Annotated in this window: 41 protein-coding genes, 5 tRNA genes and 1 pseudogene; 32 read left to right on the top strand and 15 right to left on the bottom strand. The window is 45.2% G+C overall.

Annotation, left to right across the window (positions count from 1 at the left end; all coding sequences use genetic code 11):
• Nucleotides 1-305: 305 nt before the first annotated feature.
• The 4 genes from L1D11_RS13030 to L1D11_RS13015 all read right to left on the bottom strand — a co-directional run bounded on the left by L1D11_RS13030 (nucleotide 306) and on the right by L1D11_RS13015 (nucleotide 5,517).
• Nucleotides 306-557, bottom strand: coding sequence for an accessory factor UbiK family protein (locus L1D11_RS13030; protein ID WP_004740921.1), 252 nt, complete (start codon nucleotides 555-557; stop codon nucleotides 306-308).
• A 137-nt stretch (nucleotides 558-694) separates the two neighbouring features.
• The gene (locus L1D11_RS13025) at nucleotides 695-3,799 is read right to left on the bottom strand and encodes a multidrug efflux RND transporter permease subunit (RefSeq protein WP_239832440.1); all 3,105 of its coding nucleotides are present in this window, start codon (nucleotides 3,797-3,799) and stop codon (nucleotides 695-697) included.
• A gap of 11 nt (nucleotides 3,800-3,810) precedes the next feature.
• A complete protein-coding gene (locus L1D11_RS13020; protein ID WP_239832439.1) occupies nucleotides 3,811-4,917 on the bottom strand; it encodes an efflux RND transporter periplasmic adaptor subunit in 1,107 nt (368 codons plus the stop codon).
• Nucleotides 4,918-4,935: 18 nt separating this feature from the next.
• Nucleotides 4,936-5,517 (bottom strand): TetR/AcrR family transcriptional regulator, encoded by a 582-nt coding sequence (locus L1D11_RS13015; RefSeq protein ID WP_239832444.1) that lies wholly within the window; start codon nucleotides 5,515-5,517, stop codon nucleotides 4,936-4,938.
• 181 nt (nucleotides 5,518-5,698) lie between these two features.
• On the opposite strand from L1D11_RS13015, the gene rep reads away from it, so the two are divergent.
• Nucleotides 5,699-7,717, top strand: a complete 2,019-nt coding sequence (rep, locus tag L1D11_RS13010; RefSeq protein WP_239832438.1) for a DNA helicase Rep — start codon at nucleotides 5,699-5,701, stop codon at nucleotides 7,715-7,717.
• Between the two features lie 81 nt (nucleotides 7,718-7,798).
• On the opposite strand, the gene L1D11_RS13005 is transcribed toward rep, so the two are convergent.
• Nucleotides 7,799-8,212 (bottom strand): cytochrome c5 family protein, encoded by a 414-nt coding sequence (locus L1D11_RS13005; RefSeq protein ID WP_008224061.1) that lies wholly within the window; start codon nucleotides 8,210-8,212, stop codon nucleotides 7,799-7,801.
• 297 nt (nucleotides 8,213-8,509) lie between these two features.
• On the opposite strand from L1D11_RS13005, the gene L1D11_RS13000 reads away from it, so the two are divergent.
• The 11 genes from L1D11_RS13000 to L1D11_RS12950 all read left to right on the top strand — a co-directional run bounded on the left by L1D11_RS13000 (nucleotide 8,510) and on the right by L1D11_RS12950 (nucleotide 18,116).
• Nucleotides 8,510-8,586 (top strand) — tRNA-Arg (locus tag L1D11_RS13000).
• A gap of 50 nt (nucleotides 8,587-8,636) precedes the next feature.
• A tRNA-His gene (locus L1D11_RS12995) sits at nucleotides 8,637-8,712 on the top strand.
• Nucleotides 8,713-8,788: 76 nt separating this feature from the next.
• Nucleotides 8,789-8,865, top strand: a tRNA-Pro gene (locus tag L1D11_RS12990).
• 46 nt (nucleotides 8,866-8,911) lie between these two features.
• A tRNA-His gene (locus L1D11_RS12985) sits at nucleotides 8,912-8,987 on the top strand.
• 10 nt (nucleotides 8,988-8,997) lie between these two features.
• Nucleotides 8,998-9,074: transfer RNA gene (locus L1D11_RS12980), tRNA-Pro, on the top strand.
• A gap of 981 nt (nucleotides 9,075-10,055) precedes the next feature.
• On the top strand, nucleotides 10,056-11,783 hold the full coding sequence (locus L1D11_RS12975) for an ABC transporter ATP-binding protein (RefSeq protein ID WP_004740930.1): 1,728 nt from the start codon (nucleotides 10,056-10,058) through the stop codon (nucleotides 11,781-11,783).
• Between the two features lie 94 nt (nucleotides 11,784-11,877).
• Nucleotides 11,878-13,431 carry an ABC transporter substrate-binding protein gene (locus L1D11_RS12970; RefSeq protein ID WP_239832437.1) on the top strand — a complete coding sequence of 518 codons (1,554 nt, stop codon included), beginning with the start codon at nucleotides 11,878-11,880 and terminating at the stop codon, nucleotides 13,429-13,431.
• Between the two features lie 178 nt (nucleotides 13,432-13,609).
• Nucleotides 13,610-14,587 carry an ABC transporter permease gene (locus tag L1D11_RS12965; protein ID WP_061033080.1) on the top strand — a complete coding sequence of 326 codons (978 nt, stop codon included), beginning with the start codon at nucleotides 13,610-13,612 and terminating at the stop codon, nucleotides 14,585-14,587.
• Between the two features lie 2 nt (nucleotides 14,588-14,589).
• Nucleotides 14,590-15,528 carry an ABC transporter permease gene (locus L1D11_RS12960; RefSeq protein ID WP_239832436.1) on the top strand — a complete coding sequence of 313 codons (939 nt, stop codon included), beginning with the start codon at nucleotides 14,590-14,592 and terminating at the stop codon, nucleotides 15,526-15,528.
• A 187-nt stretch (nucleotides 15,529-15,715) separates the two neighbouring features.
• Nucleotides 15,716-16,687, top strand: a complete 972-nt coding sequence (locus L1D11_RS12955) for an SPOR domain-containing protein (RefSeq protein WP_239832435.1) — start codon at nucleotides 15,716-15,718, stop codon at nucleotides 16,685-16,687.
• Nucleotides 16,688-16,874: 187 nt separating this feature from the next.
• Nucleotides 16,875-18,116 carry an NADH:ubiquinone reductase (Na(+)-transporting) subunit B gene (locus L1D11_RS12950; protein WP_239832434.1) on the top strand — a complete coding sequence of 414 codons (1,242 nt, stop codon included), beginning with the start codon at nucleotides 16,875-16,877 and terminating at the stop codon, nucleotides 18,114-18,116.
• A 92-nt stretch (nucleotides 18,117-18,208) separates the two neighbouring features.
• Here L1D11_RS12950 and L1D11_RS12945 read toward each other — a convergent pair whose 3' ends face one another.
• The 3 genes from L1D11_RS12945 to L1D11_RS12935 form a co-directional block, all read right to left on the bottom strand.
• Complete coding sequence (locus L1D11_RS12945) at nucleotides 18,209-18,460, bottom strand: DUF6482 family protein (protein WP_239716999.1); 252 nt, start codon at nucleotides 18,458-18,460, stop codon at nucleotides 18,209-18,211.
• 129 nt (nucleotides 18,461-18,589) lie between these two features.
• Entirely contained in the window at nucleotides 18,590-19,945 is a 1,356-nt protein-coding gene (gene gorA / locus L1D11_RS12940; RefSeq protein ID WP_239832433.1) for a glutathione-disulfide reductase, read from the bottom strand.
• A 188-nt stretch (nucleotides 19,946-20,133) separates the two neighbouring features.
• The gene (locus L1D11_RS12935; protein WP_239832432.1) at nucleotides 20,134-20,973 is read right to left on the bottom strand and encodes a 23S rRNA (adenine(2030)-N(6))-methyltransferase RlmJ; all 840 of its coding nucleotides are present in this window, start codon (nucleotides 20,971-20,973) and stop codon (nucleotides 20,134-20,136) included.
• A gap of 279 nt (nucleotides 20,974-21,252) precedes the next feature.
• On the opposite strand from L1D11_RS12935, the gene prlC reads away from it, so the two are divergent.
• Nucleotides 21,253-23,295: an oligopeptidase A gene (prlC, locus tag L1D11_RS12930; protein WP_239832431.1), complete on the top strand. Its 2,043-nt coding sequence runs from the start codon at nucleotides 21,253-21,255 to the stop codon at nucleotides 23,293-23,295.
• 68 nt (nucleotides 23,296-23,363) lie between these two features.
• On the opposite strand, the gene asnC is transcribed toward prlC, so the two are convergent.
• A complete protein-coding gene (gene asnC, locus L1D11_RS12925) occupies nucleotides 23,364-23,828 on the bottom strand; it encodes a transcriptional regulator AsnC (protein ID WP_008218581.1) in 465 nt (154 codons plus the stop codon).
• A gap of 125 nt (nucleotides 23,829-23,953) precedes the next feature.
• On the opposite strand from asnC, the gene L1D11_RS12920 reads away from it, so the two are divergent.
• The 3 genes from L1D11_RS12920 to L1D11_RS12910 all read left to right on the top strand — a co-directional run bounded on the left by L1D11_RS12920 (nucleotide 23,954) and on the right by L1D11_RS12910 (nucleotide 28,676).
• Nucleotides 23,954-27,076: an EAL domain-containing protein gene (locus tag L1D11_RS12920; protein ID WP_239832443.1), complete on the top strand. Its 3,123-nt coding sequence runs from the start codon at nucleotides 23,954-23,956 to the stop codon at nucleotides 27,074-27,076.
• Nucleotides 27,077-27,188: 112 nt separating this feature from the next.
• A complete protein-coding gene (locus L1D11_RS12915; protein WP_239832430.1) occupies nucleotides 27,189-27,968 on the top strand; it encodes a class I SAM-dependent methyltransferase in 780 nt (259 codons plus the stop codon).
• A 141-nt stretch (nucleotides 27,969-28,109) separates the two neighbouring features.
• Nucleotides 28,110-28,676 (top strand): DUF3450 domain-containing protein, encoded by a 567-nt coding sequence (locus tag L1D11_RS12910; protein WP_239832429.1) that lies wholly within the window; start codon nucleotides 28,110-28,112, stop codon nucleotides 28,674-28,676.
• Between the two features lie 117 nt (nucleotides 28,677-28,793).
• On the opposite strand, the gene L1D11_RS12905 is transcribed toward L1D11_RS12910, so the two are convergent.
• Both L1D11_RS12905 and uspA read right to left on the bottom strand, forming a co-directional pair.
• Complete coding sequence (locus L1D11_RS12905) at nucleotides 28,794-29,672, bottom strand: carboxylate/amino acid/amine transporter (RefSeq protein ID WP_239832428.1); 879 nt, start codon at nucleotides 29,670-29,672, stop codon at nucleotides 28,794-28,796.
• Nucleotides 29,673-29,724: 52 nt separating this feature from the next.
• Nucleotides 29,725-30,159: a universal stress protein UspA gene (gene uspA, locus L1D11_RS12900; RefSeq protein WP_061033089.1), complete on the bottom strand. Its 435-nt coding sequence runs from the start codon at nucleotides 30,157-30,159 to the stop codon at nucleotides 29,725-29,727.
• A gap of 189 nt (nucleotides 30,160-30,348) precedes the next feature.
• Between uspA and ftnA the strand changes: the two genes are divergently transcribed.
• From ftnA to L1D11_RS12885, 3 genes are all read left to right on the top strand, one after another.
• Nucleotides 30,349-30,876: a non-heme ferritin gene (gene ftnA, locus L1D11_RS12895; protein ID WP_008218572.1), complete on the top strand. Its 528-nt coding sequence runs from the start codon at nucleotides 30,349-30,351 to the stop codon at nucleotides 30,874-30,876.
• Nucleotides 30,877-30,944: 68 nt separating this feature from the next.
• Complete coding sequence (gene uspB / locus L1D11_RS12890) at nucleotides 30,945-31,268, top strand: universal stress protein UspB (protein ID WP_061033090.1); 324 nt, start codon at nucleotides 30,945-30,947, stop codon at nucleotides 31,266-31,268.
• A 246-nt stretch (nucleotides 31,269-31,514) separates the two neighbouring features.
• On the top strand, nucleotides 31,515-32,708 hold the full coding sequence (locus L1D11_RS12885) for an NAD(P)/FAD-dependent oxidoreductase (protein ID WP_239832427.1): 1,194 nt from the start codon (nucleotides 31,515-31,517) through the stop codon (nucleotides 32,706-32,708).
• A 298-nt stretch (nucleotides 32,709-33,006) separates the two neighbouring features.
• Here the strand turns inward: L1D11_RS12885 and L1D11_RS12880 are convergent, their stop codons facing one another.
• Nucleotides 33,007-33,900, bottom strand: coding sequence for a DMT family transporter (locus tag L1D11_RS12880; RefSeq protein WP_239832426.1), 894 nt, complete (start codon nucleotides 33,898-33,900; stop codon nucleotides 33,007-33,009).
• A 138-nt stretch (nucleotides 33,901-34,038) separates the two neighbouring features.
• On the opposite strand from L1D11_RS12880, the gene rmuC reads away from it, so the two are divergent.
• The 7 genes from rmuC (at nucleotide 34,039) to tatC (ending at nucleotide 40,347) form a co-directional block, all read left to right on the top strand.
• Nucleotides 34,039-35,571 (top strand): DNA recombination protein RmuC, encoded by a 1,533-nt coding sequence (rmuC, locus tag L1D11_RS12875; RefSeq protein WP_239832425.1) that lies wholly within the window; start codon nucleotides 34,039-34,041, stop codon nucleotides 35,569-35,571.
• A 65-nt stretch (nucleotides 35,572-35,636) separates the two neighbouring features.
• Nucleotides 35,637-36,416 carry a bifunctional demethylmenaquinone methyltransferase/2-methoxy-6-polyprenyl-1,4-benzoquinol methylase UbiE gene (ubiE, locus tag L1D11_RS12870; protein WP_239832442.1) on the top strand — a complete coding sequence of 260 codons (780 nt, stop codon included), beginning with the start codon at nucleotides 35,637-35,639 and terminating at the stop codon, nucleotides 36,414-36,416.
• 102 nt (nucleotides 36,417-36,518) lie between these two features.
• On the top strand, nucleotides 36,519-37,124 hold the full coding sequence (locus L1D11_RS12865) for an SCP2 domain-containing protein (RefSeq protein ID WP_239832424.1): 606 nt from the start codon (nucleotides 36,519-36,521) through the stop codon (nucleotides 37,122-37,124).
• Entirely contained in the window at nucleotides 37,121-38,755 is a 1,635-nt protein-coding gene (gene ubiB, locus L1D11_RS12860) for a ubiquinone biosynthesis regulatory protein kinase UbiB (RefSeq protein WP_239832423.1), read from the top strand. The genes L1D11_RS12865 and ubiB overlap by 4 nt, the downstream gene beginning before the upstream one ends.
• A 52-nt stretch (nucleotides 38,756-38,807) precedes the next feature.
• The gene (gene tatA / locus L1D11_RS12855; RefSeq protein ID WP_017060154.1) at nucleotides 38,808-39,062 is read left to right on the top strand and encodes a Sec-independent protein translocase subunit TatA; all 255 of its coding nucleotides are present in this window, start codon (nucleotides 38,808-38,810) and stop codon (nucleotides 39,060-39,062) included.
• A 3-nt stretch (nucleotides 39,063-39,065) separates the two neighbouring features.
• Nucleotides 39,066-39,479 carry a Sec-independent protein translocase protein TatB gene (tatB, locus tag L1D11_RS12850; protein WP_239832422.1) on the top strand — a complete coding sequence of 138 codons (414 nt, stop codon included), beginning with the start codon at nucleotides 39,066-39,068 and terminating at the stop codon, nucleotides 39,477-39,479.
• A gap of 112 nt (nucleotides 39,480-39,591) precedes the next feature.
• A complete protein-coding gene (tatC, locus tag L1D11_RS12845) occupies nucleotides 39,592-40,347 on the top strand; it encodes a twin-arginine translocase subunit TatC (RefSeq protein WP_239832421.1) in 756 nt (251 codons plus the stop codon).
• A 288-nt stretch (nucleotides 40,348-40,635) separates the two neighbouring features.
• On the opposite strand, the gene L1D11_RS12840 is transcribed toward tatC, so the two are convergent.
• The gene (locus L1D11_RS12840) at nucleotides 40,636-41,397 is read right to left on the bottom strand and encodes a TatD family hydrolase (protein ID WP_239832420.1); all 762 of its coding nucleotides are present in this window, start codon (nucleotides 41,395-41,397) and stop codon (nucleotides 40,636-40,638) included.
• A 208-nt stretch (nucleotides 41,398-41,605) separates the two neighbouring features.
• Here L1D11_RS12840 and hemB point away from each other — a divergent pair, with 208 nt between their 5' ends.
• The 3 genes from hemB to polA all read left to right on the top strand — a co-directional run bounded on the left by hemB (nucleotide 41,606) and on the right by polA (nucleotide 46,639).
• A complete protein-coding gene (hemB, locus tag L1D11_RS12835) occupies nucleotides 41,606-42,649 on the top strand; it encodes a porphobilinogen synthase (protein WP_004741486.1) in 1,044 nt (347 codons plus the stop codon).
• 77 nt (nucleotides 42,650-42,726) lie between these two features.
• Entirely contained in the window at nucleotides 42,727-43,161 is a 435-nt protein-coding gene (locus L1D11_RS12830) for a GNAT family N-acetyltransferase (protein WP_239832419.1), read from the top strand.
• Between the two features lie 679 nt (nucleotides 43,162-43,840).
• Nucleotides 43,841-46,639 (top strand): DNA polymerase I, encoded by a 2,799-nt coding sequence (gene polA, locus L1D11_RS12825; RefSeq protein WP_239831763.1) that lies wholly within the window; start codon nucleotides 43,841-43,843, stop codon nucleotides 46,637-46,639.
• A 471-nt stretch (nucleotides 46,640-47,110) separates the two neighbouring features.
• Here polA and L1D11_RS22755 read toward each other — a convergent pair.
• Both L1D11_RS22755 and yihA read right to left on the bottom strand, forming a co-directional pair.
• Nucleotides 47,111-47,290: pseudogene (locus L1D11_RS22755) on the bottom strand (hypothetical protein); the annotation flags it as partial.
• Nucleotides 47,291-47,387: 97 nt separating this feature from the next.
• The gene (yihA, locus tag L1D11_RS12820) at nucleotides 47,388-48,047 is read right to left on the bottom strand and encodes a ribosome biogenesis GTP-binding protein YihA/YsxC (protein WP_239831762.1); all 660 of its coding nucleotides are present in this window, start codon (nucleotides 48,045-48,047) and stop codon (nucleotides 47,388-47,390) included.
• A gap of 148 nt (nucleotides 48,048-48,195) precedes the next feature.
• On the opposite strand from yihA, the gene L1D11_RS12815 reads away from it, so the two are divergent.
• The 3 genes from L1D11_RS12815 to yihI all read left to right on the top strand — a co-directional run bounded on the left by L1D11_RS12815 (nucleotide 48,196) and on the right by yihI (nucleotide 50,579).
• Complete coding sequence (locus L1D11_RS12815) at nucleotides 48,196-48,813, top strand: c-type cytochrome (protein WP_239831761.1); 618 nt, start codon at nucleotides 48,196-48,198, stop codon at nucleotides 48,811-48,813.
• A 570-nt stretch (nucleotides 48,814-49,383) separates the two neighbouring features.
• On the top strand, nucleotides 49,384-50,022 hold the full coding sequence (locus tag L1D11_RS12810) for a class I SAM-dependent methyltransferase (RefSeq protein ID WP_076651429.1): 639 nt from the start codon (nucleotides 49,384-49,386) through the stop codon (nucleotides 50,020-50,022).
• Nucleotides 50,022-50,579: a Der GTPase-activating protein YihI gene (yihI, locus tag L1D11_RS12805; protein WP_239831760.1), complete on the top strand. Its 558-nt coding sequence runs from the start codon at nucleotides 50,022-50,024 to the stop codon at nucleotides 50,577-50,579. Before L1D11_RS12810 ends, yihI begins: the two co-directional genes overlap by 1 nt.
• Nucleotide 50,580 lies beyond the last annotated feature (1 nt).

Raw genomic sequence — 50,580 nt, 5'->3', positions numbered from 1 at the left:
GATACTCATGGATAGCCTCGGCCTCAAGACCACAAGGGCATTTTGCCTCAGAGTTAGGTTTAAGAGTCAGGGTAATAAGTGATGCTGTCTGGTGAGACTTTACTATTTTAAAGCCTTCCCAGAATGAAGATAGGAAAGTATGATTCGGCATGGAAACGGTAGTTTGTGTATGATTTTTGTTTGGCGACTAAACCCTATCACTTACTACCGTTTTTTTTGTTTTTAGTTCCCGCTAATCCGCGATGAACCATAAAAAAGGGCTGACGTTTTCACGTCAGCCCTCTTATCTTTGTTCGCTTGAGTGCTTACTTGTCTGCAAGCTTAGCTTCTAGCTCTGCAAGCTTTTGTTCCATTTCGGTCAGCTTTTGACGAGTGCGCAGTAGTACTTGAGTTTGAACATCAAACTCTTCACGGCTTACAACATCTAGTTTGTTTAGCTGGCCTTGTATAACTTGGCGAACTTTCTGATCTACGTCTGAACCCAGTTCTTTTACTGGCTGAGGCATAGAGTCGTGGATCTGTTTAGCAATTTGCTCTAGTTTTTTTGGATCAAACATATCGATTAAAACTCCTGACTATTTATCACTATTCTATTTAATCACATCTAAGATGTCGCCTATCGCGTATAAAAAAAGGCCACCGAAGTAGCCTTTTTGATTGTTTTACGACTTAGCGATTACTTGTTATCTGCTAATTATCTGTGCGCTGCTTTTGCTTCATCAACGCGAGCTAGTTTTTCTAGGTCTTTGTCTTCAACAAACACAGGAAGAGGCTTGTGTTTTTCAGCTAGGTAGCTGTAAATCACAGGCAGTACAAACAGCGTAAAGATAGTACCAATCGCCAGACCAGCAACGATTACGATACCGATACTAAAGCGCTGAGCTGCACCTGCACCACTTGCGTACATCAGTGGGATTAGACCCGCGATCATCGCAGCTGTTGTCATCAGGATTGGACGAAGACGAACCTTCGCAGCTTCCATTACCGCTTCAATACGAGTCTTGTGGTGATGCAACTGTTCTTCTTTTGCAACCTCACAGATCAAGATACCGTGCTTGGTAATCAGGCCGACTAAGGTGATCAAACCTACTTGCGAGTAGATGTTCATCGTTGCCGCACCCCAAGCCAGAGCGATTAGGGCACCACAGATCGCCAATGGTACAGATACCATGATAACCAATGGATCTTTCAGTGATTCGAATTGAATCGCCAGTACCAAGAAGATGATAGCCAGTGCTAGACCAAAGGTCGCGTAAAGTGCGCTACCTTCAGTTACGTATTGACGTGCTTCACCCATGTAATCGTGGTTGTAGCCACTTGGAAGCTTATTCGCCGCCGTGTCTTCAAACCATGCAATTGCATCACCCATCGCTGCGCCTGGAGCTGGTACCGCACCAATCGTAGCTGAGTTTAGTTGGTTGAAGTGAGGAAGAGAGCGAGGCTCTGCCACAACATCAATCGTAATCAAACTGCCTAGTGGGACAGCATTGCCGTCAGCAGCACGTACATAGTAGTTATTCATCGATTCTGGGTTCAAGCGGAACTTACGCTCTACCTGAGGGATAACCTCGTAAGAACGACCATTTAAGTCGATACGGTTTACGTAGCCATCAGACATCATAGTACCTAGCGTGATACCGATATCTTGCATGGTCACACCGTATGCGCCCGCTTTATCTTTATCGATGTGTACTTTCATCGTTGCTGAGTCGTAGTTCAGGTCGAGATCCGAGTAAACGAACAGTGGATTTGTCGCTACATCAGTCAAGATATCAGTGGTGATTTGGAACAAGCTCTCAAAACTGTTTGGCGTTGTAATAACAAACTGAATTGGAAGACCTGAACCCGCACCTGGTAGCTCAGGCATTTGGAAGGCTGTTACTGCCATTCCAGGCACATCTTTCACCAAACCACCAACGCGGTTTGCTACCTCAGATTGGCTTGCTTCACGCTCACTCCAAGGAACCATAGATGCAATACCAAACGCTTGGTTTGCATTAGGAACACCTGTGAACACTTGCGCGTAAGCTACTTCTGGCTGATCAGACAGAATCTTGTTTACGTCGTTCATGGTATTTTGCATGAAGTCTAAGTTCGCATTAGATGGTGCAGTACCCATCAGCATGATTACACCTTTATCTTCTGAAGGTGCTAATTCACTAGGGATGAACTTAAACAGCATCGGCAAGCTTGCAAATACGATGATCGCAAAGCCAATAAATACTGGACGATGTTGCATTACCGCGCCAAGCATACGCTCGTAACGGTTAGTCATACCATCCAAAACGCTATGAACCTTCTGCTCAAACTTGCTCGGCTCTGCGTGAGCTTTCAACATTTTTGAACACATCATTGGCGATAGCGTTAGTGCCACGATACCTGATACAAATACAGAACCGGCTAGGGTTAGTGCGAACTCTTTAAATAGTGAGCCCGTGATACCGCCCATCATCGCGATCGGAGCGTATACCGCACCTAGCGTGAGTGTCATTGCGATAACAGGCACCGCAATTTCACGAGTACCGATGATCGCAGCGCGGAAAGGGGACTCCCCGAGCTTGATATGCCTGTCGACATTCTCAAGTACAACGATCGCATCATCTACCACCAGACCGATGGCGAGTACCATCGCCAGTAGTGTCATCAGGTTCCAAGAGAAGCCCATCGCCTGCATTACCATTGCCACACCAATCAAAGACAGTGGGATAGTAACGATAGGGATCAGTACCGCTCGGAATGAACCTAAGAACAAGGTGATTACGATTAATACGATTAATGCCGCTTCAAGGATAGTCTTGATAACTTCTTGAATTGACTCGTTAATTGCAATGGTTGAATCGTACATTACGTTCATTGAGATGTTGCTTGGAAGATTCTTCTCTAGTTGAGGAAGAAGCTCAAGTACATCAGCTGCAATGTTGATTGGGTTAGCACTTGGTGCCGCATTAATCGCTGCAACCACCGCTTCCTGACCATTGGCACTTGCACGGTAAACATCGTGGCTTTTCTCTAGAGAAACCTTAGCGATGTCAGATAAGCGAATAATCTCACCTTCACCACTTCTAACGACTAAGTTCTCTAACTCTTCAGTATTGGATACTTGCGTGTCGGCACTGCCGTTATAAAGAACAAATTCCCCCGTTGCTTGACCCGTAGCTGATTGGTAGTTGTTAGCGTTCAGTACCGTCATCACATCAGATGCAGTCAGGCTAACCGCCGCCATTTTTGATGGATCTAGCCATACGCGCAGTGCGTATTTCATACCACCATATAGGTCAACTTTAGATACACCATTTACCGTAAATAGCTGCGGGTTGATTACACGCTCTAGATAGTCGGTAATTTGGCTCGACACCAGCTCGTCACTGGTAAAGCCAATGTAGAGTACGGCTGTCGTTGAACCAGTCGACATAGTCACGGTTGGATCTTCAGCTTCTTTAGGAAGCTGAGAACGCACCGAGTTTGTCTTGGCCAGTATGTCAGATAGCGCGGCATTCGGGTCGGTGTTCAACTTCATGTTCACGGTAATCGTCGAGCTACCGAGTACAGAAGAAGAAGTCATATAGTCGATGTTATCCGCTTGAGCCACAGCCTGTTCGAGGGGCTGCGTGATAAAGCCTTGGATAAGATCGGCACTTGCACCGTAGTAACTCGTGGTTACGGTTACGACGGTATTCGTCATTTCAGGGTATTCACGCACCTGCATTTTGAAGATTGCTTGTAAGCCAAGCAGAGCAATCAAAAAGCTGATGGATACCGCTAGAACTGGACGTTTAATAAAAACATCAGTAAAGCGCATTGTGCCTCCAGTTACAGCTTAGGTGTTTCAGATGGCGGAGTGATTGCATCACTTTCAACAACCTTAACTTTGGCACCGTTACTTAGACGTACTTGGCCAGAAGTTACAACTGTATCACCGGCTTTTACGCCTTCAAGGATGTGTGCAATATCAGCTGTACGCTCACCAACTTTTACAACATGTTGAGCAACACGTTGAACGCCGTCTTCTTCAGTCAGGATGTAAACATTGTCACCGTATAGGGTGAAAGTAATCGCTGTTTGAGGAAGAGTGACTTGGTTCTCTAGTTTAGGCAGAATGATGTTTGCGCGAGCGAACATACCGCTACGAAGCTTGCCATCATTGTTTGGAATGTCTGCTTGAACTTGGATAAGACCACTTTGTACGCTAACTGCAGGTTCGATGGCACTGATAGATCCCTCAAATGGGATTTCAGGGTAAGCGTCAACGAAGATATCAACTGCTTGGCCCACACTGATGCGAGATATGTCAGTTTGAGAAACAGTGAAACGCAGGCGCATTACACTGGTATCTTCCAAACGAACGATATCTGTACCTGATTGCAGGTATTGACCTAGGTAAACGTTACGAATACCAACCTTTCCATCGAAAGGAGCACGAATTTCACGACGATCGATAGATGCTTTTAGGCTCTCAATGTCAGCAGAAAGAGAGAAGTAATTAGCTTCAGCTTCATCGTAAGCTTCTTTAGAGATAGAGCCTTTCTTGAATAGACCTTGGTAGCGTTTGTACTTTGCTTTTGCAGCAGGCAGGCGAGCTTCAGAGCTCTTAAGGTTCGCTTTCTCTACCTCTGAATCAAGACGAACGAGTAGTTGATCGCTCTTAACTTCAGTACCTGATTCAAAAGAAATTTGGTCGATTACGCCGCTGGTTTCGTTTGCTAGTGTCACACCTTGGTTAGGTTCGATGAAGCCGATAGCTTCGATCACCGGAACCCAATCGATCGGCTGAACTTCAGTAACCGTTACTGGAAATTCTGGTTCAGGGCGGTTTGCCATGTACTCAGCAATTTTTTGTTGTTTGAACATGTTAAACCCAATAACGCTGCCGAAAAGCAGTACAGCGATGAGTAACATGAAGAAAGTCCACTTTTTCATTATGGTCAAAACTCCGATCTAGTGTTTAATTATTGCATCCCAACTGGCTTCTATTGCAGCTTCAAGTGCTGCCTCGTCGAGTTGGTAAAATCCTAAAGAATGCTTACGCGCTAGAGATACACTAGCCGCTAGGCTCAAGCCGCTTAATACTTCATTATCAAGTGGTTTAAACAATCCTTGCTCTTTACCCTCATTAAATAGCAGCTCAACTTGGGCAAACATTTTTCGTTCAAGTTCCCTGAAGTTTAGGTTATTTGTGATGGGTAGAGAGTCATACTGAACTCGATTTTTAATCGCAGCTAAATTCGTTCCCGCTAAGTTCCATATGTTGAGCCACATGGTTCTGTAGCGTTGCTTTATTGGATCCGAATCATTAACTCCGTCTTGTACAGCATCTGCTACTCGTTGAGTTACGAGCACTCGAACGTCATCGATCAAGTGATCCTTATCATCAAAGTAGCGATAGATAGTGCCAGCAGCCACTCCCGCTTCTTTTGCTAGTTTTTGCATTGAGAGACCTTGAAAACCGACCTCCGCAATTAGCTTCTCTGCTGCAGAAAGTATTTGTTGGCGTTTATCCTGAGGTACATGAGTAGTCATATTTACACCACTGATGAATGAACGTTCATTCATTATAGCCTGAGAACCATACACATGTGCAACAAAGTTTTGCATAAATGACGTAAAATTCTTGTAGAAGAGAACGTAGCATTCGTAATGTTGCAGCATTATTATAGGCGTGCAACCAATTCGGACCTTGTAAGAACAGATAGAGAATCAAATGAAACTGAACCCAAGACAAGATGAAGCCGTGAAGTATGTTTCAGGCCCCTGCTTAGTATTAGCGGGCGCTGGATCAGGCAAGACACGTGTTATCACCAATAAAATTGCTTATTTGGTTCAGGAGTGTGGCTACAAGGCGCGTAACATCGCGGCAGTGACCTTTACGAATAAAGCAGCGCGTGAGATGAAAGAGCGTGTAGGGCAAACCTTAGGTAAAGGTGAAGCGAAAGGACTTATCGTTTCAACGTTTCATACCATGGGCCTAACGATTATTCGTCGCGAGTACAAAGCACTGGGCCTAAAAGCCGGCTTCTCTCTGTTTGATGACCAAGACCAGTTAGCCCTATTAAAAGAGCTAACTGAAAGACAAATCGATGGCGATAAAGATTTATTGCGTGCATTGATGAGTGCGATTTCGAATTGGAAGAATGACATGCTGACGCCAGACCAGGCGAAAGCGCGCGCTCAAGGTGAGCAAGAGCAGTTGTTTGCGTTCTGTTTCGAGATGTATCAAAAGCAGATGAAGGCCTACAACGCCCTCGACTTTGATGATTTGATTGCCCTGCCAGTACTATTGCTCAAAACCAATCAAGAAGTGCGTGAACGTTGGCAGTCGCGTATTCGCTACCTACTTGTGGACGAATACCAAGATACCAACACCAGCCAGTACGAATTGGTTCGCCTACTGGTTGGAGAGCGTGGTCGTTTGACGGTAGTAGGTGACGATGACCAATCTATTTACTCATGGCGTGGTGCGAAACCACAAAACTTGGTGTTGCTGGGTGAGGACTATCCAAACCTTCGCTTAATTAAGCTCGAGCAAAATTACCGCTCAACCAGTCGAATCTTGCGTGCAGCGAACATCTTGATCGCCAATAACCCGCACGTGTATGAGAAGTCTCTATTCTCTGAGATCCCGGATGGAGAAAAGCTTAAGGTATTGAATGCCAAGAACGAGGAGCATGAGGCCGAGCGTATTACCGGTGAAATCATCGCACACAAGTTTTTGAACCGTACTGAGTACAAAGATTACGCGGTGCTTTACCGTGGTAACCACCAATCGCGCTTAATTGAAAAAGCGTTGATGCAGAACCGCGTGCCCTACAAGATCTCTGGCGGCACCTCTTTCTTTGCTAGAGCCGAAATTAAAGACATCATGGCTTACCTACGAGTGTTGGTGAACCCTGATGATGACAACGCCTTCCTACGTATTGTAAACACGCCTCGCCGTGAGATCGGCCCGGTGACGCTAGAGAAGTTAGGTAGCTATGCCAACATGCGTGGTAAGAGCTTGTTTGAGGCCAGCTTTGAGATGGGCTTAGAGCAAACCTTAACAGGCCGAGGCTTAGAGAACCTACGTCGATTCACTGATTGGATTGTTCGTATCTCGGATAACGCAGATCGTGGCAATACCGTAGATGCGGTTCGTGCTTTGGTTCGTGATATTAACTACGAGGATTGGTTATACGAAACCTCAGCAAGTCCGAAAGCGGCAGAGATGCGTATGAAGAACGTGTCTGATCTCTACAGTTGGATTGTGGCTGACTTAGAAGGCGACAATTACGATAAGGAAGAGAAATCGCTACGTGAGGTTGTGCAGCGCTTAACCCTGCGCGACATGATGGAACGTGGTGAAGACGATGATGATGCTGACCAAGTACAGTTAATGACGCTGCACGCTTCGAAAGGCCTGGAATTCCCTTATGTGTATTTGATGGGAACAGAAGAGGGCATCTTGCCTCACCAAACCAGTGTTGATGAAGGGAATGTGGAGGAAGAGCGTCGCCTGATGTATGTGGGTATCACTCGAGCGCAGAAAGAACTGACTTTTACTAAGTGTCGTGAACGTCGTCAGTTTGGTGAGTTAATTAAACCAACACAAAGTCGTTTTCTGGATGAATTGCCGCATGATGATGTGGAATGGGAAAGCGTGAAGAAGCCACAGTCCGCTGAAGAGCGAATGGAGAAAGGGCAGGCGCACATTGCCAATATTCGAGCGATGTTCAATAAGAAGTAATGTTCTGCTTGATGAGTACTATATAGAAGACAATAAAAAAGGTGACCTGTTGGTCACCTTTTTTGAATTTGGCATTTGTAATTACAGACCAGCAATCATGTGCTCGATAGCATCTTTGATTTCATCGTCTGAACAGTCCATACATGAACCTTTTGCTGGCATCGCGTTGAAGCCGTTGATTGCGTGGTCAGCTAGGATATCGCGCCCCTGAGCAATACGGGGACCCCAGTCACCAGCATCACCTGTTTTAGGTGCGCCACTTACGCCAGATGCGTGACAAGCGATACAAAAGGTACCATAAACTGTTGCGCCATCACGAGGGCCTGTTGGTTCAGCGGCTACTGGCTCACTGCCGACTAGGTATACTTGACCAACTGGTTTGATGCGCTCAGCAATTGCATCTTGCTCTGCTTCACTTAGGCCTGAAGCCATTGCACCAGTTGAGAAGGTTAAAACTGCGATGACAACGCTTAAAATTCGACGAGACATATCCATTAAACTCACTTTACATTCCCAAGGTAAGTACATGCTTACCAAATTATAGTGTTGGAGGGGTGTTTTGGCTTAACCAGTAAAGAGCAACTGTTAAACCAATGTAAATAATGGGTGATTATATCCCGATAAGTTGTTGCAATAAACAACAACTTATAAGCTGTGGCGGGTTGTAGTACTCAAATAAGGGGTTTATCACATATTAACTGTCGAAAAAGAGACCAAACAGAAAAAAAAGTTAAAAAAGTACTAGACGGCATTGGGTGATATACGTATTATTCCACTCCGCCGACAGGGCATGCGCCTGTAGCTCAGCTGGATAGAGCGTTGGCCTCCGGAGCCAAAGGCCGAAGGTTCGAATCCTTTCAGGCGCGCCATCCGGTCACTTACTTCGGTAAGCGAGAAATTGGCAGAAAAAGAAATTATGGTGGCTATAGCTCAGTTGGTAGAGCCCTGGATTGTGATTCCGGTGGTCGCGAGTTCGAATCTCGTTAGCCACCCCATTCTTTCTTTACAAATTATCGGTAGCTTCGGCTTCCAGTGTTGATTCACTATCCCAAGAATCGATACAAAACTAGTCGGTGAATAGCGCAGCTTGGTAGCGCATCTGGTTTGGGACCAGAGGGTCGGGGGTTCGAATCCCTCTTCACCGACCACTATTTCAATAATCGCTTGTTAAGCGGTTATACAAAAAAATTAGTGGTGGCTATAGCTCAGTTGGTAGAGCCCTGGATTGTGATTCCGGTGGTCGCGAGTTCGAATCTCGTTAGCCACCCCATTAATTTTGCCGGTGAATAGCGCAGCTTGGTAGCGCATCTGGTTTGGGACCAGAGGGTCGGGGGTTCGAATCCCTCTTCACCGACCACTTTTAAGAAAGCTCATCAGAAATGATGAGCTTTTTTTCTATTTGGCGAAAATGTAATGGTGTTTTCGGGGGCTGGAAGCCCAGTCGCATCGCCTCCCTCTTCACCGACCACTATAAGAAAGCCTCGTCAGACATGACGAGGCTTTTTTCGTTTGGTGTTTAGAGTATTTGTGCCCAGAAGGCTGTTGGCTTGAGAGCTAACCCGATCGAACCTACTATAAATAGCCTTAACTAGCCGTCCGTGCCATAAATGCGGTACAAGAAAAATAACCTCTTCGAAGTGTCACGCGTTCAATGTGACTGCTCTTCTCCACACAAAACCACAATTCATTAAACCGGTCGATCTATATCTAATTTTATATAATTTAATGGCTAATAAATTCGACAGATTGATAGGTTTGATCTAAAGACTTTTACGAAAAATGAAACCTAACCCCAATACTGTCGATTAATGTCCGTATTTAGCATTTTTCCCCCTCTCAAATCGCCGAAAATTCCAACTAATTTATCCATCTGCTTGTTTTGTTATCTCATATTTGCCTAACCTATATTAATGGTTGTAAATATGGCTCACACAACCCTATTTAGTTGTTCTGTTTGATATAAATAGATAAATTAGATTATGTTTCTATAGTGTTAATTGTTTTTTGGAATAATTATTTGTTTTTGATGATTGGTAGTGAGATCTGCTCTCAACCATGGCTTTAGCTTTACAAGTAAGTTGTGGTAAGGGTTTTGTGAGTGTTTATTACCACTAGTATAATGCTGTTTTTTCTTACTATATGCCTTTGTGGTGAATAGTTATGTGTTGGTTTTGCTTGTTAAGCGTTTAATGTCGACTTTTTATCCTATTTTTGTTGATTTTCTGTGAATTATTTGCCAAATTGTCAATCGTATAAAATATCAGAACAATATTCTGGTAAGAATGGATTCAATTTTGCAGACAGGGCAGAAAGCTGCCAAAGCAGTAGAGGTCTGGTAATGTCACTTTTAGAAGTAAAAAATCTTCGTATCGAATACCCATCTCGTCATGGAGTTCACGCCGCAGTTAAATCGCTTTCGTTTAATATTGAACGTGGTGAGATTGTTGGTGTTGTAGGCGAATCTGGTGCTGGTAAGTCAACGGTAGGTAACGCGGTTATCGATCTGTTGAGCCCTCCTGGTCGCATTGCTAGCGGCGAGGTATTTCTGGATGGCGAAAAAGTCTCTGGCTTATCTCCTGAACAGATGCGTTCTGTTCGCGGCTCAAAGATTGGTTTTATCTTCCAAGATCCAATGACGTCTCTTAACCCTCTATTCACCGTAGAACAGCAGTTAAAAGAAACGATTCACGCCAACATGAAGGTTTCTGATCAAGAAGCCTATGAACGCTCCCTCGACTTGATGAATCAAGTTGGTATCCCACAGCCAGAAAACCGCTTAAAACAGTATCCTCACCAATTCTCTGGCGGTATGCGTCAGCGTGTGGTTATAGCGATTGCATTGGCAGGTGAGCCTGACCTTATCATCGCAGATGAACCAACCACCGCACTGGATGTGTCTATCCAAGACCAAATCTTAGGTTTGATTCGCGATCTATGTATTAAGAAAAACGTAGGTTGTATGTTGGTAACGCACGACATGGGTGTGGTATCTAACGTAACCGATCGTGTAGCCGTAATGTATCGTGGTGACTTAGTTGAGTTTGGCCCAACTGCCAAAGTGCTTGGTACGCCAGAACACCCATACACACACAGCTTGATCTCTGCGGTTCCGCGTTCAGACCGTAAACTCGATCGTTTCCCACTGGTGAGCTACATCGAAGAAGCACACGAGATGGAACCACTTGATGTGAAAAATCACTGGTTGGGTCAAAGCCAAGATCACCGTGATTACACAGGCCCATTATTAAATGTTGAAAACGTAAACCTGCGTTTCACCACTAAAGATTCGTTCTTCGAGAGCCGCCGTGAGTACGTACAAGCGTCGAACAACGTTAGCTTTGAAGTGCATGAAGGTGAGACGTTTGGTTTGGTGGGTGAATCAGGCTCAGGTAAATCAACGATTGCTCGTGTAATTGCTGGTTTGTACGCGCCAAACTCGGGCAAGGTAACGTTTGAAGGCGTTGACCTGACTGGCCTGAAATCTGAAAAAGAGCGTCGCCCTATGCGTCGCCAAATGCAGATGGTTTTCCAAAACCCTTATACATCAATGAACCCTCGAATGAAGATATTCGACATCATTGCTGAACCTATTCGATTCCATAAGCTTACTCGCAACGAAAGCGAAACTCGTCAGATCGTTAATGACCTGCTAGAGCACGTTGGTTTAGGTAAAATGGCTGGGGTGAAGTACCCACACGAATTCTCAGGTGGTCAACGTCAGCGTATTTCTATCGCTCGCGCTTTGGCGACTCGCCCACGTCTTTTGATTTGTGATGAACCAACATCGGCACTGGATGTGTCGGTACAGGCTCAAATCCTCAACCTACTAAAAGACTTACAAGACGAGTTAAACCTAACCATGCTGTTCATTAGTCACGATTTACCGGTTATTCGCCAAATGTGTGACCGTGTTGGCGTGATGCAGATGGGGACACTATTGGAAGTTGCGCCTACAGAGCAGCTATTCCAATCACCTCAGCATGAATACAGCAAACAACTGATTTCTTTAATGCCTGAATTTACAGGTTTGAGAGAAGAAAAAGCAGTGGCACAAGCCGCGGTATAAAAGTCAGCAGGCTGGAGTTTAGCTTGCTAACAACAATAAACAGACGCAAATACAACAACTAGGGATCTGGATTCCCGCATGAAGGAGTTATGCAATGAAAACCATGAAAAGCAAATTAGCAGTAGCTTTGATGGCAGCTGGCCTAAGCTTTAGTGCAGCAGCAGCAGATATTACCGTTGGCTATGCAGCTGACCCTGTATCACTTGACCCGCACGAGCAGCTGTCTGGTGGTACACTGCAAATGTCTCACATGGTATTTGACCCTCTAGTACGTTTCACTCAAGAGATGGATTTCGAAGGCCGTCTAGCGACAAGCTGGGAGCGAATTGATAACGAGACTATGCGCTTCAATCTTCGTAAGGGAGTCAAATTCCACTCAGGAAATGCATTTACAGCTGATGATGTAGTTTGGACTTTCGAACGTTTGAAGTCTTCGGCAGATTTCAAAGGCATCTTTGGTCCTTTGGTATCTTTGACTAAGGTAGATGACTATACCGTTGAAGTTAAGACTGATGGTACGTATCCATTGATCGAAAATGTGGCGACCTATATTTTCCCAATGGACAGCAAGTTCTACTCTGGAAAAACTGCAGACGGAAAAGACAAATCTGAGTTGGTTAAGCATGGTAACTCCTTTGCATCAACCAATGAGTCTGGAACGGGTCCTTTTATCATCAAGTCTCGTGAACAGGGTGTTAAGGTTGAGTTTGAACGTTTCGCTGATTACTGGGATAGCGCTTCAAAAGGTAATGTCGACAAGCTTACGCTTGTGCCAATTAAGGAAGATGCAACGCGAGTCGCTGCTATTCTTTCCGGTGATGTTGATATGATCGCGCCTGTTGCACCAAATGATTACAAGCGAGTTAAAAATGCTGATGGTGTTGATTTATATACAATGCCTGGAACGCGTATTATTACCTTTCAAATGAACCAAAACAGTAATGAGGCACTGAAAGATGTGCGCGTTCGTCAAGCGATTGTTTATGCGATTAACAACGAAGGTATCGTTAAAAAAATCATGAAAGGTGCGGCTACTGCAGCTGCGCAACAGAGCCCTGTGGGATACGCTGGCTATAACGAAGAACTAAAACCTCGCTATGATGTTAAAAAAGCAAAAGAGCTGATGAAAGAAGCGGGCTATGAAGATGGCTTTACGCTAACTATGATGGCACCAAATAATCGTTATGTGAACGATGCTAAGATTGCGCAAGCAGCGGCGGCAATGCTATCTAAGATTGGTATTAAAGTTGATCTTAAAACTATGCCTAAAGCGCAGTATTGGCCTGAGTTTGATAAGTGTGCTGCTGATATGATGATGATTGGTTGGCACCCTGATACTGAAGACTCTGCGAACTTCTCTGAATTCCTCACGATGACTCGTGATGAAGCTACAGGTAAAGGTCAGTATAACTGTGGTCACTACTCAAATTCTGACATCGATAAAGTAGTTTTAGAAACGAATTCAGAAACTGATCTTGTTAAACGAAGTGCGATGCTGAAGCAAGTTGAAGCCGTCCTATATGATGAAGCTGCGTTCGTACCACTTCATTGGCAAGACCCTTCATGGGCAGCTAAGAGTAACGTTGAGATTGGTCCAATTATCAACGGCATGAACTTCCCTTACTTCGGTGATCTAGTTGTAAAATAACCTAGCTTGCTAGAATCGAGAGCCTGAAGCTTTCAGGCTCTCAAACTATTAAGAAATATATTTAAGTTTAGGTATTTGGTCTTCCTTCAGTCTGGCTAAATACCTTTTTTAAGACTGAATTTTTGTTATCTGGTCGCGGATTTTGATTAGATAATCATGGATAGATAAGGGGCAAGGAATGGTTACGTTTCTGGTCAAGCGCCTGTTTCAGGCACTGATAGTGATGTTTGTGATCAGTTTGGTGGCGTTTGCCATTCAGGATAACCTGGGCGACCCGTTGCGTGAGTTAGTCGGTCAATCTGTGTCAGAATCGGAGCGTCAAGCGCTGCGTGATGAACTCGGCTTAAATGATCCCTTCATTACAAAATACACTCGCTTTGTAGGCGCAGCTCTACAAGGTGATCTTGGTACTTCATATTTCTTTAAACGCCCTGCAGTGGACGTAATCTTAGATAAGCTGGTGGCGACGCTTGAACTTGTGTTTGGCGCTTCTCTGATCATCGTTTGTCTGTCGATTCCACTTGGCGTTTATTCAGCAATACACCCAAAAAGTTTCTTCACTAAGCTGGTGATGGCGGGCAGTAGTATCGGTATCTCTGTGCCTGTTTTCTTAACGGCAATCATGCTGATGTATGTCTTCTCAATTGAACTTGGCTGGCTGCCGTCGTTTGGCCGTGGTGAAACTGCAAACTGGTTTGGCTGGGAGTCTGGTTTCCTAACGCTAGATGGCCTTGCACACTTAGTTCTGCCAAGTATCGCGCTTGCATCTATCATGCTACCGCTTTTCATTCGTCTGGTTCGTTCAGAGATGCTAGAAGTGCTGAGCTCTGAGTACATCAAGTTTGGTAAAGCGAAAGGTCTGGAACTGAACAAGATTTACTACCAGCACGCTCTGAAAAACACAATGCTACCTGTACTAACGGTAGGTGGTGTTCAGATTGGTACTATGGTGGCTTACACCATTCTTACTGAAACTGTATTCCAGTGGCCGGGCACCGGCTTCCTATTCCTTGAAGCGATTAACCGAGTGGATACACCACTGATTACCGCATACGTTATCTTCGTTGGTCTTATCTTCGTAGTAACGAACACCATTGTTGACCTGCTATACGGCATCATTAACCCAACAGTGAATATCACAGGGAAAGGAGCATAATCATGGAACAAACAACAACAGCTCCATCTCGTTGGGAGCGATTTAAGCAGTCAGACATTTTGTACTACTTCTTGCGTGACAAAGTGGCAATGTTCAGCTTTGCTGTTTTCACTGCTTTCTTGGTGATGGCATTGGCGGCACCTGTTCTAGCGCCAACAGACCCGTATGACGTGACGTCTATCGACATCATGGACTCTGAGCTACCACCGTCTTGGATGGAAGATGGCGAAGAGCGTTTCCTACTGGGTACGGATGAACAGGGTCGTGACATTCTATCGACCATGCTTTACGGTTCTCGCTTATCACTGACGATTGGTTTCCTAGCCGTTGGTCTACAGCTGACCCTAGGTATCATCATTGGTCTATCTGCGGGTTACTTCGGTGGTCGTATCGATAGCTTCTTGATGCGTTTTGCTGATGTTCAGCTCTCGTTCTCCACCATGATGGTTGCGATCATTGTCTCGGCTATCTTTAAGGCGAGCTTCGGCAGTGACTTCTATGCGCAATATTCGGTTGTTATGCTGGTGGTGATCATCGGTATTGCCGAATGGCCGCAGTATGCTCGTACGATTCGTGCATCCGTATTGGCTGAGAAGAAGAAAGAGTACGTAGAAGCAGCACGTGTGATGGGCTTCAGAGCGCCTCGCATCATGTTCCGTCATATTCTGCCGAACTGTTTATCGCCAATTTTGGTTATCTCTACGGTACAGGTGGCAAATGCCATCATGTCAGAAGCGGCACTTTCTTTCCTAGGTTTAGGCCTACCGGTAGACCAACCGTCACTCGGTGCCCTGATCAGTACTGGTTTTAACTACATTTTCTCAGGAGCATGGTGGATCACAGCATTCCCAGGTGTGCTTTTGGTAACATTAGTTCTAGTTATTAACCTATTAGGCGACTGGTTACGCGACGTGTTTAACCCTAAAATTTATAAAGGGTGATAGCGCGGTTTGATTTTTAGAAAAAAAAGTCACTAAACTAAGAGCCGTAAGCAATTGCGGCTCTTTTTTTGCTTAATGGATCTGGAACTTAGTATCATTGATAGTGTCAATAATACTTAAAATGGAATTCATGTTTTATCGACATTGATTCGGTAATAATTAACCCGCGAGGGTTTAAGTGGTGGTTATGAAATTGACAATGAATGCTGTATGTCGTGCTGTGACGAGAAATTATCGTATGGGGCTTATCGCTGCATCCCTTTTGGTATCGAGCCAAGTGAATGCTGAATCGGTTCTATGTGATGCAACTCAGGCAAGCACTAACCAATTACCACAGCTAGAGCAATCATGTCCGATCGGTAAGGGAGTTTGGGGGAGCAAGGCGCCTAAACGTAATTCAGATAACGAACTGTTTTGGGTTCAATGTGGCCTGCTGAATAAGCCTTTGTCATTGAATCGAGCAAAGCCTCTGTATGAGAAAATCTCGACCAACGTTTGGATGAAGCCTGAAGGCGGGGACTACCGTTGCTTAATTGGACCTTACTCTACCTTCTCTGACGCGAGAAAAGACCTAACTCAGGTACGTAAGGTTCCTGGTTACGGTGAAGCCTTTATTCGTATGGTCGACAAGTCGAAAACCTCATCACAACCTATCGTGGAAAAAGCGGCCGAGCCTAAAGCAGCAAAACCTACACCGGTTAAGGCTCCTGTAAAACCAGCAACTAAGCCTGCAGCGAAACCCGTAGCAGCGAAGCCAGCGGCAGCAGTCACCAGTGCGGCTGCCATCCAGGCATTGCCAAGTGGTGGCAAAAATTCAGATAACGATCTAGAGATTGAAGTTCGCGTGACGGCAAATGTTGCCGGTAGCCAATATGCGATCCCTTACCTGCTAGACCATGAGCAGCAGTTCTATATGGAGCAAGGTAAGCCTTGGAGTCGTTTAGATTACGGCAGCGCAGAGCTGGTATGTAATAAGATCAACATGAAGCTGATGACTGAAAAGCAATGGCAGAGCATCCTAGGCTCAAAAGTGATGGAAAAACAGAACTGGCCAATGCATCTTCCTTATTGGGGCGCAGATAAGAAAGGCCTGTTTACTAACGGTAACGTCAACCAATTGAAAGGTTCTTCACTGCTTAACGTAATGTGCGTTAAATAACGAAGACCCGTAGTAATACCAAATAAGCCTCGGCCATCGCTGGGGCTATCTTTCTGTTTCAATGTTGGTCTAAGTTCTTGATGTCTACTTCTTCAAAACGAATTTGACTAAATATCGTTAAAAATTGTTCAAATAGCACGGTTGATGCGTAGAAAACCATAACTCAAGCAATAAGGTGATTGAGATTATGAGTTTAAAAAAACGATTAGAAGACGTGGCTCCACGCTTTGAAGCCGGAGGTAAGTACGAAAAGCTTTATCCTGTATACGAGGCTTTCGCGACCATATTTTATACGCCTGGCAACGTAAACCAAGGCTTGACCCATGTTCGAGATAGCATTGACCTCAAACGAATCATGATTCTGGTGTGGTTGGCGACCTTTCCTGCAATGTTCTGGGGCATGTATAACGTCGGGCACCAAAGCGTCCTCGCATTAACCTCTAGCTATCAATTTAACGAACTTGCGTCTGTTATCGAAAGCAGTTGGCGTCTGTCATGGGCATTTGGTGATGCACAATCACTGATGGCAAGTGGCTGGGGAAGCCAAATGCTGCTTGGTGCACTTTACTTCTTACCCGTTTATGCCACGGTGTTTGTAGTGGGTGGCTTCTGGGAGGTTTTGTTTGCCGTTGTGCGAAAACATGAAGTCAACGAAGGCTTCTTTGTTAGTTCTGTGCTGTTTGCCTTAATCCTTCCACCTACCATTCCGCTATGGCAAGCCGCTTTGGGTATCACCTTTGGTATTGTCGTTGCCAAGGAGTTGTTCGGTGGAACAGGGCGAAACTTCCTCAACCCTGCACTAGCAGGCCGCGCATTTCTCTACTTCGCCTATCCTGCCAACATGTCGGGTGGCTTAGTTTGGGTCGCGGCTGACGGCTATTCGGGCGCGACGCCGCTGAGCCAATGGTATGAAGGTGGTAGCTCGTCGCTGATCAATAACATGACAGGTGAAGCAATCACTTGGATGGATGCCTTTATCGGTAATATTCCGGGCTCGATGGGTGAAGTGTCTTCACTGCTCATTATGTTGACCGGTGTGATTCTGATTGTCATGAAGATAGCGTCTTGGCGAATTGTTGCTGGAGTCATTATTGGCCTTGTGGTGACCTCGAGTTTGATGAACTGGATCGGCTCCGATACCAACTCTATGTTTTCGATGCCGTTCTACTGGCACTTTGTGTTGGGTGGTGTTGCCTTTGGTACGTTCTTTATGGCGACCGACCCAGTATCAGCAGCCTTTACCAATAACAGTAAATGGGCTTACGGGATTCTTATCGGCATGATGACGGTCGGTATCCGAGTGCTCAATCCTGCATATCCAGAGGGCATCATGCTCGCGATCTTGTTTGCTAACCTGTTTGCTCCGCTGTTCGACTTTATTGTGAAAGAGCAAAACATCAAACGCAGACAGAAACGAACATTGCGCTGATTTAGGTGGAAATGAGGGAAGGTTACTCCCATAAGAAAGGCTTGCACTAGTGCAAGCCTTTCCATTTTTATCACGATTGATTTGAAGTTGATTTAACTCCACTTCAAATCAATCTCGAACGGTTGTGTACTGCCGCAGTGCTCGCCACACATTTCGTCATAAGCGCTGTTATGAATGAGGGTTGCCGACGCCACACCTTGATCACTAAAATGGTCACGTGCTTGGTTAACACTCAAAAACTTCATTGGGTGCTGGTGGTCGTCTTTAATTAACTGCTTTTGCTCGTCAACGACTTGGTAAGCCAAGTAAATTCCGCCTTCAAATGATTCAATTAGTAGATTCATCACAAACTCCATTGCTGTTCTAGGTAGGTTGATATTTGTGTTACGTCGAATCGATAGCCAAGGTTCAGAGCGGATATAAGAAAAGCAAGCACGAGGCCTGCTTCTAAAGAGCGATCAACTAAGCGTTGATTATCTCATGGTAACAAACTCTTCTGAGCCCGTTGGGTGAATCGCCACAACAGAGTCGAAGTCTGCTTTGGTTGCGCCCATCTTCATTGCAACGCCGAAGCCTTGAATCATTTCATCAACAGTGAAGCCGATACCGTGTAGGCCAACGACTGTCTCTTCTTCGCCAGCACATACTAGCTTCATCTTACAAGGTTGACGGTGCTTGGTTACTGCTGTGTACATCGCAGTGAAGCCCGATGTGTAAACCTTGATGTTGTCTTTGCCGTACTTCTCTTCAGCTTCTTGAGTCGTTAGACCAATTGTGCCGATAGGTGGGTGGCTGAATACAACAGTAGGAACTAGGTTGTAGTCCATCTTCGCGTTGGTTTGACCGTTGAATAGACGCTCAGAAAGCTGACGACCTGCTTTAACCGCTACAGGAGTTAGCTCGATACCGCCTTCCATGATGTCACCAACACAGTAAATGCCAGGAACATTAGTCGCTTGGAACTCGTCGACTTTGATGTAGCCACGGTCGTTAGTTTCAACGCCTGTTGATGCTAGGTTAATAGCATCAGTTGCTGGGTGGCGACCGATAGCCCAGATTAGGTGGTCAACGTTTTGAGTGTTGCCGTTCTCTAGGTGTAGAGTCAGCGTGCCGTCCGCTTCTTTCACCACTTCTTTAGGAACAGAATGCGTGTGAAGTGTTGGGCCTTCTGCTTCCATTACTTCTACTAGCGTTTCGATGATCATTGGATCAAAGCTACGTAGTGGCGATTCTTTACGGCAGAACAGGTGTGTTTCTGTGCCAAGTGCGCTTAGTACACCTGCGATTTCAACTGCGATGTAGCCCGCGCCGATAACCGCAACACGTTTTGGTTGCTCCATTAGCTCGAAGAAGCCGTTTGAATCGATGCCGTATTCTGCACCTGGGATGTTTGGAATTGTTGGACGACCACCTACCGCGATCAGGATGTGATCGGCTGTGTAGTGTTCGCCGTTTACTTCAACCGTCTTTTCGTCAACGAACTTAGCGAAGCCTTTGATTACGTTTACTTTGTTGTTGCCTAGTACGCGGTCGTAAGATTGGTGGATACGACCAATGTACGCTTGGCGGTTTTCAACTAGCTTGCTCCAGTTGAAGCCTTTTACGTCTACGTCGAAGCCGTAATCTTCAGAGTACAGGTTGATAGCTTCAGCAACTTGAGCGCCGTGCCACATTACTTTTTTAGGAACACAACCAACGTTTACACAAGTACCACCAAGGTCTTGAGCTTCGATAAGTGCAACCTTTGCACCGTGCATTGCTGCGCGGTTTGCTGATGCGATGCCGCCTGAACCGCCGCCGATACAGATGTAATCAAAATGAGTCGCCATTACTTTCTCCATTTATTGAAGGTTGTAGTCACAGTGAGAGCACTGAACACCTACGTCCTATAGATTCTTAAATTGTCTAATTATTATATTGAGGGCAGATCGGTTGAACTCAATCTCCCTGTTTAAAATTTATTCGTGTACGTCACAATCTGCCGAATATTCATCAGGCTATGACGTTAATTTGGAGATTACTCGGGTACGATCCACTCTACTTTGAAGTGACCGGTTGCCGGCGCAATTACTTCCTTCAAGAATGGAAGAATCTCTTTCATTTGGCTTTCTAGCTTCCAAGGCGGGTTGATAACAATCATGCCTGATGCTGTCATGCCACGCTCGTTGGTGTCTGGTGATACGCCAAGTTCGATTTGTAGAATCTTGTTGATGCCTAAGCCTTCAAGGCCTTCGATCATATCTTCGATATCACAGCGATTTACCACTGGGTACCAAATTGCGTAGATACCGGTTGCCCAGCGCTTATGGCTTTGAGCGATTGCTGTCACGACATCACGATACTCTTTTGCTAGCTCGTAAGGCGGATCGATCAGTACTAAACCACGACGCTCTTTTGGTGGCAGGCTACCCTTTAAGCGCTTAAAACCATCTTCTTTGTAGATAGATACCTGACGATCACGGTGGAACTCTTGCTCAAGTAGCGGGTGATCTGCTGGATGAAGCTCGGTCAGTACCATGCGGTCTTGGTCACGCAGGTGTGCACGTGCAACACGTGGAGAACCTGGGTAGTAGCGCAGCTTATCGCCATTATTTAGTATGGAAATAGACTCAAGGTAGCTTTGAATGTCTTCAGGAAGGTCTTTTTGCTCCCACACGCGAGCAATACCTTGTTTGTATTCACCGGTTTTTTCAGACCATTCATGCGTTAAGTCGTAACGACCTACACCAGAGTGAGTGTCATGATAAACAAAAGGCTTATCCTTCTGTTTCAAAGAATTAAGAATAAGGCTCTGTACGATATGCTTTACTACGTCGGCATGGTTACCTGCGTGGAAGCTGTGGCGATAACTTAACAAATTAAACTCTCGTAACACTCTCGATTTAGAGTGTGGTTAGTGTAGGTGGGGTTAATCAGACCATTATAACCCTCAATGGACCATAAATTCTCGAACAATTCAGGAGCAGTCGTTCGCAATATGTGGTTAGTTATTGGTTCTACTATTGAAATTTGCCTTATTGGGCACTATTTAATAACTATTCGCAGGTGATTTTTTAGGGCGAACTTTAGCCTGATGACTGTAAGACGACCTCATTACAAAAAAGACGAAAGTCTCTAAAGCCAAAGGAATGTTTATATGTCTAATCCGCTATTAACCTTCACGGACTTACCTCCGTTTTCACAAATCAAACCTGAGCACGTTAAGCCAGCGGTTGAGCAAGTGATTGAAGCGTGTCGCAACAAGATAGAACAAGTACTTGAAGGTAATACTTCGCCAAGCTGGGACAACCTAGTTGCTCCGATTGAAGAAGTGGATGATCGTTTAGGCCGTATTTGGTCACCAGTAAGCCATATGAACTCTGTTGTGAACAGCGACGAGTTGCGTGAAGCGTATGAGAGCTGTTTACCTCTGCTGTCTGAGTACGGCACGTGGGTTGGTCAACACAAAGGCTTGTTTGAAGCGTACAAAGCGATCAAGGCGAGTGAAGCATTCTCGGCATTAAATCGAGCTCAACAAAAAACCATTACCGACGCACTGCGTGACTTTGAATTGTCGGGTATTGGCTTACCAGCAGACGAACAGCATCGTTACGGTGAGATCAGCAAGCGTCAGTCTGAGCTGGGTTCTCAATTCTCAAATAACGTACTTGATGCAACCATGGGGTGGAGCAAGCTGGTTACAGATGTTGCTGAATTGGCAGGTATGCCTGAATCAGCACTGGCGGCGGCAAAAGCAGCAGCGGAGGCTAAAGAGCAAGAAGGTTACCTGCTAACCTTGGATATCCCATCGTACCTACCAGTAATGACTTACTGTGATAACCAAGAGCTGCGTAAAGAATTGTACGAAGCTTATGTTACTCGTGCTTCAGACCGTGGTCCAAACGCAGGTAAGTGGGACAACACAGAGATCATCACCGAACAGCTTAAATTGCGTCATGAGATCGCACGTATGCTTGGCTTTGGCACTTACAGCGAGAAATCTCTGGCAACTAAAATGGCAGAGACGCCAGATCAGGTTCTCGGTTTCTTGAATGATTTAGCGGTGAAAGCGAAACCTCAAGGTGAGCGTGAAGTGGAAGAGCTGCGCCAGTTCGCTGAAAAAGAGTTTTGTGTGTCTGAGCTAGAACTTTGGGATATCCCTTACTACAGCGAAAAACAGAAACAGCACCTATTCCAAATCTCAGATGAAGAGTTGCGCCCTTATTTCCCTGAATCGAAAGCGGTATCGGGTCTGTTTGAAGTACTGAATCGTGTATTTGGTATGACAGTGAAAGAGCGTGAAGGCGTCGACACATGGCATGAGTCGGTACGCTTCTTTGATATTTTTGATGCTAATGACACATTGCGTGGTAGCTTCTACCTAGACTTGTACGCTCGTGAACACAAGCGTGGCGGTGCATGGATGGACGACTGCCGTGGTCGTCGTATTACCGCTTCTGGTGAACTACAAACGCCAGTCGCTTACCTAACGTGTAACTTCAATAAACCAGTTGGTGATAAGCCAGCGCTGTTTACCCACGATGAAGTTGTGACTCTGTTCCACGAGTTTGGCCATGGTATCCATCACATGCTAACTCAAGTAGAAGCAGGCGCGGTTGCAGGTATCAATGGTGTGCCTTGGGATGCGGTTGAGTTGCCAAGTCAGTTCCTAGAAAACTGGTGTTGGGAAGAAGAGGCACTAGCATTCATTTCTGGTCATTTCGAAACCGGTGAAGCTTTACCAAAAGAGATGCTAGAGAAGATGCTAGCGGCGAAGAACTTCCAATCAGCGATGTTCATTTTACGTCAGCTAGAGTTCGGTCTGTTCGACTTTACGCTACACACGACTTACGACCCAGAAGTGGGTGCGCGCGTACTTGAAACACTGGCTGACGTGAAGTCTAAAGTGGCGGTACTACCAAGTCTTGATTGGAACCGTTTCTCACACAGCTTTGGTCACATCTTTGCGGGTGGTTACAGTGCGGGTTACTATAGCTACCTATGGGCAGAAGTGCTTTCAGCCGATGCGTTCTCAGCATTTGAAGAAGAGGGTATCTTCAACACTGAAACCGGTAATCGCTTCCTGAACAACATCCTTGAAATGGGTGGTAGTGAAGAGCCAATGGAGCTGTTCAAACGCTTCCGAGGTCGCGAGCCACAAATCGATGCGATGCTGCGTCATGCGGGTATCAGCGCTTAATATTGAGCTGATCAGAATGTAAAAAGAGCCTCCTTGTGAGGCTCTTTTTGTATCGATTTATCAAACAATTATGGATTCACGTTGCGGTTGATAGGGTTCTGCAATGAAATCAGTGTCTCTGTCGACTGCACTTCATCAATCGCCTGCAGCTTATCGATCAACACAAACTGCAGCTCTTCAATCGACTTACACATCAGCTTAACGAAAATATTGTAGGCACCAGTGGTGTAGTAGGCTTCAACCACTTCATCTAGGGCATTCAGCTTGGCGATTGCCGAGTGGTAATCTTTGGCTGCATTCAGGTTGATGCCGATAAAGCAACATACGTCGTAACCTAGCTTTTTCGTATTTACCACAACCTCGGTACGCTCAATAATGTCGGCCGATCTCATTTTCTCGATACGGACGTGAATCGTAGCAGGGCTTACGTCAAACTGCTTTGCCATCTCTGCGTAAGGTGTACGAGCATCTTCCATTAAGGTTTTCAGAATGGCACGGTCTAGGTCATCGAGACGAGCGGTAGTTGTGGACATGCGTAACCCTCAGATTTAATGAAAATATATCGGCTAGAGTACATATCATAGCCAAGGGTGATAATATTAGCAGCAACAATGATGTTAGGGTGAATTCAGTGCGATTTTGGGTGTTATTTATTGCGATGTGTTGGAGCGTATTTGCTTCGGCGCAGACAAAAGATGTATTGGTGATCCACTCCTACCATCAAGGTTTTTTCTGGACGGATGATTTCCATAAAGGCTTGTCCGAAGAACTCGATCGCGACGGGTTGTCTTACCGTGTCGTTTATCTCGATAGTAAACGTACCCAAAACCAAGAATACCTAGAGCGTGTGTATCAGCTTTATCACACCAAGCTACAGCATGAAGAATTTGCAGCAATTGTCGTTAGTGACAATAATGCGCTCAACCTAATGAAGCGCCTTGCGCCCGATCTCAAGGGCACACCTGTCATCTTTGGTGGCATCAATAATTTCTCGCCTGAAATGATCGAAGGTTTGAACGCAACGGGCATCACTGAAGATATCGACTTAGTGGGCAATATCGAGCTGGTTAAACGTCTTCAATCGACCGTAAAGAAGATCTACATTGTTACCGATTACTCGGTCACGGGGGAGGCGATTCGTTCTCAAATCGATCTTTTCATCAAAACCCATCCGGATTTTTCTGATCTCGTTGAGCACTATGTGCCGGATTCCTACCAAGAGTTAATGGATTTTTCTCAACGTGCTGATCTAGGTAAGAGCTTGCTATTTTGGGCCTATTACCGCGATGCACAAGGTAGAGTGAGTAGCGATGAAGATTGGCGACAACTGAATATCAAGACCCAAATGCCACTGTATATGGTGCACGATCTAGGGCTAGGTTTTGGTGCGATTGGTGGTGTGATTCAAAGTGGTGAAACGCAAGGTCGAGACACTGGGCGAGTGCTACTGAATGTGCTCGCCAATCCGGATAAACCGCTGCCCCAAGTGGTTGCTGGCGCGCCAGAAATCAAACTCGATTACCAACAAATCTCACGTTGGGATCTGGGTGCAGAGAATGAAGCCTCGGTGACCTTCCTCAACAAGCCTAAGTCATTTTTAGTACGCTACCGCGATGAAATTCGCACCATAGGTTTGCTGTTTTTGGTTATGTCGTGTGTCATCGCGACCTTGGTGTATTACCTTAATCGCCTTAAAAAAAGTGAACGTGCCAGCCGACAAAGCCAGCTGCTACTGGAATCGATATTCGACCAAAGCCTGCAGTTCATGGGCATTATTGATAAGGGCGGTGTGTTGTTGTCGAGTAACAGCAAGCTACATGAGCTGCTTTATAATCAAGGCTATAAATTGGGAACGCCGCTTCAACAACATCAACACTGGGAAGATTCCGCACGAGAAGTGCTAACCGAATATTTCATCGCAAAAAATGAGCACCCAGCCTTACGATTTGAAGCCGAGGTGTGGTGTCGGGATCGCGGTGCGATGGTGTTGGATATTTCATTGAAGCCGATGCCTGGCAGTGAAGAGGAAGACATTCAGTTCCTATTTGAGGCGCGCGACGTGACTTCGCGTAAACTTGCTGAGAATAAACTGTTCCAACGTGAAGCGAACTTGAAGCTGTATTACGACAAACAGCCTGTGATGATGATTACGCTCGATGGCAATAATCGCATTCAACAAGTGAACCAATTTGCCGAGGAGCTACTTGGCTACCCATTGGATGAACTTTTAGGGCATCGTCCTAGAGAGTTCTATGTTGATGAGAATGCGATGATTCCTCGCCATATCTTGTTGCAACCACAGCATAAAATTCGTGGTGTGTGGCGTCGTGATATCGAATATCGCCATGCCGACGGTAGCAAGATCTGGATTCGTGAAAATATCCGCCCGTTGGTCGAGTCTGATCAGCTGTTGATTGTGGGTGAAGACATCACCGAGACGCACGAGCTTTCTGAAAAGCTAGAGTATCAAGCTCGCTATGACCTGCTGACTGACACCTTCAACCGTAACCACTTTGAGCAAGAGCTACAGAAGGCACTCAAAGAAGTTGAGAGCCACATGCGAACCCACGCAATGCTGTTCTTAGACCTAGACCAACTGAAAGTACTGAACGATACCGCAGGGCATGAAGCGGGCGATGCCGCGATTTTGTTTAGTGCGCAGCTATTGGAAGAGGTACTGCCATACAATGCAGTGTTGGCGCGTATGGGTGGTGACGAGTTTGCGGTACTCATCAAAGACTGTACTGAGCGAGACGCGGTGAATGTGTGTCGCAGTATCATCTCGATGATGGGTGACAATCCATTCTTGTGGGATGACATCCGACTCAACTTAACTTGCTCTATCGGCATTCGATTGATCGACCATACTGCCGCAACGCCACAAATGGTGCACGCTCAGGCAGACGCGGCGTGTCATGCGGCTAAAGAGGAAGGCCGCAACCGCTATCACCTTTACCACCAAGATGATGAAGACTTGCGTCGACGTCATCTAGAGATGGAATGCGTTAACTTAGTGCATGAAGCTTTAGCTAATGATCGCTTGGAGTTGTTTGCGCAGCGTATTCTTGGTCTAGATAAAAACAGCGATAAAATGCACTTCGAGATCTTGGTGCGGATTAAGAACGTGGATGGGGAATACATCTCTCCGGGGATCTTCATGCCTGCTTCTGAGCGTTATAACATTGCGCATTTGATTGACCGCCAAGTGATTGGCCAGACATTGAGTTGGTTGGAGCAACGCCCACACCTGATTGATGATTTAGGGATGTGTTCTATCAACCTTTCCGGTCATTCGATGGGCAACCGAGAGTTTGTTGAGTTCTTGATCGAGAGTTTGAGTAACTCGTCGATTCCATGTCACAAGATCTGCTTAGAGATCACCGAAACAGCGGCGATGAGTAACATGAAACAGGCGATCAAGTTCTTCAATCGTATTAAAGACCTTGGTTGTATGATTGCGCTCGATGATTTTGGGTCTGGGTTATCGTCGTTTGGTTACTTGAAGAAGCTGCCAGTCGACATCGTTAAGATCGATGGCCTGTTCGTGCGTGATATTGATGTCAACGAGATGGATCATGTGATGGTTCGTTCGATTAATGATCTTGCTAAGCAGATGGGCAAGCACACCGTGGCTGAGTTCGTTGAAAATACCCAGATCATCGACAAGCTGATCGAGCTTGGTGTGAACTACGCGCAGGGCTACATCATAGGACGACCTAAGCCACTGGCGGAGCTCGTTGAAGAGTTAAGACAAGAACGCGAGAGAGAGCCATTGGTTTAGGTAAGCCGACTTTAGCTGGGATTACTTTGCACCGCTAATATGTATTGTTGAGGCGATCAGGTAAACTGGTTGCCTCTTTTGTTTTGAATACTACTGTCTGTTGGAGACGACCTTGCAACTACAACTGATTTGCGAAGATGCTACACAAATCGATCATCTGAATGACTTAGCGACCCGTTGGAATTTATCTCACGATGAAAGCAGCGAATTTGCTTTGGTGCTGACTAGCGAACGACTTGAGCTACGCAAAGTAGACGAACCCAAGTTAGGTGCTATCTTCGTTGATTTAGTTGGCGGTGCGGTTGGTCATCGACGTAAATTTGGTGGCGGTAAAGGTCAGGCAATCGCTAAGGCGGCAGGTTTGAATAAAGGGGCTACGCCAACCATTCTTGATGGTACGGCTGGCTTAGGGCGTGATGCATTTGTATTGGCTTCTCTAGGTTGTAAGGTGCAAATGGTCGAGCGTCATCCTGTTGTGGCAGCGCTGCTTGATGATGGATTACAGCGTGCACAGCAAGACCCTGATATTGGTTGTTGGGTAAGCGAACGTATGAAGTTAATTCATGCTTCGAGCCATGATGCGTTGGATAAGCTTAGTAACGATCCTAATTTTGAACAGCCTGATGTGGTGTACCTCGATCCAATGTACCCACACCCTGAGAACAAAAAGAAATCAGCTTTGGTCAAAAAAGAGATGCGCGTATTCCAATCTTTAGTGGGTGCGGATCTGGATGCTGATGGTCTATTTGAACCGGCGATGAAGTTGGCATCGAAGCGAGTTGTGGTTAAAAGACCCGATTATGCGGCTTGGTTACACGAGCAAAAGCCGAGCATGGCGATCGAAACCAAAAAGAATCGTTTTGATGTGTATGTGAAAGCATCAATGACTTAGATAAAGCATCAATAACTTAGAGACACGCTAAGAAAATTTCCCGTCATAAATACGATAAAATGCCATTTAACACTTGCGATAGTCGCGTTACGGATGTATATCTAACTAAGAATCATTATTATTCTTAGCTGGAGTTGTAGCATGGCTAAACGCTTTTGTAAGTTAAACCGTCGAGATATCACTGAACACTTGGGCGAGATCCACAACTTGGTTACTGAACCTAAGTTTGTGTGTCGTTCTTGTGCACGTTCATCGGCGGACGAAGCGAACCTATGTAAACCAACAGCAATTCCACCGCTCGGTTGTCAGAATAAGCCAGCTGAAGAAAAGGCGGCTTGTGGTCTGTTAGCCGAAACGCTACCAAAGCCTGAAGTCACCTTGGCAGAGGTCCCAGATTCATCAGTACAGATGTTTGACCCTGCTGCTGCTCTTGGAGACAAAGACAAACAAGCTTCACCGAAAAAAGCCAAACTGAAAAAACGCATTGCTAACGCGAGTGGTGATGAGAAAGCAGAACTGAAGCGAGCGAAGAAAGCGACTAAGAAACAAGAGAAATACAACAAGAAGCTGGCGAAGATGATTAAGAAGCAGCAAAAGCTGTTTAAGAAAAGCCAGAAGCTGGAAAGTGAACTGGAACGCATCAACCTACGACTTGATGATGTCGCCTTCACGGAAAACCAGGCTGTGGTTGTGAATCACATTCACTAACACCAGCTGTTGAACATTATTCAACGCGTTAGCCAGATCTAAAAAGAGCGACCTAAGGTCGCTCTTTTGCTTTTTGTCTCCTAAGAGAACTTGGTCGTAGTGGCGAATTTAAATTTGTTAGGCGTTGCTTGCGGATCTTGCAACGCGTTTCTTCACCCACGTCTCATTGACGAATAGAGAGAATAAGATAACAGCGCCACCAATAGACAATCGAACTAAATCGACATCTCTGTTCCAAATCAGGATATTCACCACAAGGCCCGCAGGCACTAATGCATTGTTCATCACCGCTAGCGCACCAGCATTCACCATGCACGCGCCTTTATTCCACATAAAGTAACCCAATCCAGAGGCAATCAAGCCAAGGTAGATCAGGATTCCCCATTGAAGTGTTGTGGTTGGTAGTTTTTCAGGGTTGCCCAGCAGCATGAAAGCAACCGATGCGACGCATAACGCCCCTAGGTAGAAGTAACCAAATACTGTTCGCTGAGGTAACTCGGTCGATTCTTTCTCCATCACCACTTTGTAGCCCACCTGACCGATAGCAAAACAGAGGTTCGCGCCTTGTACGACAAGGAAGCCAACTAAAAAGTTTTCGTTGATGCCTGCGAATTTAATGAATACCGCGCCCAATACCGCAATTGCAGCTGTCACTAAGTACCACGGAGAGAATTGCCCTTTAAGAAAGTCATAAATCAGCGTGACGTAAATTGGTGTGAAAACCGTAAATAAAAGGACTTCAGGAACGGACAGCAGTAAGAAAGACTGATAGTAGAAGCAGTACATTAGGCCAAGCTGGATACCACCAATCGCCATCAATTTAGCGATCAGCTTACGCGATATGCCGCGAAACTTTAGAAAAGGAAGAAATACGACGCCAGCAAGGGTAACACGCATTAAAACAGAGAACCAAGAGTCAACCTGACCCGCAAGGTAAACGCCGATCAGGCTAAAGGAGAAGGCCCATAGGAGGGTAACACCAGCTAAATAGCTCATAGTAAAACTTCGTTAATAAGATATGAGCTGTATGTTACCTAACCTTAAATCATTAGTCTTCTGAATCTCTTAGAGGCACGACCAGCATATCAACCGGAGACGCGTTGATCAGTTGTCGTGTTGAAGAAAGCAGCTTACTCCAAAAGTCTTGATGGTGACCACAAACCACTAAATCAACGTTGTATTCTGTGATGGTATCGCACAGTTCATGGCTCAAATCACCGCTGCCTACAAGCGTATGAGTGATCGGGTATTGAGCGTGCTCCGCAAAGTTTTGTAGCTGAATGCGAGACGCTTCCATCGCGTTGTGTTGGGTCTCTGCCATATTGATGTCAATCAGTCCGGTATAGAGCTCTGCGTAGTTAATATCGATATGGATAAAAGAGACTTTGGCTTCTAATGGCTTAGCCAATGCTACCGCTTTATCCACAATCAATTTGCTGTCATCTGATAAATCGACCGCGACCAAAATATGTTTGTAACTCATATCGCTACCTCCTTTATTCATTGTCTAATTTAAGATTAGCACTATGCGGTGTCTTTTTTTGCTGAAGTGATCTCATATCCATCGTCTTGCGTAATGTCGATTCGAAATACCGGTTAACTAATGGTCAGCGAGATATTAACAAAATAGTGATATAGTAAAGAAAATTGAGGATGTACTTAGGAGTCTTAAATGCTGTCAAAAACTATGGTTGAGCAACTGAACGATCAAATTAATCTAGAATTTTTCTCATCCAATCTATACTTACAAATGAGTGCTTGGTGTGAAGACAAAGGATTTGAAGGTGCAGCAGAGTTTCTGCGTGCTCATGCGGTAGAAGAAATGGAACACATGCAGCGTCTTTTTACTTACGTAAGTGAAACAGGTGCAATGCCAATTCTGGGTGCGATTGAAGCACCAAAACATGAATTTGAAAGCCTTGGCGCAGTATTCCGTGAAACCTACGAACACGAGCAGATGATTACTGAAAAGATCAATAAGCTGGCTCACGTTGCTTTCAGCACACAAGACTACTCAACCTTTAACTTCCTGCAATGGTACGTTGCAGAGCAACACGAAGAAGAGAAGTTGTTTAAAGGTGTATTGGATAAGCTAGAGCTTGTTGGTGAAGACGGTAAAGCACTGTTCTTTATTGATAAAGACTTAGCGCAATTGGCAAAAGATGGTTCATCTTCAATCATGGATGCTCCTGCAGTCTAGGCTGTAAGAAAAAGACTCTGATTATCTTTTTCTTTTGAGTTTTCCTTTGAAGATGTAGGGAGGAAAGGATGATCAGCGGCGACACTATTCTATTTGCACTAATGGTTGTGACTTGTGTGAACTGGGCGCGTTATTTTACTGCGCTAAGAACACTCATCTATATTATGCGAGAAGCACATCCTCTACTTTATCAACAAGTAGACGGAGGTGGGTTCTTCACAACTCATGGCAATATGACCAAACAAGTTCGCTTGTTTAGTTACATCAAAAGCAAAGAGTACCATCATCACCACGACGAAGTGTTCACTTCCAAGTGTGATCGTGTAAGACAGTTGTTCATACTCTCTTCTGCTCTGCTGGGTGTGACGTTATTGTCTGCGTTTATCGTTTAGGTGAGCGATACGTGTGATTAGAGCGTCGGTTGTTCGTTTGGCGAGCTTAGCAATGTTAGACAAGCTTCTCGCGCAATAGCAGCTGTCTGAGATTTGTACGATTGAACACCAATTGCAAAGTTTAAAATTGCCGCTAAAATAGCGAGCAATTAGTAAGGATGTGCTGTTAACGCACATCCTTTTTTATTGATGGCATTTTGAGAACAGGGCGTACTCGGAATGCAAAGTGAAGAAAGCAGAACCACAATGAGTGAAAAATTTGATGTAATCGTGATTGGTGCGGGCGCCGCAGGCTTAATGTGTGCCGCGGAAGCTGGTAAACGCGGCCGACGAGTGCTGGTGGTTGATCATGCGAAAAAGCCAGGCAGAAAAATTTTAATCTCAGGTGGTGGCCGCTGTAACTTCACTAATTACGATGTATCAGCGAACAACTTCCTGTGTAATAACCCTCACTTCGTAAAGTCGGCTTTGTCTCAATACACCAACTGGGATTTCATCTCTATGGTGAGTAAGTACGGCATTGAGTTCGAAGAACGCGATCATGGGCAGCTGTTCTGTGTGAATGACCATACCGCAAAAGATATCGTCAGCATGCTGCTTGAAGAGTGTCAGCAAGCGAAAGTCGAACAGCGCTACCGCTGCGATGTTCATTCCATCGAAAAGATCGATTCTGGCTTCAAAATGTACCTCAATACCGACCAAGTTGAGTGTGATTCACTGGTGGTAGCGACCGGTGGTTTGTCGATGCCTAAGCTGGGCGCCACGCCATTTGGCTACAAGATTGCCGAGCAGTTTGGTTTGTCTGTGATGCCAACTACGGCAGGCTTAGTACCGTTCACGCTACATAAAGAAGACAAAGAAGATTTCGCTGAGCTTTCTGGTATCGCGATTCCTGCGGAGATCACGGCGCAAGATGGTACTTTGTTTAAAGAAGCGCTGCTGTTTACGCACCGCGGTCTATCTGGCCCTTCTGTACTGCAAATCTCTTCATTCTGGAAAGCGGGTCAGTCGGTTTCGATTAATCTAGTACCTGAAGTCGATGTGGCTGAACTGCTGGCTAAATCTCGCGAGAAGCACCCAAATCAGAGCCTGAAAAACACCTTGGCGAAAGCACTGCCGAAGCGTTTTGTGGAAGTGTTGATTGACCGTAAAGAGCTGGAAGACAAACCGCTTAAGCAGTTCAACGAAAAGCAGCTTAATGGCATTGTTGAGCATCTAGAAAACTGGAAGATCGCACCCAATGGCACAGAGGGCTACCGCACTGCGGAAGTTACGCTCGGTGGTGTTGATACCGATCACCTGTCATCCAAAACCATGGAATGTAAGAACATCAAAGGCTTGTTCTTCATTGGCGAAGTGATGGATGTAACGGGCTGGCTTGGTGGTTACAACTTCCAATGGTGTTGGAGCTCAGGTTTTACTGCTGGTCAGTGGGTTTAATACCAATCGTAGTAAATAACTGGTCATCCTATCTGGTTAAAACACTCGATAACGTCGTTAGAAATTTTGATTGTAGAATAACTACTTATCGAAAATTTCTGTCTTGTTCTCGAGCATTTTTCCTGCGCTATTTATGAACACTTACTTACTGTGATTGGTATAAGGTGTTTCCTTATCTAACCTAGGTAAATTACATAAAAATGGCGAGTCATACGACTCGCCATTTTTGTATCTAGTTTAGAGTTAAAGGTAACTCAATTGATGGCTTTCGCGACCAATCGAGTATTTTCGCTCTTATTTACGCAGCTTTGTTTTTTGAAAATTTGATCTGTTGAATCACCAAACCAGCAATAATCAGCACTAGACCAAACAGGGTTGATGGGCGGATTTCTTCGCCGATAATGGTGGAAAGTAACATCAAAGAGATAAATGGTGAGGCGAAAATCAGGTTGCTGATGCGGGCCGTGTTGTTGGTTAGTTTCAATGCCGATAGCCACAATACAAAGGTAATCCCCATCTCAAACAGGCCTACGTAAGTCACTGCCATCCAACCTTTCGCTGTGATTTGGCTAAAGCTCTCGCCCTCGTAAATGGTTAAACCAATTGCGAAGGGCAGCGCCACTAAGAATCCAAGTAGTACGCCCACCACAGGATCAGCCTTGTTTTTGGTGTTAAGGATCCAGTAGCCCGCCCAAAGCAGGGTTGAAAGCAGCGCCAATATGACGCCAAGTGGGCTATCGAACTGCATACCTAGTACATCGCCTTTGGTGGCAATCACGACCACACCCGCATAACTGAAGGTACAAGCCACCCAATCTTGCTTACGAATCTTTTGTCCAAGAAAAACCGCTGCCATCAGCGTTAGCGTGATAGCCCAGCTGTAGTTGATGGCCTGAGCTTGAGAAGCTGGCAACAGGTCGTATGCTTTGAAGAGAATCAGGTAGTAGGCCAGCGGGTTAACCAAACCAAGCAGTAGGTAGTACCAAGGGTTTGATAGGAATGTTGTGCTTAGCTGAGAGAGCTTACCTTGGAAGGCGCAGACCGCGATCAGTGCAATCGACGACACAATGCTGGCAATGGTCAGCATTTGAATCGGTGAAAACTCAGCAAGGGTCAGCTTAAAAGCAGTAGCGACCGTTGACCACAGTAGCACTGCGGAAAGGCCAAAGCCCAAGGCACGACGTTCGTTCATGGCAACTCATTCTAATTGGGTGGGACTGAATACGGAGCGCTTAGTCTATCTGTCGAATTTTAATACGGCAAACTGGACATTTATCCAGTATCAAAATACCATTTAATGAGTTATTTCCAATTAGGCTAAATCATTATCATGCAATGGATTATCGAACATCAGGCAACGCTTATTGCTGCAATTTCTGGCGCACTCGTCAGTGGTGGCGTCGTCGGTTGGTGGGTTAAACAGAAACTCTCTTTTCAGCAGCGATTGCTCGAGCAGCAACTTGAGTCTGATCGTTTGTTGCATGAATCACAGCAGTCACAGCTCAAGTCCTCACTTGCAGAAGCGCAACAAGAGCTCGATGAAATGGATGACGAGCGAGACAAAGCCGCATTCGAGCTTAAACAAGCGCACGGCAAGGTGATGGCTGCGATGGAAAAGCTTCGCTACTTCGAAGCAGTCAAGCAGGAGCGCCAGCAGTATGCCGATGAGATCAATGTGTTGAAGGACCATAAATCTGAATTGGAAGCCGAACTGCGCGAGCAAGAAGCAAGGCACGATCAGGAAAATCTTGCTAACAGTGAAAAGCTGCAGCTCTTAGAGCAGGCTGAATCACGCTTAAAACAGCAATTCGAGCATCTCGCTAATCAACTGTTTGAAACCAAAACCGCTAAAGTCGATCAACAAAACAAGCAGAGTTTAGAGGGGTTACTCTCACCGTTAAGAGAGCAATTAGAAGGCTTTAAGAAGCAGGTTAACGATAGCTTTAGCCAAGAAGCCAAAGAGCGTCATACCTTAGTTCATGAGCTGAAGAACCTACAGCGCCTTAATGAAAGCATGACTCGTGAAGCGGTTAACCTGACTCAGGCGCTCAAAGGTGACAACAAACAGCAAGGTAACTGGGGTGAAGTAGTACTGGCTCGTGTGCTTGCTGAATCAGGCCTGCGTGAAGGCCACGAATACCAAACACAAGTGAACCTGCAAAATGATGCGGGTAAGCGTTATCAGCCGGATGTGATCGTGCATTTGCCACAAGATAAGCAAGTGGTGGTCGATTCAAAAATGGCGCTGGTGGCGTTCGAACGCTACTTCAATGCTGAAACCGATCAACAGCGTGATGCCGCATTACGTGATCATTTGGTGTCACTGCGTGCGCACATCAAAGGTCTCAGCCAGAAGGATTACCATCAACTCAAAGGGATCCAAAGCTTGGATTACGTGTTGATGTTTATCCCAGTCGAACCTGCATTCCAAGTGGCGATTCAAGCCGACCCTAGCTTGGTGAAAGATGCGATGGAACAAAACATCATTTTGGTCAGCCCAACCACCTTGCTAGTAGCACTGCGTACCATAGATAACTTGTGGCGCAATGAAAGACAGAACCAGAACGCGCAAGTGATTGCTGAGCGCGCAAGCAAGCTTTACGACAAGCTGCGTCTGTTTGTCGATGATATGGAAGGCCTAGGTAGCTCGCTAGATAGAGCCAATCAAAGCTATCAAGGCGCCATGAACAAGCTAGTAACAGGTCGAGGTAATGTGATTCGTCAGGCAGAAAGCTTTAAGCAACTGGGCGTTGAGGTGAAGAAACCTATCTCTATTGGTTTGGCTGAAATGGCGCAAAATGAGGCTTTTTCAGAAAATGCCTCCTTAGTAGAAAGACAACCTGCTGAGGATAAAGTAAACTAATCGGCCGCAGCGCCTCTAAATACAGAGTGCACTGTCGATGAGAACTTACCATGGTAGATAACAGCATTATGGACACAAGCGTGCAGACAAATTCAGCAGTAGAGTCAGAAACCACACACTTTGGTTTCGAAACAGTCGCAAAAGACGAAAAAGTCGCGAAAGTAGCAGAGGTATTTCACTCTGTAGCCGCTAAATACGACATCATGAATGACTTAATGTCGGGTGGTGTTCACCGCTTGTGGAAGCGCTTCACGATTGATTGCAGTGGCGTTCGCTCTGGTCAGCGTATTCTAGACCTTGGTGGTGGTACTGGTGACCTGACGGCGAAATTCTCGCGTATTGTTGGTGAAAAAGGCCACGTAGTTCTAGCTGATATCAACAATTCAATGCTGAATGTTGGCCGCGATAAACTGCGTGATAGCGGTATTGTTGGCAACGTACATTATGTACAAGCGAATGCTGAAGAGTTGCCTTTCCCTGATAACTACTTCGATTGCATTACTATCAGCTTCTGTCTGCGTAATGTAACCGATAAAGACCAAGCGCTGCGTTCAATGTACCGTGTGCTTAAGCCAGGTGGTCGTTTGTTGGTTCTTGAGTTTTCTAAGCCAGTACTTGAGCCTTTATCAAAGGTTTACGATGCCTACTCTTTCCACCTATTGCCAAAAATGGGTGAGTTGATTGCTAACGATGCAGACAGCTATCGTTACCTTGCAGAATCTATCCGCATGCACCCGAACCAAGAAACTTTGGAAGGCATGATGCAAGAAGCGGGCTTTGAGAATACGAAATACTACAACCTAACGGGCGGCATTGTAGCGCTGCACCGAGGTTACAAGTTCTAGTTGAACTTGGTAGCAAGCGCTTTGAGCGTGTTAGATAGAAAATAAGAATAAAGACAGAACGGATAGGTTAAGGCTTATCCGTTTTCAAAGGTAAGGACAGTCATGCCATTTGATCCATTGGTAACCGCGGTTATTGAAACCTCTTTGAATACGCTAGTAAACGACGATCCAGCACTGGTTCGTCGTTTGTCTCGTTTAAAAGGGCAGATCATTCAAGTCAATTTGAAAGAGTTGAATAAAACACTTACGTTCGTTTTTAGCCAGCAAATTGATGTATTGTCAGAATACGAAGGGCAACCTGATTGCTACTTATCTTTGAATCTATCTGTATTGCCAGAACTGCGTGAACAATCGAATATTACTAAGCTTATCAAGCAAGATAAGCTGATTTTGGAAGGTGATATTCAGTTGGCACAGAAGTTTTCTCAGCTGATGACAGACTGCAAACCTGATTTGGAAGAGTGGTTGTCTCGCGTGACAGGTGATGTGGTGGCTCATACCTTGGTACAAGGTGTTAAGAACGTTGGTGGCCTCGTGGCAAAGCAGGCGACGAAACATCAAAACCACTTCGCTCAGGTTCTGACTGAGGAGTGGAAAATTGCTCCTGCGCCATTAGAGGTGGCACACTTTTGCGATCAGGTTGATGACGTAAAAAGCTCAGCTGCACGCCTTGAATCTAAGTTGAACGCTCTGTTGGAGAAAGCATGACCCCAACAGAACTGAAACGTCTTTATCATATTATCAAGGTACAGTTGGAATATGGCCTTGATGAATTGATGCCAGAACACCAACTGACCAAAGCGCCTTTGTTGGCGAGAAAGTCACTGTTTTGGATTAAGAACAAGCACAAAGATAAAGAATTAGGGCATCGTCTACGCCTGGCTTTGCAAGAGCTAGGGCCTGTGTGGATTAAGTTTGGACAGATGATGTCGACACGTCGTGATCTGTTCCCTCCTCATATCGCCGATCAGTTGGCACTTTTGCAAGACCAAGTGGCGCCATTTGATGGTGAACTGGCTAAGCAAGATATGGAGAAGGCTTTGGGTGGCAGTTTAGATAACTGGTTTACCGACTTCGATATTGAACCGCTTGCTTCTGCGTCTATCGCTCAGGTGCATACCGCGAAGTTAAAAGAGAACGGCCGAGAGGTGGTTCTGAAGGTAATTCGACCAGATATTCGCCCGGTGATTGATGCAGATCTAAAACTGATGCATCGAATGGCGAGTATAGTCGCTAAGTCGCTTCCTGAAGCACGTCGTTTAAGACCGGTTGAGGTGGTTCACGAGTACGAAAAAACCTTACTTGATGAATTGGACCTACGCCGAGAGGCTGCAAATGCCATTCAATTGCGTCGTAATTTTGAAGGCAGTGAAGAGTTATACGTTCCTGAGGTGATTCCTGATTTAAGCAGCGAAACCTTGATGGTATCAGAGCGTATCTACGGTATTCAGGTTTCGGATGTCGAGACTTTGAAAGCCAACGGTACCAATATGAAATTGCTGTCGGAACGTGGTGTGACGGTATTCTTCACCCAGGTATTCCGAGACAGTTTTTTCCATGCAGACATGCACCCGGGCAACGTATTCGTTAACCCAGATAACCCAGATAATCCTCAATGGATTGGTCTCGATTGTGGCATTGTCGGCACGTTAAGCAGCGAAGATAAACGTTATTTAGCTGAAAACCTTCTGGCTTTCTTCAACCGAGATTATCGTAAAGTTGCAGAATTGCACGTTGATTCGGGCTGGGTACCGCATGATACCAACGTTAATGACTTCGAGTTTGCGATCCGCATGGTGTGTGAGCCGATTTTTGCCAAGCCACTTGGCGAGATCTCATTTGGCCATGTGTTGCTAAACTTATTTAATACAGCAAGACGTTTCAACATGGAGGTTCAACCTCAGTTGGTGCTTCTACAGAAGACCTTGTTGTATGTGGAAGGCCTAGGCCGCCAACTGTATCCGCAACTTGATTTGTGGGCAACGGCGAAGCCTTTCCTTGAAACTTGGATGATGAATCAGGTGGGGCCGCAAGCTGTGATCAACGCAGTAAAAGAGCGTGCGCCATACTGGGCAGAGAAATTACCAGAGCTGCCAGAGTTACTTTATGACAGCCTTCGTCAGGGTAAAGCGATGAACCAGAGAATGGATCAGCTTTATCAAGGCTACCGAAATACTAAACGCCAACAAGCGACTGGAAAGTTTTTGTTTGGTGTTGGAGCCACTTTAGTCGTATGCTCCGCAATATTAGTTTCAAGCCCTTATGAGCAGCTATCTATGGGCTGTGGCATCGCAGGTGTCACATTTTGGCTGCTTAGTTGGCGAGCTTACCGTCGTTAGACAGTAGACTCTCTTTATATTTTTTGTGTAGACAGACCCGAGGACAATGACAATGGGTGGTATCAGTATTTGGCAACTTCTAATCATTGCTGTAATTGTAATTTTGCTATTCGGAACAAAGAAACTGCGCGGTATGGGCGGTGACTTAGGTTCAGCGGTTAAAGGCTTCAAAAAAGCAATGAGCGATGAAGACAAGCCTGCAGATAAGAAAGATGCAGACTTCGAACCAAAGAATATTGAACAGCAGAAGACAGAAGCTCACGCTGAAACAACTGCTGAAACAAAGAAAGACAAAGAGCAGGCGTAAATCGTGTTTGATATCGGTTTTTGGGAACTGGTATTAATATCTGTCGTTGGTTTGGTGGTTTTAGGGCCTGAGCGTTTACCTGTGGCAATTCGCAGTATTTCCAAGTTTGTTGGACAAGCGAAAAGCATGGCAAACAGTGTGAAAGATGAACTTTCTCATGAGCTTAAGGTGCAAGAGCTGCAAGAAAACCTGCGTAAGGCGGAAAAAATGGGTATGGAAGATTTATCTCCAGACCTTAAAGCGTCAGTCGATGAACTTAAGCAGGCCGCTGCTGAAGTTCAACGTCCATACGCTAACGCTAAGCCTGAGTCTGATAAGCCGAGTGAGACTGCACCTAGTGTCACGGAAACTGTGGAATCTGAAACCATTCAGGTAAACAGTGAAGCTTCAGCACCGTCAGATAAAAAAGCCGAATAGTCTCGCAAGGAGGAGTCGCCAGATACTTAGTAGCTAGATGTTTAAGCAAATAGCTATGTAAGATAGAAACACGTGCGGCTCCTTTTCGATCTTCCTGTTTAAGAGGTTTGACATGTCTTCGACTGAGCAGACACAGCCTTTAATTAGCCATCTTCTAGAACTCCGTAATCGACTACTACGATCGATTCTCGCCGTTCTAGTAGTGTTTATCGGGCTAATTTATTTTGCTAATGATATTTATGAATTCGTATCCGCACCTTTGGTAGATCGTCTACCTGAAGGGGCGACGATGATCGCAACCGATGTTGCATCGCCATTTTTCACACCTTTAAAGCTAACGTTAATTTCCGCTGTGTTTGTTGCGGTACCGTTTATTTTGTATCAGGTGTGGGCTTTTGTGGCTCCGGGTTTGTACAAGCATGAGAAGCGCTTGATAATGCCACTTTTGGCTTCAAGTTCTCTGCTGTTTTACTGTGGTGTGGCGTTCGCTTACTTCGTGGTATTCCCATTGGTATTCAGCTTTTTTACGGCTATCTCGTTAGGGCAGGTAGAGTTTGCGACGGACATATCGAGTTATCTCGATTTTGTACTTGCACTGTTCTTTGCTTTTGGCATTGCCTTTGAAGTGCCAGTGGCGATTATCTTATTGTGTTGGACGGGTGCAACGACACCTAAAGCGCTAGCTGAGAAGCGCCCTTACATTGTCGTGGGTGCTTTTATTATCGGTATGATGCTGACACCGCCAGATATGATTTCTCAAACACTGTTGGCGATTCCAATGTGTATCCTGTTTGAGATCGGTCTGTTCTTCGCTCGCTTCTATGTGCGCAAGCCAGACGGCGATGAAGAGGAAGAAGCTGAATCGTAAGTCAGATCTCTGCAGTAAAAATCTCATAATAAAAAAGCGGCCCTAGGCCGCTTTTTTATTATGTCTGATTATCGAATCTTCAACTGATAGCCACAGTTTTGACATACATAGAGCTCTTTAATGCCCAAGATTTTATGCCATCGAGTTCGATGTTGACGTTGCAAGTGTTGTGAATGGTCACACATAATCAACTATCTCCATATGCGAGCGGTTGATAATATACATGTCAATTAGCTTTCTCAAATAAATTCAGGGTAAATCCGTAATAATTGCTTATTAATAGATTTATCATAAATTAAACAATGATTTAGCATTAATATTGGTTATATTTTCGACTTCTTCAAGGGTAATTCCGCGCAATTCGGCGATTCGTTTTGCCACCAATTCTGTATAGGCTGGCTCATTGCGTTTACCGCGATTCGGTGTTGGTGCCAAGTATGGGCAGTCCGTTTCTAAGATAACGTAGTCCATATCTAGGTGTGGAATGACCTTATCCATACCTGAATTCTTAAAGGTCGAAACACCCCCTAAACCAAGGTGGAAGCCGAGTGCGTTGATCGCTTGAGCTTCTTCTAGGCTGCTGCCAAAGCAGTGAAATACACCACGTAAGCTGCCGTCTTGCTCTTGTTTTAGCAGAGTCAGGGTCTCTTCTATTGAATCTCGAGTGTGGATTACCACCGGCAGGTCGAGTTCCTTTGCCCATTGCAGTTGGGTAATGAAGGCCATCTCTTGTTCGGCTTTAAAGGTTTTATCCCAGTAGAGATCGATACCAATTTCCCCCACCGCGATAAAGTCGCGTTTATCAAACCAAGCGCGAATAGTCTTTAGTGTTTCTTCAATATTTCCATCAACATAACAAGGGTGTAAGCCCATCATTGAACGACATACTTCCGGAAATTGAGCTTCCGTTGCTAGCATTGGCTCGATAGATTCTAAGTCGATGTTTGGTAGTAGAATTGTATCAATACCTTGAGCCAGTGCGCGCTGCACTACTTGTTCGCGATCTTCATCGAATTCGCTAGCGTAAATATGAGCATGGGTGTCGATCATTGTTTTGTCCTGAATGCGGTCTTTACTGAGTTGTCATGAGTATACGGCAGTGTGAGGAGAAGGTCATTTTTTGCCATTTCTCCCTGTTTTTGAGTGGGTTTTATATTTTACTGCTAGCGTCCTGAGCCATCAGTGATATGCTTTTGCCTGTATTTAGCACTTTTCATATCTAAGTATTTCGGTACTTAGACTAGGCAAGGAGAATCTAGTGTCTGTTTCAATTCAAGGTCAATTCCCAGGTCGCCGTATGCGCCGTATGCGTAAGCACGACTTTAGCCGTCGCCTAATGGCAGAAAATCAATTGTCTGTGGATGATCTAATCTACCCAATGTTTATCCTAATGGGTAAAGACCGCCGCGAGCCTGTAGAGTCTATGCCGGGTGTTGAACGCCTGTCGATCGACCTTATGCTTGAGGAAGCGGATTACCTTTCTAAATTGGGTGTTCCTGCGATTGCTCTATTCCCAGTCGTGAACCAAGATGCTAAAAGTTTATGCGCAGCTGAAGCCCATAATTCTGAAGGCTTGGTTCAGCGTGCTGTACGCTCACTAAAAGAACATGTGCCGAACATTGGCGTTATTACAGATGTCGCGCTAGACCCGTTCACCACTCATGGCCAAGATGGCATCATCGATGAAGATGGTTACGTGATGAATGATGAGACAACAGAAGTGCTGATCAAACAGGCACTGTCTCACGCTGAAGCGGGTGCTGACGTGGTTGCTCCATCGGATATGATGGATGGCCGTATCGGTAAGATTCGTGAAGCGCTAGAAGAAGCGGGGCACATTCACACTCAAATCATGGCGTACTCAGCGAAATACGCGTCGTGCTACTACGGCCCATTCCGCGATGCTGTCGGCAGTGCATCTAACCTGAAAGGTGGTAACAAGAAGAACTACCAGATGGACCCTGCAAACAGTGATGAAGCCATTCACGAAGTCGCTATGGATCTTAACGAAGGTGCGGACATGGTGATGGTGAAACCAGGCATGCCTTACCTAGATATCGTGCGCCGTGTGAAGCATGAGCTGCAAGCTCCGACGTATGCATACCAAGTGTCTGGTGAATACGCGATGCACAAAGCGGCGATTCAAAACGGCTGGCTGAAAGAGCGCGATACAGTAATGGAGTCACTACTTTGCTTTAAGCGTGCTGGCGCGGATGGCATCCTAACTTACTTTGCTAAAGATGTAGCTGAGTGGCTAGCTGAAGACAATGCAAAGGCCGCTGAGCATCTAAGAGAAAAGTAACGACTTTAGGTTAAGCTAAAAGATTATTTAAAGGGTTGGCCGTCGTGCCAACCCTTTCGTTTATGAGGGTGGAAAGTATGTCAGTCATCGTACGTGAAGGCTCGCTGGAAGAAGTGGCTTCGGTTGTTGAGCAGATTAACGAGTTTGCTCAAAAAGAGAATGTGGCCTCCCTTGCACAACGTTTATCAGGCAAGAAGAGTTTGATTTTAGTCGCGGAAGAAGCGGGTGTGCTATTGGGTTTTAAGATTGGCTATGAATTGGAACCGAACACTTTTTACAGTTGGTTTGGTGGTGTATCTCCGCTCGCGAGGAACAAAGGCGTTGCACAGACGCAATTAGATGCTCAAGAACAGTGGGTACAAGAGCAGGGCTACAGGCAGTTAAAGGTTAAATCCCGCAACCAGTTCCCCGCAATGTTGCGTCTGTTATTAAGAAATGGTTACCTAATCGAAAAACTTGAGGAAAAAGAAGACATTAATGACCATAGGATCCATTTTTTGAAGCAAATTTGAGCACAGTCGTTAACGGTATATGAATTAAATGAGATTTATTATCATTTAATTGTTGACTATTAAATGATAATCATTATTATTAACTTCGTCTTAGGGAATGAGGAAATGTTCACAAGGATGTTAAGTAATCGAGTATCAACTTGGTTACCCAACAGAATTCTCGCGAACTTGTACTAAGTTCTTTTTGACACGACATTGCTCACATTGCTTCCAGTGTAATTTATAGCTTTTAGGTAAAGCTGTGGTATTCAATTTGAATGGCTTTACCGGTTTTTGCTAGGCGACATCTTCGGGTGTCGCTTTTTTTATACCTATCATTTCAACAAGATGCATATTTAGTGGCACGTATTTTTATTAATAAAACGCCATCAGCATTCTTTTCCACAACGCAAGATCGAGAAAAGATCGTTGATCATCTGTTCGATCTGTAAAATTATTCTTTATTTTCAGTTGTTTATTGGTGTTTTTTGAGTTGTTCACCTTAGTTCTTAACAGGGTGGGTAAATAATATAAACAGAGTTATCCACAGAACGCTTGCGTCTAAGAACAAAAAATAACAACAAATCGATTATAACGAACACAACCGAGTGAACGGATACAGATCGACAACGTGGAATCCAACCAACAGACGTGGCATTCTTAACAGATAATTTCTGTACTTACTGGATACACAAACATTATGGCTCGTATTCCTGATAATCCATTGATTCTGATCGATGGCTCTTCTTACCTATATCGCGCGTTCCATGCTTACCCTGGCACAATGAGCAATGGTGATATCCCAACTAACGCTGTTTACGGTGTAGTTAACATGCTGCGCAGCATGATGCGTCAATTTGCTTCTGATCGTATTGCGGTAATTTTTGATGCGAAAGGAAAGACGTTCCGTGATGACATGTACCCAGAGTACAAGGCTAATCGTCCACCTATGCCGGATGATCTGCGTTGTCAGATCGAACCTTTGCACAACGTGATTCGCGCAATGGGTCTACCCCTTATCTCGATCCCAGGCGTTGAAGCGGATGACGTGATCGGTACGCTGGCTTCTCAAGCATCTAAAGCGGGCATGCCGGTTTTGATCAGCACGGGCGATAAAGATATGGCACAGCTGGTTGATGACAACGTTACTTTGATCAACACCATGACCAACGTGGTGATGGATCGTGAAGGCGTGATTGAGAAGTTTGGTATCCCACCTGAGCTTATCATCGACTACCTTGCGCTGATGGGCGATAAAGTGGATAACATTCCTGGCGTTCCAGGTGTCGGTGACAAAACAGCGACTGCTTTGTTGCAAGGCATTGGTAGCATCGAAAAGCTGTATCAAAACCTGGATGATATTGCCGCTCTTGGCTTCCGTGGTTCAAAAACCATGGCTAAGAAGTTGATTGATAATAAAGACAACGCTGAGATGTCTTACGAGCTTGCTACGATCAAACTGGACGTCGAGCTTGAAGAGACGCCTGAGTCATTAGTAAAAACACAACCAAATACCGATGAGCTGATTAAGCTATATGGTCAACTGGTCTTCAAATCTTGGCTGAATGAGCTTCTTGAGGGCGGTACTGGCGTCGTTGAAGCTGATGAGAAATCGGGCGCTGTACGTAGTAGTGGTGCATCGGCAACCTCAACGGTTGAAATGAACACTTCAGCAGTGACGATTGATCGTAGCAAGTACGAAACCATTCTTGATGAAGAGAGTTTCAACGCTTGGCTAGAGAAGCTGAAAGCGGCAGAGCTGTTTGCTTTTGACACTGAGACAGACAGCCTAGATTACATGGTGGCTAACCTGGTTGGCCTATCGTTCGCAACAGAAGAAGGTGTTGCGGCTTACGTACCGGTTGCTCATGACTACTTAGACGCACCACAACAGCTGAATCGCGATTGGGTACTAGAACAGCTGAAGTCGATTCTTGAAGATGATGCACAAGCTAAAGTGGGTCAAAACCTCAAGTACGATATGAGCGTTTTAGCGCGCTACGGTATTGAGATGAAAGGCATCAAGCATGACACCATGCTAGCGTCTTACGTTTTCAATAGCGTTGGCGGTAAGCATGATATGGACAGCTTGGCGTTGCGTTTCCTACAACATAGCTGCATCTCATTCGAGCAGATTGCGGGTAAAGGTAAGAAACAACTGACGTTCAACCAGATTGAGCTTGGTGAAGCCTCTCCATACGCTGCTGAAGATGCTGACGTAACACTGCGTCTGCATAACCGTCTAATGGAAAACATCGAACAAGACGAAAAGCTAAAAGCGATCTATGAAGAGATCGAAGTACCGCTGATTCCAGTCATGTCTCGCATTGAACGTACCGGTGTATTCGTTGATGACATGTTGCTAGGTGCACAGTCACAAGAGATTTCGGTTCGTCTTGATGAGTTAGAGCAAAAAGCTTATGAGCTTGCAGAGCAAGAGTTCAACATGAACTCGCCGAAACAGCTGCAAGCGATTCTGTTCGAGAAAATGGGTTTGCCTGTTATCAAGAAAACGCCATCTGGTTCGCCTTCAACTAATGAAGAGGTACTACAGGAACTGGCGCTAGATTATCCGCTACCTAAGTTGATCATTGAGTATCGTGGTCTTGCGAAGCTGAAGTCGACTTACACTGACAAACTACCGAAGATGATCAATGCAGAAACGGGTCGTGTTCATACCTCGTATCATCAAGCGGTAACGGCGACAGGTCGTTTGTCTTCGACCGATCCAAACCTACAGAACATCCCAATTCGTAATGAAGAAGGCCGTCGTATCCGCCAAGCATTCGTTGCACAGCATGGTTGGAAGATTCTAGCGGTCGATTACTCTCAAATTGAATTACGTATCATGGCGCACCTATCGGGTGATAAAGCGCTTCTAGAGGCGTTCCAACAAGGAAAAGATATCCACGCAGCAACGGCAGCTGAGATCATTGGCGTTAATATTGAGGATGTGACTTCTGAGCAACGTCGTCGTGCTAAAGCGGTTAACTTCGGTCTTATCTACGGCATGAGTGCTTTTGGTTTGGCTAAGCAGCTTGGTATTCCTCGTGGTGAAGCACAGCACTATATGGATACTTACTTCGAGCGCTATCCTGGTGTGATGCAGTACATGGAAGACACACGCAGCGCAGCTTCAGAGCAGGGCTTCGTTGAAACCATTTATGGTCGTCGTCTGCACCTACCTGAAATCCAATCTCGTAATGGCATGCGTCGTAAGGCAGCTGAGCGTGCAGCGATCAACGCGCCAATGCAAGGTACAGCGGCAGACATCATTAAGAAAGCGATGCTGTTGGTGGATGAATGGATTCAGGCGGAAGGTGATGGGCGAGTTAAGCTATTGATGCAAGTACACGATGAATTGGTATTTGAAGTGGAAGAGTCATCTTTAGCCGAAATTGAAAGTAAAGTACAAGAATTGATGGAATCTGCTGCTGACCTAGATGTACCGCTTGTTGCGGAAGCTGGTCACGGTGACAACTGGGATCAAGCCCACTAATCAGTTTTTGACCTTATGGAGCAAATTAGTATGAGCCAGTGCACAAACACTGGCTTTTTTTTATCTCAAATAAAGTTCAATCACGCAAAGGGCTTAAGTGTTTTAATAAAACGTTCATGAAAAAAAACTACAAAAATGGTTTTCATTTCTGAGCAATTGTTGTACATTAAATCTCGTAGGGTACAGAGGTAAGATGTTCTATCTTTCAGACCTTTTGTTTCACGTTATTGGATTAGGCTGATTCAGCCGCCCCAGTCAGTATTTGACTGGGGCGTTTTTTCTTGTGCGAAAGAAAAACATTTCCAACCTACCGCTCCTCCGTAAAACCTCTCATTTTTAGTGCCTTTTATTACGCTTCCTCAACCACAGTGATAACCCCCCTGATTTACCTTAGACTGGAATTCGATCAGCTTTTGGTAATTTAAATCCGTCTCTAAGTTTGTTACTTCACTTCTTGAAATAACTTTTATTCTACAAGTTATCGATAAAGGGTTGATGGATTATGCATAATTTATCAGTGTGTTGAGTTGGTGGGGGCTCAAGGTGATTCGTGATTTGCTGTTGTTTCTCGGTGCTGTATTACAGGGCTTCGGCAGTAATTTGGATGGATTGCGCCATCGAAGAGATATTGTTGGTCGTTTTAACTCACGAATTTACAGAAAAAAATACCCCACATATAATAGAGGGGCATTGATAAGGTTAAAGCACTTGTTGTAAGCCGTCTAACCTATGGCGATAAGTAGAGGGGCTACTCTGAGTCGTTGTGCTCTTCGTTCGCTAACTCATCAATGATTTGATCAGCAAGCGCTGGTGCGAACCACTCATCCATCTTGGCGCGTAGTTTGTCAACGCCAATTCCCTTCGTTGAAGAGAAGACATCAACCGCAACATCACCACCGAAAGATTTCGCATCGTTACGGATTTTCAGTAGCTGTGCTTTACGCGCACCACTTTTCAGTTTGTCTGCTTTTGTTAACAAAACCTGGACTGGGATACGGCTATCAATAGCCCAGTAGATCATTTGTTGGTCAAGGTCTTTCATTGGGTGACGGATATCCATCAATACCACTAAACCTTTCAGGCTTTCACGTCGTTGTAGGTATTCACCTAGCGACTTCTGCCATTTTTTCTTCATCTCAAGCGGTACTTGAGCAAAGCCATATCCAGGTAAATCGACGATATGACAACCGTCCGTTACCTTAAATAGGTTGATTAGCTGAGTTCGACCTGGTGTTTTACTGGTTTTCGCCAAGCTTTTTTGGTTGGTAACGCGATTTAGCGCGCTAGATTTACCAGCATTGGAGCGTCCTGCAAACGCAATTTCGATCCCTTCGTCTTCTGGTAAATGACGAATATCAGGTGCACTGGTAATGAAATGCGTGTTTTGATAATGAATTTTTACGCTCACTGTTAACTCCATCTCGACTTTGTGTAGTCGATTGATTACTTTTTTGTGAATTTGTGTAAAATAACCGTGCTCGGCATAAGGTCGCCTATTGTACCATGAGTGGCAACATAGAGTGGTACTGGAAGCTTGATAATTATAATGGAATGTCATGAAGAAATTAGCGCTAATTTTGAGTCTTTTAGCCAGCTGCTCAGTATGGGCTCAAGGTAGTATTGAAGCTGGTAAAGCCAAATCACAAACATGTGTTGCCTGCCACGGTGCTGACGGCAACAGTCTGATCACTCAGTACCCTAAGCTGGCTGGTCAACATGAGAAGTATCTAGAAAAGCAATTAAAAGAGCTTAAGCTAGGTATGACAAGTGGTGGTAAGCAAGGTCGTTATGAACCTGTAATGGGTGCAATGGCGATGCCTTTATCTGAAGAAGATATGGCTGACCTAGCGGCATACTACGCATCTCTACCTATCTCTAGTAACTCTACTCCTGAAAATGTAGTAGATGAAGGTAAGGTTCTTTACACAGCGGGTAACGCAGAACGCGGCCTAACAGCTTGTATTGCTTGTCACGGCCCTCGTGGTAATGGTACCGAACTTTCTGGTTTCCCTAAAATATCAGGCCAACACGCAGAATACATCAAGGCTCAACTTGAAAAATTCCGCGATGGTAGCCGTAATAACGACATGAATGCGATGATGCGTGATGTAGCTAAAAAGTTAACAGACGCAGAAATTGATACCTTATCGAAGTACGTTGGTGGTCTACACTAATTTGTCGGTTTCTCGCTCTTAGCCAGAGTGAAGAAATGTACGTTCGAGCGAGATAGAAGAAGGCGCCCCGATCAGAAATGATTGGGGCGTTTTCTTTTTCTAGGTCATATCAATAGATATTTATGATGATTTATCTTTTTGTGTCTGATTTATCAATGTGTGATCAATTAGTGTACGAAAGTGTGAAGTCGCACTATTGTAGTCTTTTTGTAACAGGGTAAAGTAAGCGCCATCAGCTAGGAGCTGACTTAGATACGGATGATCATCTCGTCTAACGGTATAGACAGAAACGGATCAGGCTAGGACAGCCCAGCAACAAGGTGTTAGAAAAGGATAGCCAAAACTCATCAGGACGATGAACAACAAACAAATTTGGCATGGAAAGCACCAATAACAAATGGAGATTTGTGTACCAAGTTGAGTATGCAAATTTTGGCCGATATAGGCAGATTTAGAGAGCGATAGGTTTTCCTATCGCTTTTTTTATTGATTTGATGAAAAAACACCCAATACCTCTCCACTATAAACGCAGTTTCTGGTATGTTTCGCATCCCTGTTTAAGGATGTGCTATGTATACTTGTCCCTTATGCCATCACCAAGGCGTGAATCACTATTTTGAAGACAAACGCAGAGCCTATCTGCAGTGTCAGCAATGTGAACTGGTATTTGTTAAACCTGAACAAAGGTTAGAAGCAAAAGAAGAAAAAGCACACTATGATCTCCATGAGAACGATCCTAGTGATGCAGGCTATCGCCGCTTTTTATCTCGCATCGCGGATCCACTAACAGACAAAATTTCATCTAACTCACAAGGGTTGGATTTTGGTTGTGGCCCAGGCCCTACGCTATCTATTATGTTAGAAGAAGCCGGACACACCATGGAGTTGTACGATATCTATTACCACCCAGATGCCTCTGTGTTGGAAAAAACGTATGACTTTATGACTGCCACGGAGGTGATAGAGCATCTTTATCACCCAGACAAAGTGTGGCAGCAATGGTTGAATTTAGTTAAACCCAAGGGCTGGATTGGTCTGATGACTAAACTAGTAATAGACGTAGACGCGTTTGCTGGTTGGCACTACAAGAATGATCCGACACATGTCGTCTTCTTTAGTCGTCAAACATTCCAGTTTTTGGCAGAGCGGGATAAGCTCGAACTAGAATTTTTTGGAAATGATGTAATTTTACTGAGGAAAGTGCAGTAATGGGTCGTAGTAAGAAATCAAGAAAACCGGGAGCACTTGGCGCTCCGGAACCTATGGTTACTCGTAACCGTAGCGAATCTGATGTTGAAGGTCGTGAACGTAAGCGTATTAAAAAGCGTAAAGGCCTTAAGTCTGGCAGCCGCCATTCAGATGGTAGCGACGCGAAACAGCGTAAAGCTGCACAAGCTCGTGATCCACGTTTAGGCAGCAAGAAAAAAATCCCGCTGATCGTTGAACCAGCGAAGAAGCCGACTAAACAAGAGCGCAAGCTATCTAACGAACAAGAGTTAGAGATGCTTGAGAATGATGCTCAACTGAACACATTGCTAGATCGTATCGAAAATGGTGAAAACCTAGGTGCGGGTCTACAGAAGTTTGTTGATGAGAAACTTGATCGTATCGAACACCTAATGGGCCGCTTAGGTCTACTAGAGCCAGAAGACGATGAAGAAGAGTTCTTCGAAGAAACGCCGGTAGTATCGAACAAGAAAGCAAACTCTGATGAAGACTTGCTATCTCAATTCGAAGATATCGACTTAGACAGCTTTAAAGGTTAAT

Origin of the sequence: Vibrio sp. Isolate32 (genome assembly GCF_022397955.1) — a bacterium.
Taxonomy (GTDB): domain Bacteria; phylum Pseudomonadota; class Gammaproteobacteria; order Enterobacterales; family Vibrionaceae; genus Vibrio.
The sequence above is the reverse complement of the archived record's forward strand: the minus strand, read 5'-3'. Positions and strand labels throughout refer to the sequence as shown.

Coding starts and splice junctions, on each gene's coding strand:
- L1D11_RS13030 (WP_004740921.1), bottom strand. CDS start 557: ATGTTTGATCCAAAAAAACTAGAGCAAATTGCTAAACAGATCCACGAC.
- L1D11_RS13025 (WP_239832440.1), bottom strand. CDS start 3,799: ATGCGCTTTACTGATGTTTTTATTAAACGTCCAGTTCTAGCGGTATCC.
- L1D11_RS13020 (WP_239832439.1), bottom strand. CDS start 4,917: ATGAAAAAGTGGACTTTCTTCATGTTACTCATCGCTGTACTGCTTTTC.
- L1D11_RS13015 (WP_239832444.1), bottom strand. CDS start 5,517: ATGACTACTCATGTACCTCAGGATAAACGCCAACAAATACTTTCTGCA.
- rep (WP_239832438.1), top strand. CDS start 5,699: ATGAAACTGAACCCAAGACAAGATGAAGCCGTGAAGTATGTTTCAGGC.
- L1D11_RS13005 (WP_008224061.1), bottom strand. CDS start 8,212: ATGGATATGTCTCGTCGAATTTTAAGCGTTGTCATCGCAGTTTTAACC.
- L1D11_RS12975 (WP_004740930.1), top strand. CDS start 10,056: ATGTCACTTTTAGAAGTAAAAAATCTTCGTATCGAATACCCATCTCGT.
- L1D11_RS12970 (WP_239832437.1), top strand. CDS start 11,878: ATGAAAACCATGAAAAGCAAATTAGCAGTAGCTTTGATGGCAGCTGGC.
- L1D11_RS12965 (WP_061033080.1), top strand. CDS start 13,610: ATGGTTACGTTTCTGGTCAAGCGCCTGTTTCAGGCACTGATAGTGATG.
- L1D11_RS12960 (WP_239832436.1), top strand. CDS start 14,590: ATGGAACAAACAACAACAGCTCCATCTCGTTGGGAGCGATTTAAGCAG.
- L1D11_RS12955 (WP_239832435.1), top strand. CDS start 15,716: ATGAAATTGACAATGAATGCTGTATGTCGTGCTGTGACGAGAAATTAT.
- L1D11_RS12950 (WP_239832434.1), top strand. CDS start 16,875: ATGAGTTTAAAAAAACGATTAGAAGACGTGGCTCCACGCTTTGAAGCC.
- L1D11_RS12945 (WP_239716999.1), bottom strand. CDS start 18,460: ATGAATCTACTAATTGAATCATTTGAAGGCGGAATTTACTTGGCTTAC.
- gorA (WP_239832433.1), bottom strand. CDS start 19,945: ATGGCGACTCATTTTGATTACATCTGTATCGGCGGCGGTTCAGGCGGC.
- prlC (WP_239832431.1), top strand. CDS start 21,253: ATGTCTAATCCGCTATTAACCTTCACGGACTTACCTCCGTTTTCACAA.
- asnC (WP_008218581.1), bottom strand. CDS start 23,828: ATGTCCACAACTACCGCTCGTCTCGATGACCTAGACCGTGCCATTCTG.
- L1D11_RS12920 (WP_239832443.1), top strand. CDS start 23,954: ATGTGTTGGAGCGTATTTGCTTCGGCGCAGACAAAAGATGTATTGGTG.
- L1D11_RS12910 (WP_239832429.1), top strand. CDS start 28,110: ATGGCTAAACGCTTTTGTAAGTTAAACCGTCGAGATATCACTGAACAC.
- L1D11_RS12905 (WP_239832428.1), bottom strand. CDS start 29,672: ATGAGCTATTTAGCTGGTGTTACCCTCCTATGGGCCTTCTCCTTTAGC.
- uspA (WP_061033089.1), bottom strand. CDS start 30,159: ATGAGTTACAAACATATTTTGGTCGCGGTCGATTTATCAGATGACAGC.
- ftnA (WP_008218572.1), top strand. CDS start 30,349: ATGCTGTCAAAAACTATGGTTGAGCAACTGAACGATCAAATTAATCTA.
- uspB (WP_061033090.1), top strand. CDS start 30,945: ATGATCAGCGGCGACACTATTCTATTTGCACTAATGGTTGTGACTTGT.
- L1D11_RS12885 (WP_239832427.1), top strand. CDS start 31,515: ATGAGTGAAAAATTTGATGTAATCGTGATTGGTGCGGGCGCCGCAGGC.
- L1D11_RS12880 (WP_239832426.1), bottom strand. CDS start 33,900: ATGAACGAACGTCGTGCCTTGGGCTTTGGCCTTTCCGCAGTGCTACTG.
- rmuC (WP_239832425.1), top strand. CDS start 34,039: ATGCAATGGATTATCGAACATCAGGCAACGCTTATTGCTGCAATTTCT.
- L1D11_RS12865 (WP_239832424.1), top strand. CDS start 36,519: ATGCCATTTGATCCATTGGTAACCGCGGTTATTGAAACCTCTTTGAAT.
- ubiB (WP_239832423.1), top strand. CDS start 37,121: ATGACCCCAACAGAACTGAAACGTCTTTATCATATTATCAAGGTACAG.
- tatA (WP_017060154.1), top strand. CDS start 38,808: ATGGGTGGTATCAGTATTTGGCAACTTCTAATCATTGCTGTAATTGTA.
- tatC (WP_239832421.1), top strand. CDS start 39,592: ATGTCTTCGACTGAGCAGACACAGCCTTTAATTAGCCATCTTCTAGAA.
- L1D11_RS12840 (WP_239832420.1), bottom strand. CDS start 41,397: ATGATCGACACCCATGCTCATATTTACGCTAGCGAATTCGATGAAGAT.
- L1D11_RS12830 (WP_239832419.1), top strand. CDS start 42,727: ATGTCAGTCATCGTACGTGAAGGCTCGCTGGAAGAAGTGGCTTCGGTT.
- polA (WP_239831763.1), top strand. CDS start 43,841: ATGGCTCGTATTCCTGATAATCCATTGATTCTGATCGATGGCTCTTCT.
- L1D11_RS12815 (WP_239831761.1), top strand. CDS start 48,196: ATGAAGAAATTAGCGCTAATTTTGAGTCTTTTAGCCAGCTGCTCAGTA.
- L1D11_RS12810 (WP_076651429.1), top strand. CDS start 49,384: ATGTATACTTGTCCCTTATGCCATCACCAAGGCGTGAATCACTATTTT.
- yihI (WP_239831760.1), top strand. CDS start 50,022: ATGGGTCGTAGTAAGAAATCAAGAAAACCGGGAGCACTTGGCGCTCCG.